This is a genomic window from Peribacillus sp. NPDC006672, from assembly GCF_050274955.1.
Taxonomy (GTDB): Bacteria; Bacillota; Bacilli; order Bacillales; family DSM-1321; genus Peribacillus.
Window position 1 is genome coordinate 115,344 of sequence record NZ_JBNNOR010000009.1, and the last position, 57,671, is coordinate 173,014.

Consider the following 57,671-nt stretch of genomic DNA (forward strand, 5'->3'; position numbering starts at 1 on the left):
TAGCATTGGTCATACTCAACTTCTTGCAGCGTTTGGTGAAAGACTCACTACTTTAGGGATTTCTTTTTCTCTTATATAGGTACTCGTTTTAATAATACAATAAGATTATCAATAAAGTATTGTTAACATTACGTTCGAAAAGGGGAATGCTGACTTTTCATCCGCTTCTCCCCCTGTATATATCTTATATAAGGTTTACACGTTTTTAAAATGCTGTTGGATATAAGCATTCACTTTATCAGGCACTTCGATTTGGATAAAATGCCCGGCATTTTGAATGATGTGAACCTGTGCATGTGGGAAACCTTCTTTCTGGAGCTTGTAGGCAAATTCATATGGGATATAAGGATCCTTCTCTCCCCAAATTATTGTGACAGGTATTTTGATATGATTTAGTTTTTGATCGTACGATTTTACCTTTTCTATATTTCCTGAACGGTATAGATCTAATATGACTTTACTTGATTCGGGTGTTCTAAAGACACGAAAGAAGTCTTCCAGAGTTTCGTCAACTATGTTCGGAATCGTTTTCCTCATTTTAGTTTGAGCTTGGGGATCATCTGACATGACCTTCATTATTTTCTCTCCGGCATTTGGAGTTCTCCAAATCTGAGCAAGTGAGTGCCACTTATAATCTACTGATATGGTTGTATTTGAAACAAAGAGACTTAGTATTCTCTCTGGATGATCACATGCCCATTTCAATCCAATAAGTCCGCCCCAGTCATGTACAATAAGGTGGAATTTATCTAATTTTAGTTCCTTTGTAAAATCCGATACAAACTGTTCATATCTTTCCCATGTTGAGGATTCATCAAACGGTTCACTTTGGCCGAATCCAGGGAGATCCGGTGCAATGGTTCTAAATCCACAAGACACAATGCATGGAATCATTTCCCTCCACAAAAGGCTGGACTCAGGTACCCCGTGCAATAAAAGAACCGGGGGATCATTAACGCTGCCTTTCTCAATATAAGATATCTTCTTTCCATTTATTATCATCTTTTTCTTTTCCACTTTTATCTACCTCCTGAATAAAGTATTTTTGAAACCTTATTCCCATAAAATCGGTCATAGTTCCTGGCTTGAAAGGGGATTTCTTCGGGAATAGACGATTGATAAAATAACTATATAGAATTACTATCATATTCCCACTCTCATTTCTATGTTAGTTTGCTATTTAATGCTTGTGTTTTTAGATTTTTATCCAAGGTTTATTTTAAAGAGGATGTTAGTTCTTATCATAGATGTGGATATTGGCTCCTTCAATTCTTTGTCCAGAATTTTTTCAATGACATTATTTTATAAAACACAACAAAAAAAGGTAAAGCTATAAAAAGGCTTTACCTCTGAAATGATTAAAACCTTTATTACTCTAAAGGTATCAAAGTTTTTAGACATCTGTAGACTTTTGCTGAGTGAAGAAAAATATGAAGATGATAATGGGAAGGGCGATTAGAAAGGCATTGTTTCTCGAACTTTTTATTGTAGGAATATCTGTTAATGACATTTTTTCTCATTCCCTTTTAATGTAGTTAATAATTCTGGTGGAACGTTATAATGCTTCTTTACAATTGTATTAAACAAGTTATAATCTTCAATGGGCAATGCCGGAACAACTTCAGGATAACCAAAAATAGGACCGGAAACATTTATTGTGAAATCACCAGACGCAACAAATGAGCCTGTCACATGTATAACATCATTGATTAATAATATAGCTATAATGATGTCCAATATATCGATAAAAAGATTCCCCGCTTGCGAGTGGTCCTTCCCTTCTAAACGATAACCACCCAAAAGAGGCCCGCCTAATGAGAGACTAAATCTGCCTGACCTTACAAATATGCCAATGATTGTAATTTGTCCAGTTAATAAAAGGATGGCTGTAGTAATTTCGAGACTGCGCTGAAAGGAGTGAATTACATTTTTTTCTGAATTAACTACACAGGTTTCATTCAATATCACCACTCCCCATGTAGGCATTTTATTCATATAAACGGGCAAACGTCACTGATTTGTTTGATTTTTTATATTTAAAAGTTCAGTTCTATTACTGAATATATTGCTTCTTCAATTTCTTTATATCCGGTGCAGCGACAAATATTAGAAGAAAGCCATGTTTCGATTTTTTCAGGACTAGGCTTATTGTCATTAAGGAGCAAAGCCTGACAAATCATTATAAATCCAGATGTACAATACCCACATTGAAAAGCAAAATGCTCCACAAAAGCTCTCTGAATCGGGGTATCCTTGAGGCCTTCTATTGTAAGGATTTCTGAATCAATTGCTTCAATGGCTAACATTAAACAGGATTTCATTGGCTGTTTATTCATTATCACCGTACAAGCTCCGCAATCTCCATTTAAACATCCAGGTTTAGCTCCTGTAAGTCCAATTTTATCTCGGAGAACATCTAGTAATATATCTGATGCCAATATATCCCTCTCATACCGTTCTTTATTTATTTCTAATTGAATGGTAATTTTTCGATCCGCCGAATGGCTATTCATGTTCCTCACCACCTATATATGACAAAATGTATGAAAGGGTATTTTCTAAAACAAATAATCTATATTCATTGGATCCTTCTATATCGTTTAAAACTGGAGTTGGTAAAAACTCAAAAGAGGTTAAAATTCGATCTTTTAAAGATAAACTCTTATCATTCAGTTTGTTTTCCATTTGAATTGACCGAAAAGGATATGGACATACCCCGCTGAATGCAAATCGAATAAATCCTTCTTTTTTTAATGAGGCAACTGTTAAAAGCGGATATCCCGTTTTCCATTGCTGCCGTTTCTTTACACTAATGTGTTTAGCTTTCAGATATTCTTTTTCTGTTATAATTTGTACGAGAAATTCCCCTTCGTCAAGTCGTAGCTCTTTATGGAAAACTTCATTAATAAATTCTTTCCTCGTTCCTTTTGGTCCTGCAATAATGACCATACTATCTGATAATAAAAATGGAAGAACTGACTCTCTATAAAAAATTTGACCACATATGTTTCCACCTATAGTGATTTTATTTCTTGATGTATAATCAGCAACTTCTTTTGAAGTATCCGCTAATAGCGGAAATAGCTTATTCTCTTCGATTGCACGTAAACTCATTGTTGAGCCAATGATCAGTTCTTGGTGTTGAAACCCGAATGCATGGCATTCGGGAATCCCTTTTAAATCAATAATCGCATCGGTGTAAACAAAATTTAAACGTCCTAATGTTAAAATTTCAGTCCCTCCACCATAATACATAGGTTTTTTTTCTTGTAATTTTAATAGTTGATAAAGTTCAATCGCCTCTTTTATCGATTGAGGTTTATAATAATCAAAATTATAAGGTAACATTACGCTCTTCTCCCTCTCTTCCCCCTCCAAATGAGTTCAGGAAGTAATGGCAACTGGTTTAAAGGAATCCCAGCAGCCAAAGATAAACTGTTACCTAAAGAAGCTGGCATACCAAGAAGCCCATGTTCTCCAAGGCCCCTTGCGCCATATGGGGCATCTAATTGTGGTGTTTCTACAAATTCACAGATATATTCAGGGTTTTCCCCATATCTTAACGGTCTATAGGTTCTGAGTTGAGGGTTTAATACTCTGCCGAGGTGATCGAAATAGAATGTTTCACGCCCACCAAATGCTATGCCCATGCTCATTGCACCCATTATTTGTCCTTCTGCTGTTTTTTGATTCAGAACCTTTCCTGCATCAATGACAGATATTGCCCTTACTATCTTGTACGTATATTCATTTATGTCATACTCTACTTCTACCCCTTGTGCGCCAACAGTCCATTCAGGACCTGGTCTGCCTGCACCTGTTTCGGGATCTAAATTAGTTATATGTGGAATGGTATAAGTCCCTCTACCGATGATTTGTCCTCCAATCGTGCTTCCGTCAGGATATGTATACCCATACACTAGCCGTTTGAAAGGAATTTCTATATTCGGTTCCCCTCTTATATAGACCCTTTCCTGGCCAAGGACGATGTCTTCAATTGGAACTCTTAATACACAAGAAGCAAGTTTCTTTATTTGTAAAAGAGCGTCTTCCGCAGCTTGAATCGCAGCCCTTCCTGCCATTAATGTTCCACGGCTTGCTACCGTTTTCCAATGTTCTGGAGTATTTTGTGTATTTACCTTCATCTGAACCTTTACACGATCAATTGAGACCTTTAATTTTTCTGATACAATCTGTGCTAATATCGTTTTCGTTCCTGTACCGATTTCTACTACTCCTGAAATAAGGTTTACACTGCCATCAGGGTTAAAGGTTAAAATGACACCAGATCCAGCGTTGGTATCGATCGTTGAAGTTTTCCATATACAAGCGATCCCTTTTGCCCTTAATATATTGTCGTTTATTTTAACTAACTGGCCCTCTTCCCAATTCATTTTTTTCTTAAGCACCTGTATACATTTTGGAAGATTACCTACCGTGCTCGAATTCAATTTAACTTGTGTTGGGGTGGAGTGCCCTGGGAGTATCGCATTCATTTCCCGAAGTTCAAGTGGATCCATTCCAAGTTTTTTTGCAAGAGAATCCATAGTCCGCTCAAAAGCAAACAGAACTTCTGAATGGGCGAAACCTCGATAAGGCGAGGCATATGGATGATTTGTATACATACAGAGAGAGTCACACCAAATATTTTCTATATTGTAAGGTCCGGTGCAATCTACAGCTCCAGCTCGACTTAGATCTGTAGATTTGTCGGCATATGCTCCCCCGTCCCATAAATACGTCATTTCTGCCATCTTTAGCAAACCAGATTGTGTACAACCTAATTTAATTGTAGCATCTAATCCAATATGACAAGGTGATGTCAAAATATCCTCTTCGCGACTATTTTGAACTTTTACTAGCCTGCCATTAACGGCCTTTGACGCGATATAAGCTAATAGTTCAAGTTGGACCGAGGCTTTACCGCCGAATGCCCCTCCAACAAGTGGAGTGTTTACTATGACGTTTCCAATTTCAACATCAAAGTAATCACTTATCAAACGCTTGATCATGAAGGGAGCTTGAGAAGAAGAAGTGATAATGACCTTATCATCTGATTGAATTTCCGCTAAAGAACATCTTGTTTCCATAGCTGCATGGTCGGAGGGGGAAAAAGAAAACTTTTCCTCAATAATGATTTCGCTCTCTTGCACACCTGTTTTTCTATCACCTTTTCTGATTTTGGTTCGATTTGCTATATTTGTGCCTGGCTCGGGAAATACCGCGGATATTTTTTTATAGGTATCTAAATCTGGGTGTAGTAGAGGGGAATTGGGATTTAAAGCTTCCGTTGGTGAATTGATGACGGCTAAAGGTTCATAGATAACTTGAATATTGTCAGCTGCAATTTTTGCTTGTTTCGATGTATCAGCAACAACAAGTGCTACTACTTCCCCATGATAGCGGACTTTATCTAGAGCTATGGGGTACCGATCCCTGATTTCTTCTCCTGTTAGTGGTAAATTCCCACCTGTTATGATTGCACGAACGCCTGGAACTTTTTCAGCCTTGGTTAGATTAATATTTTTAATAAGGGCATGTGCATAAGGACTAATTACCTTTTTAACATGGAGAATTTTTACTTCTTCGTGGTCCCCTGTGTAAATCGCCTGCCCTGTCACCTTTTCCCATGCATCTTTTCGAGTTACCCCTTTTCCGATAATATCCATATAGTCTCCTCATTTTCATTATTATTCTTATTTAATTGTTATCTATTTTGTTTTTCCAAAAAAGATATTCTTTCATATTATCAATGTCAACAAACCATTTTTCCTGATAAAAAGGAACAAGTATCCCCTGTTCTCTTTTCGCCATTAGAATCTGTCTTGCGCCTCGGTCTCCTCGTAAAAGGTGAATGTCGGAAAAGAGATCTTTGTCAATAAGTATGGGAGGTCGTATACAACCATGAAAACTAGAGGCAACAAAGGAGTAATTAGGGTTTCTTTTGTATATTTCGATGAGTTTATTTATCATTTTTGTTGTTATAAAGGGCTGATCAGCAAGTAAAATTACTACGGCGTCAGAATGTATGATGTTTGCTGATCGTATACCTGTTTGGAGTGAATGGGATTGACCTGCTTCAGGTTCATTAGTTTCGACCGTAATTATTTTTTCAGAACAAAAACCTGATAAATCTAGGTGGTTTAAATGATTTGAAATTATGATAATATCGTTAAGTTCAGATAAAACCGCTTTTTCTAATCCCCATCTTCCCATTTCTTTATTTCCTAATGGCAATGCTAATTTATTCGTACCCATTCGATAACTATTTCCAGCTGCCAAGTATACCCCAGTTATTTTCATTCGGGATATTCCTTCATTCTTTTATGCTGAATTAATTCAGCTATAATGCTAACTGCAATCTCGAATGGGCCCTTAGCTCCAATTGATAAACCGATAGGTGAGTGAATATTATTAGGGATTTTCGTGTCAAATAAATTGGATGTACGTTTTCTGGAACCTAAAATGCCTATATAGGATAATGACTGATTCATCATTAGTGAAAGTATTTCTTTATCTCTCTGAAAGTTATGAGTCATGATGATAACATAATCATCTTCTTTAAAAGATAATTGTTCCATAATTTCAGTCGGGAATCCTATAATATGGCTAACTGCGTCGGGTATATTATTTTCGTTACAAAGCTCGGACCTCCAATCGCAAACAGTAACTAAAAACCCTATTGAGGTAGCCATTGTTACAACTGGATATACATCACATCCAGCTCCAAAAATGATTAAACGAGGTTTTGGTATAATCTTTTGCATATAAATAAAGCTAACATCATTTTCTTTGGGTTCATTGTTATTCTCATCCTCATCCTCTGGTAGGAAAGAATACCCCAATAAGTTCCAATCATCATCTAACCCAATTTGATGAACGATTACCTTAGCTTCTTTAATGGAAGCCAAGACATATGAAAGATTTTCTTTTAATTTATGGTCCACATACTGCAGTAATATATATAGAGTTCCGTTACAACCTGTTCCTATTCCCCATTCTAGATCTTCATCGCTCTCCATGTGATATACAAAGGTCTCTGTATTTTTCCTTTCAAAGACTCTGCAAGAATGAAGAATAAGATCTTCCTCGATACACCCAACACTAATTATGCCTAGAGATGTACCATCTTTTTTTATTAGCATAGAGGTACCTTCACGTAAGTATGCTGAACCTTCCACATGAATGATGGTAGCCAATACACACTCCATGGACGTCGATTGAACCTCTTCAAGGATCGTATACATTTGATTCACTTGTCTTCCCCCTGGTATTCTATGAGTTCATTCATTCTATTAATAACATTATGTTGCTTTATAAAAAAAATGTGTTTATATAGGGAATAAATAGAATTATTCTAGTGTCGGCTGAGCACATGGGAAATGTGGTTTTTCTTGAATTGTGCTTTAAAGACTCACAGTCATTTAATCTTTGTATGTAGAGAGTATCTCATTCGATGTTTAAAATTAAGGAGAGGGATATAAGTGGATTCCTATTTTATTGGTAAACAAAAAGGAGCAAAAATTTTGCTCCTTTTTTTGTTTACCTTTTGAACTAATTTTATCTTTTCGATAAAGCAGACCAAGTATTTTCTAGCCACTTATCGAAATCTGCTCCTTTTTCACCCTCATAGGTATCATATATATCCATTCTCATTTTCTTAAGTTTCTCTTTGAATTCAGTATATGAGTGATTTTCTGGTAAACTCTTCTTAATCCTTACTAAGATTTTGGTTAATCCTTTAACCAATTCGCCTTTTTTCCTTGGTGGCAATTGAACATCTTCGCCTAATCTTTTCAGTTGACGGTATGCGGCCTCTTGAACTTTATATACAGAATCACTATCCATGATATGCGTGAGAATATCGATTACTTGTTTATTTTTTGACTGACCTAACTCATCGATCGCATCTAAACGTTCTCTCCAATTAGATTTGCGATTGGCAGATTTTTTTAATTCCTCATAGTTGGCAGGTAACTCGATACCTTTTATTTCTTTGTTATTCAAATGAATCATTTCTCCTTCTGTCTTTATGTAATATCCGGATGTAAAAAATGTAAATTCGATACTACAATAATCCATTACCAAGAATGGTTTATTACATTACTTATTATACCCTTTTCCATATCTTAATATAGTTAAATTTCTTACCCATCTGCTGTATTTTCAATTTAATGAACATAAATTGCTATTTTCATCTGCAGATTATCCTCCGTATCATTGATCTACAAAGATATTTTCGCCTTCAGCTATAATGGAAAAAAATTAAAACATCAGTAAATCCCAATGAATCAGGAAATACTGACGATTAATATTCTATAAAGTTTCAGGTTTTCTTTGGTCAATCCAAGCCGCAAGCCTTGGCAAGTATTTCAACAAGATGCATACTTTTGATTTGGTTTGCTGCCCCCTCCCTTTGAATGCCAATGCTCATTTGCATTTGGCAGCCGGGGTTAACGGTTACTACTGTAGTAGCTTTTGTATCTTTTAGGTTCTTCATTTTTTCATCAAGTATCTTCATGGATTCATCAAAGTGAAGAAGATTGTAAATGCCTCCAGATGCACAGCAACGGTCAAACCCTTCCATTTCCACATAGGAAACTCCTGGTATGGATTGCAATAATAAACGAGGTTCCTTTTGGACCTTTTGAACATTGCGTAAATGACAGGAATCTTGATAAGAAACGATGCCTTGCCATCTTTCAGTAAAGGGGAGTGGCCCTAATTGATGAAGAATTTGACTGATATCTTTTGATTTTTCCGAGAAAATCCTTGCTGCTCCGGACCATTCATGATCGTCAGCTAATAGGTGTTCATATTCAAGAAGCGAAGCACCGCAGCCTCCTGCGTTATTTACAATGACATCAGCATCTGCCTGCATGAAAGCACGGATATTCCTCTTCGCTAATGCTTTTGCTTGTTTTGTTTCGCCTTGATGGGAATGCAGTGCACCGCAGCAATTCTGATTTTCAGGGAGAATGACTTCACAGCCCACAATGGTGAGCAGTTCGATGGAAAGACGGTTGATTCGTGACATCATGGATTCCATGATGCATCCAGCAAAAAATGCCACTCTTAATTTCGTTTCCCCTTTTGCCGGTATTATCGTTCCCGTCCGGATTCTTTTGGAGGACGACTCGATAGCAGGTAGTGCTTGTTCTAAATGTGCAAGGGCAGGGGAAACTTTTTGTAATACATTGGATGTCCGAATAAGTTTGGATAATCCTGTTTTTTGATAGAGGTGGACTGCACTCCCAATTCTATTCAATCGTTTTGGATATGGAAAAAGATGAACCAATGCCATTTTTTTGATTTTCGTCATTTTATTTTTTGGGTTTGCTGGCGGGGAGGCTTCAATAGCTTCTTTCGCCGCTTCCAGTATATGTCCGTATGGCACACCGACTGGACATGCAGTTTCACAAGCACGACAGCCCAAGCATAGGTCGATGGGTTCAGCTAAATCTTTTTGGAAATCTATTTTTCCTTCGGCTGCCATTTTCACTAGATTGATTCGACCGCGTGGAGAAGCGGACTCTACAGCCATTGATTCATATGTAGGACATGCAGGTAAACAATAACCGCATTTTACGCATTGGTTTGTCCAATCATAGGCATCTGAATATAAATTTTGGACCGCTTCATTTGTCTCGTTGGTTTTAACAGGTAGATTCATGTAACCAACACGACCTTTGTCTGGCCCTTATCAGGAAAAATCTTTCCTGGATTCAAGATATTATTGGGATCCCATGCTTCTTTAATTTTTTTCATCATATTCACCCCTGTTATACCTAATTCCATTTCCATATATGGTGACTTTAATGTACCGATTCCATGTTCTCCGGAAAGAGTTCCGCCTAGTTCTATTGCCGCTTCAAAAATTTCACTGACTGCAAGCTCCACTTTTTTCATTTCCGTAATATTTCGTTTATCAGTAATAATGTTCGGATGCAAATTCCCATCGCCGGCATGACCAAATACAACTAAGTTCAACCCGTATTTTTCCCGGATTTGGTTTAATCTCTCCATCATCGCCGGAATCTGACTGCGTGGAACAGTTGCGTCTTCAGAAATCTTTGTAGGTCCCATTTGTGTAATGGCCGGGGAAACCAATTTACGCGCACTCCAAATCGTTTGGCGTTCTTCCTCTGTTTCCGCTATCTTGACGTAGGAAGCACCCTCAGCTCGGCATAAGTCGGCGCATTTATTGATTTCTTCCTCAATCGCCAAAGGGTGCCCATCTATTTCTATGATCAGAATGGCTTCTGCTTGAAGAGGCAATCCAGAAAGACGATAGCTTTCAACAGCACGGATACACGCATTATCCATTAACTCCATGGCTGATGGTAGGATTCCTGAGGATAAAATGCTGGTAATGGCATGGCCGGAGTCAATCAAATGATTGAAGTGGGCGACAAATGTATGTTTTGATTGCGGTTTTGGAATTAAGCGAATGATTGCCTCTGTAACGATGCCCAAGGTACCTTCCGATCCTACGATCAATCGTGTCAAATCATACCCTGTTACATTCTTTACGGTCTTTCCCCCAGTGCGGATGATTTCTCCCGTAGGTGTGACCACCTCCAGGCCTATCACATATTCTTTTGTCGTTCCATATTTCAATCCCTTTGGCCCGCTGGAGTTTTCCAATAGATTTCCGCCAATTGTGGCAACATTGGAACTGCTTGGATCAGGTGGATAGAATAAGCCGGCTTCTTCAGCCTTTTTATGGATATTTGCCGTAATCACACCTGGAGAAACAATGGCAAGCATATTTTCCCGGTCAATGATCAATTTATCCCGTAAAAGGGTCATATCAAGAACCATCCCCCCTTTAACAGGTAAAGGGCCGCCACTTAGCGAAGTTCCGGATCCTCTAGGGTAAACAGGTATTTTGTGAGTATTAGCCAATTTAACCACCTCACTGATTTCCTCCGCGTTTTTTGGCTGGATAACGATTTCAGGTAAATATTCCCCAAAAGAAGCGTCATAGCTATAACAATACCTTTCTGCCAAATCAAGGAACATTCTATCACTTGGAATTACCTGACTAAGATCGTCCAGGGCTTCTTTCTCCATGCTTCTCACTTCCTTTCTTGATTATATTAAATGGTAAAAGAATCATTTGTATGTAATATATTGGCATTCTATTATCCTGCTAGATATAATGAAATGAAAAAGGAGGGTTTTTATTGAAAATCGCACTGATTCATGCAACCACAACTGCATTAAAACCAATTGAAATGGCCTTTCAGACTGTTGCTCCGAACATTGAACTCCTTCATTTCATGGACACAGGTCTTCTCGCCTTGATGGAAAAGAGCGGCAAGTTAACTCCGGAAATCATTCGCCGCTTTTCTGCATTAGCTAATTTAGCCTACGATTCTGGCGTTTCATGCATCCAGCTTACTTGCTCTGCTTTTAATGAGATTACATCAATTTTACAACCTCTATACCCTGTAAAGTTATTTCGTTCTGATGAGGCCATGCTTGATGAAGCGCTTAGCTATACTAGAATCGGCCTGGTTTCAACCGTAAAAGAAACGCCGATTGCCCTTCAAAATTACTTATTAAATAAGAATCCTGACTGTATGATCGAGTCATTGGTGGATCCCGGAATCATCCATTTATTATCTCAAGGAAAAAGAAGGGAACATGACGATCGGGTTAAAAAGATGGTGGAACAATTGGATGGAAAGACAGAAGTGATTTTGCTTTCACAATATAGTATGGAGCATGTCGCAAAGCAGGTTAACCCTTCTGTCCCTATCCTAACGGGCCCACTTTTGGCTGCTAAAAGGTGCTTGGATCATTTGAATGGAACATTTGGCTGATTTTTTTCTGGACAAAATCCGAACTTGGTCAGCGGGATTGATTGTTACATCACTAAAATCCTTATTAACCGTTTGTATGATGGGAACCACCAAAAACTTTCCCGACACCTTGAATTTTTTCAAGTATGACAATTAAAAGGACTGATATGAAAATAACCACGCTTGACACGGATGCAACGATTGGATTGTAGGCATCCTGCATTTGCGAGAAAATCTCAATCGGCAGGGTTCGCATTTCAGGTGATACCATAAAGAGCGAGACCGTTACATTATCAAATGATGTCAAAAATGCGAATAATCCTCCTGAGATGGCCGCGGATCCAATTAGCGGCAGTGTCACTTTCATGAATACTGTTAGTGGATTGGCTCCAAGTATGGCTGCGGCCCGTTCGAGATTATAATCAAATCCACTTAAACCGGTTAATACGAGCCGCATAACATATGGTATGCAAATGACGATATGGGCAATTAAAAATCCTGTAGACGTACCGGCAAGCATCATTGGTGTAAAGTACATTAAAAGTGCAATCCCTAAGACTAATTGCGGCACACTTAATGGAGAAGTTAAAAGGGCCGTAATAAACGATTTTCCCGGTATATCATACTTTGCGATGCCAAGGGCTCCCAAAGTTCCGAATATGACGGAGAAAAGGGCTGCTAATGCTGCGAACTTCGCACTGTTCAAAAATGCTTCCAAAAATTCAGGTCGCTCCAAGATCTTGGCATACCATTGCAGTGAGAAGCCTTCAGCCGGAAAACTTGGATAATTGGCACTTGTAAAAGAAGCCGGAATAACGACAATGAGCGGTATCAAGATATAGATTATTGCCAACGCGGCTACGGCAATCCGAAGGCCCCCAAACGTTTTCATCATCGGAATACCTCCTTGAATTTCCCTTTTTCAAACATTCTAGTAAAGACGGCTACTGATATGACAGTGGTTGCTAATAGAATATAAGAAAGAGCAGATCCGAATGTCCAATGCAGCAGGTTATTTATTTGATCATATATGACAACAGGCATCACGGGTACATTGGCTCCCCCCATAAGTGCAGGAGTAACATAAGCACTCATTGACAAACTGAATACGAGTATGCAGCCAGATACGATACCAGGGATACTTAACGGCAATGTAATGGAAAAGAACCTTCTGAATGGGCTTGCCCCAAGTATCGCTCCTGCCTTATCCAGAGAAGGATCAATATTATAAAGACTTGCAACGATGGATAAGATCATGAAAGGAAGATATGCATTGGAAAGGCCAATCACAACTCCGATTTCCGAAAACAATAGTTTCAATGGGGCATTTATTATGCCAAGCCCCATCAGGGTTTGATTAATCGTTCCGTTAGGCAATAGCAAGAGGTACCAGCCAAAATTGCGGACAACTATGCTTACCAAGAGCGGTGACACGATCAACAGAGTGATATACCCTCTGATCCTCGCTGAACTTTTGGCCATCGTCAAAGCTACCGGATATCCAAGAAATAAAGCAACCAAGACCGAATATAAACTGATTTTGACAGTCAGCCATAAAGAAGATAAATAGTAGCTATCGGTAAAGATTTGTGTATAGTTTTTTAGGCTATACACTGCATCAGCAGCTCCAAGATTATCAGTTGATATAAAGCTTAAATATAAAATGTATAACATCGGTATGACAAAGAAACCAAATATGAAAAGCAGAATCGGCGTTAAAAGGAGTAATCCAGGCAGCCAGACTTTCCTTTTCTTGATTTTAGGTTCCTTTTGCGGCTCAATCGGATTCGTTTCCTGTTTTATTTCTTGACTAGCATAACTTCTGATGGGCTCCATCCAATCAACACCTCACTTCCATTTTGCCATGATGAATCGAAAGCAGAAGTCAATACTTGAATACTTTTCCCCTGTAATAGAACATTGATTTCCCATGAGGTACCAAGGTAGTTAATTTGGCTAATCCTCGCACGATGGTAATCCAATGGGGATAAGGAAGTGTCATCAATAGAAAGGATGTGCAGTTTTTCTGGTCTAATATAAATCTTCACCTCATCTCCGGTTTTCAAATCAATATCATTTCCCATGATATTATCTGCGTCGACATGAGTGATATCAGAACCGATCTTGACTGAAACTTTCCGCTTGTCCACAGCAGACACTTTCCCTTCAAAACAATTCGATTTACCGATGAATTGAAAGACGAATTCTGTCTTGGGATGATTGTAAATATCAGTTGGAGTACTGATTTGTTCAATTTTCCCTGCATTCATGACCACGACTCGATCTGACATGGAAAGAGCTTCTTCTTGATCATGGGTCACAAAAATGGTCGTTACGCCAATTTCCTTTTGTAAACGCTTTATTTCGGCTCTGAGTTCATGGCGCAACTTTGCATCAAGGTTTGAAAGCGGTTCGTCAAGCAAAAGGAGCTCCGGTTCCACTACAAGTGCCCTGGAAATGGCAACACGCTGACGCTGACCTCCTGATAATTCCCTTGGATAACGATTCTCCAATCCTGACATTTTTACCAATTCAAGCGCTTTAGTTATCTTCTTTTTTTGTTCTGCTTTACCGACCTTGCGCAGCTTCAAACCAAAACTGAGATTTTCATAGACTGTCATATGAGGAAAAAGTGAATAGGTTTGAAAAACCATTCCTAAATCTCTCTTATAAGGCGGAACCTTTGTAACATTATTTCCTTTAATATGGACCTCGCCCCGATCTGCATCGAGGAATCCTGCAATGAGGTTCAAGGTCGTGGATTTTCCGCACCCGGAAGGCCCAAGAAGAGTGAGTAACTCTCCTTGTTTCACCTCCAGGTCGATACCATTCAGGACAACATTCGCTCCAAATTGTTTAAAAGCGCCTTTTATCTCTACATCATTTTTATTTGACCCAACCCCCTGAACTGCATTCAGGTGCTGCCCATTGATTTCCACATCTTTTTTTAATACTTCCATGTAATCAACACGCTCCTTTTTATTTGAGTTTTTTCCCTAATTCAGGAGTAACCTCTTTCGCCCATCTGTCTGACACATCAGCACGGATTTCGGCAAACTTGGCGAAATCTGGTTTGAATGTTTTATCACTTTCTTTAAGTCCGATTGACTCTTCGAACTTCTTTGGAATTTTCAAGCCTTCTACCGTCGGATAAAATCCTTTTTCGGAAATTAATGCTTGTGCTTCTTCACTGACTAAATAGTTGATGAATTCAAGGGCTTCTTTACTATTAGGCGTATTTTTCACTAGACCAGCGCTGAAAGCTTGAAGCGGCACACCCTCTTTAGGAACGGCCATCTTGATGGGAATTCCTGAAACGGCTAGCTCCCCTATCGAATAACTTCCCATAACCGTAACGTCAGCAGCTCCCTGTTGGATGGCTGGCATCATTTGCGTTGAGTTTTTATAAAATGTATTGGAATATGCTGCAAGGTCCTTTGCTTTTTCAAGACCTGGTTCCATGTCTTCCGTGCTGCCGCCGTTTGAAATCGCCAGACCATTAAGGGTATTGAAACCCCAGTCATTCGTAATATCTGAAAATGCCGTTTTACCCTTGTAATCAGGTGAGACAAGATCATTCCATGATTCAATCGATTTTAACCCATTCTTTTTAAAGGTTTCCGTATTATAAGCTGGTGCAATGACTAAGCCGAATGCTGGCGCTGCAGCCTTTTCAACCGGAATGAAACGTGGGTCAACCGATTTCATATTGGGAACATTGGACTCATCAATTGGTACGATCAGTTCCTTCTCCTGAGCGCGAATTACATCAACCGGTACAAAAAGGGCAACATCTATTTGCGGAGCGTTCTTCTGTAATTCCACTTTGGATAGGATTTCACCTGATAAACCGGAAATATAATTAACAGTGATTCCCGTTTCTTCTTTGAACTTTGGTGCAATCACATCTCGGATGGCACTTTCAATGACACCGCCGTTCCCTGCGATCGTTATTTTTTTCTCTCCTTTTTCACCTGTACCCGTTTGTACCGATTCCCCCGGTTTTTGCGGAGTAGGATTACCGCACCCTGCAAGAGCAATCAATGCGATTATCAATAAAAGACTTAATATTTTCTTCATAGTCATTACCTCCAATTTTTCATTGTTTTTCAATAATTCCTTGTTCGCTAAAAAACTTCATGGCTCCTGAATGAAAATCGAGTGGAACTTGTTTGGTTGCTTCCTCTATTGAAATATCAGAAGCGGCCGGATGTGTATGCTGCAGTTCAGGCAGATGTTGATATAGTGTTTTCACCAGATAGTAAGCATGCTGGTCAGACATATCATCATAGGTTACCAAGACATTTTTAATAGAAATCGTAGGGACACTTTTTTTCATTCCCTTATATGTATCAGTAGGAATTTCATTGGAAGTATAAACGCCATATTGTTCCTGAAGGCGTTCAATGATATCTTCCGGGATTGGAATAAAGGAGACTTCCGTTTGTTCGGATATGAAAGCGATTTCATTGTTCGGTATTCCCGAAGAGAAGAAAGCGGCATCAATGGTACCATTTTGCAAGGCTTCTGCAGATTGGGAAAAAGAAAGATAGGATAAATTCAATTGATCAAGCGGTAAATCCGTTTCTAAAAGGATTCGTTCTGCAATAAGCCTTGTACCGCTTCCGGTCGTACCAACACTAATGCGTTTACCAACTAAATCTTCTAAGGAATCAATATCATTTTGTTTCGTTGTAACAATTTGAACATAGTTGGAATAAAGGGCAGTTAGAGCTCTTAACTTGGATTTATCCGTTTCAGGCAAATCAAGTACATCAACTGAGGTAAAACCAATTTCTGCTCGATGGCGGCTAACCAATTCAGTATTTTCGATGGAAGCATGGGTGACCTGGGTTCCTGACACAGCTCCATTATATTTTTCATACATGTTTGACAATTTTTGGCCTAATGAATAATAAACACCTGACATATCTCCAGTTGCAATGATTAGGAGCCTATTTTTTAAATCCTGTCCTTCAGAAATTAATTGCCTCTGAATCAAGGTAGCAGGTTTTGATATTTCCTGCTGCTCATTCATAAAAGAACATCCTGCCATGAAACAAAATAACACAGCGACTTTTATAAAGAGTGCTCCATTATTCATAGTGGCCCTCCTTTCTTAATGAATATAGATGCAAGTACTATGCCAAGTCGATTAATTGCTCTAAAACGCAAAGTTTGCCGATTTATAGCAAGATTCACCATTATATACCGGCATTTTTTGCCGGTTAACCAGAAAAAAATGCCGGTTTAGACTATTATTAACCTTTTATTCTTCTCTTGAAATAAGCTTAATTTTATCGCGAAGGCTTCTTTCTGAAATTTTTAGTAATTGAGCTGTTTTTTGCCGGTGGTTTTTACAGTATTGAAGAGTGGCCGTTATGACTTTTTCCTCTATCTCTTTCATGGATATGCCAATCGGGATCTTGAAACTGTTAAAATCATCGTCAATGTCATCTGGCTGGAGAATCAACTTCTGTTCTTGAACATATTGTGGCAAGTCGGTATCTTCCATTCTTTTCGAGTTTGATAGGGCAACAGCATATTCTATAATGTTACCTAGCTCACGGACATTCCCAGGGTAATGATAATCTAGCAAAATCCGACGTGCGGTTGCCGAGAACGCCTTGTCTTCTCGGTTCATATCCTTAGCGTGCTTTTTAATAAAATAATCCATAAGAATGGGTAAATCTTCTTTTCTATCCCTTAACGGCGGCATCAAAATGGGAATGACATTTAACCTGAAATACAAATCCTCCCTAAATTTCCCTTCCATCACCATTTGTTCCAGGTTTTTATTGGCTGCACTAATAATACGGACATCCAGGGATATTTTTTTATTGGAACCAAGAGGCGTCACCTCCCGTTCCTGTAACACCCGTAATAATTTGGCTTGAAGTGGAAGGGGCATTTCACTAATCTCATCCAGAAAAAGAATGCCTTCATTAGCAACAACGAATTTTCCTTCCTTCCTCTGAGTTGCACCGGAAAAAGCGCCCTTTTCATAACCGAACAATTCAGATTCCAGCAGCATCTCAGGAATTGCAGCACAATTGACAATTTGCATCGGTTTGTTTTTCCTTCTTCCTAGAGTATGGATGTTTCGGGCTACAAGCTCTTTTCCAGTTCCACTTTCACCTGTGATTAGAACACTTGAATCAATATCTTTCACTCTTTCAATCATTGAAAAAATACGCTGCATCGCTTTGCTGTTACCTAGGAAGTTCCCAAATCCCTTTTGCATCTCTAATTCTTCATGTAATGTCTCCAATTGATTGGACATCTGTTTGAATTCGGCTGCCCTCATCAAGAGCAACGAAAGTTCTTCTATATTAATGGGCTTTTCAATATAATAGTAGGCCCCTTTTTTTATGGCATCGATGGAGGTATCAATGGATGAATAGGCAGTCATCATGATGACTGTCACGTTAGGTGCAATTTGTTTGATTTTCTGAAGAACATCAAGTCCACTTTTATTGCCTATTCTCAGATCAAGCAAAACAATATCAAAAGGATGATTGTCGATTTTTCGGAGACCTTCATCTGGGTCCGTTGTTGTCACGACTTGATAAGAATCTTCCAAGGCAAAGCTAAGAGCGGTGCAAATAGCTGGTTCATCATCGATCACTAATACATGTATCTTCATAATTATCATCCTCCTTAAGGGCTTCTATTCGATATAAGGGCAGTAAAATGATGAATTGCGTTCCTGAATTGGGATAACTTTTCACGTGGATATCTCCGTTATTTTCTTTAATTAACCTATACGATAATGTAAGGCCCAAACCGACGCCCTTTTCTTTATTTGTGAAAAAAGGTTCGAAAATATGGTTTTGTTCCTCCTGTTTCATCCCTTTTCCGGTATCGGAAATGGTAATCCGCCCTGTATTTTGGTTCTCTTTATCAATGGTGATGTTAATGGTCTTTTCCTCGGTTTCCTCAACGGCTTGAATCGAATTCAACACCAAGTTTAGAAGAACCTGGTGAATTTGTTGTAAATCTATATAAAATATTAGGTCCTCATCAATCGTCTGCTCGAAGTTTATTTGTTTTTTTTCCATTGTCACCTTGTGAAAAGCAAGTAATGAAATAAGTTCATGAGCGTAGCAATTTGTTATATTCGGCGGTCGCGGACGAGCATATTCAATTAAATCGGTTACTATCGCATTCAGCCGGTTTAGTTCAGTAGGCAAGTGTTCCATTAGAACTTGTCGGAATTGAGGATTATCATATTTACTAGGAAGTAAATCAATGAATGTTTTAATCGATGTTAAAGGATTCCTGATTTCATGTGCGACACCTGCAACTAGTTGGCCAAGAGCATGCAGCTTTTCTTGTGTGACCAATTTTTTCTCTAATGTTTTCTTTTCTGTCTCATCATTCATGGAAAGTAAGTATCCGGTTTGTATTTCTTCAGAATTGAACATCTTATGCATTGAATATGAAATGACCTTCTGTTCATTTTTTTCGTTTATTACCAAGATCCGAAAAGAACCTGTACGATTTTTCTCATTTTGTTCTTGATGGAAAGCTTCGAAACTTTTCATTAATTGCGAATGATTCATAAGATTCTGAATCATTTCCTTGGAAATGTTGAGAATGTCCAATGCCTTTGCATTGCAGCTGGTAATCATGAAATCGAGATCGAATGTTATTATGCCAGTATTGATATTGTTTAAGATTTGATCTTTGAACGCTTTACTATTAGCGATGTTTTGCCGCTGTTTCTCTAAATCCTTATTTAATAAATGTAATTTCAGCGTCTGGTTATGAACGGATTTTTTCAGCTTCTGATTCCATATGTAAATAACTAGAAGGATAAGGGCTACCGCAGTTAAGATTATGATTAGCCATAAGATGAATTGCTCCAACCTGGCAATTTTTTGATTGGACTGTGGCATGACCCATTTATCGATTATCCCGTTGATATTTCGGTTCGCTTTAATTTCTGTGAGTGTATTGTCCATCATGAAAAGAAGCGTTTGATTCCCTTTTTTTACTGCAATCGTATAATCAGCGGGTTCAATGACTTCATCGAGAATGATGTAATTCTTTTCCTGGCGGAACTTTTTCAAATAGAAGTCTGCAGTCCATTTGTTTCCAATGAACACATCTGCACGATTATTAAATAATGTTAAAATGCCCGAGTATTGATTCGAAACAGTCGTTAAGTTTGTATTCCTCATATTAAGAAATGTACTGATTACAGGTGTGTTATAGTCAAGGACAACATGTGAATCACGTAAATCCATTAACGTATGAATATCCTTTTTCCTTTTACTAGGGATGATAATTGATTGGGACATGGTAAAATAAGATTGAGTGAAATCAATTTGATTAGCTTTTTCGGTATTATAGGTACTGCCAACAATTGCATCAATTGTTCCGTTCATTAAGGCTTTTTCCGCTTCTTGCATCCCCATCGGAATATATTCGAATTCAACCCCATTATATATTGCTATTTCCTCCATTAAATCAATATTGATACCTGTCAGGTCACCAGCTTCATTTTCAAATGAAAATGGCGGAAGGGCACTTTCTCCAGCAATTTTAAAAGTTCTTTGTTCAGCAAAAACAGCGGGAGACCATAATGTTTGAACAAAGAATGCAAAACAAAATATACATAGTTTAAACAGCCGCTTTTTAATTAAGAACCCTCCTTTTACGTCGATATTCATGCAGTCAGTAATCCTCGGCTAAAAAAACATCCTGATAATAATACTTCTCCAATTAGGACTTGAACCCTTTAAATTGTAAAAGATTCTTAGTATAATCTGACACAATCCAACAATAACCTACAAAATGGTGTGGGTTTCTTAAATGCAATGTTGAATTAAAATTGAAGTCCAAGGTATTTTAAAAACCCTCACGAAAAACGGTACATTAGATCCTTAACAAAATAAAAATAAACCCAGTATACGCTGGGTTTTAGGTTAGAAATCCTAAGTATGCATTTATATAAATACGTTCTATTATTTTTCCGCTTCAAGGGTTTTTAACATTTGCCGTAAGGCTCCAAGATGATAAGCCGAGTGGGCAATGGTCGCATTTACATTTGTCAGCCATTGCTCTAAATCGATTGTATCGATTTCTGCCAAAAGTGTTACATATTCTTTATGTAATCCCACCTTGATTTCTGCCCATTCCACCTCATCAACATGAGAAATGGTCCAGCTTGCGTTCCAATCTTTTTCAAAGTCAGTGCCATTGATCATGGTTCGGATCACCCATAAATAATATCGTATGTGGTCTGTGTGAGCAGCTATTGTTGAACCATTTATGGAAAGTGAAGCGTCTTCTGCAGTTATACCATCAAGTGTCCCAAAAACCCCTGTATTCGGTCTTGAATCAGTATAATAGCTCCCTTCCTTTCCCGGTCCCTCAAACGTTTCATTCAAAATCATTTTTATTGAACTAGCCACCGTCTCACCCATCCCGATTCCCCCTCAAGTGATTTAATCAACTCCACTACTTTATAATACACTAAGACAAATCAATAATCGTTTATTTTTTGTAAAATAAATCCAAAGACTTCTAAGCATTAAAGAGTTACCCTCCCACCTCAGCAAAAGGTTAGGAATAAAACGAACAAGCGGCATATCTCACCCATGGTTCTAATATTACCGGCCCGGAGTAAGAATAAAATTGGTTAATTACAGACGTTTCCTTTTACTTTGGAATCCCGTTCAAAACCATAAATGGTATGGAAGCATCTATTAATATTATAAAAATACATTAATAAGACCATTCCTTAAATGATAAGGAACGGCCCTATTTTTATCTAAAATATGTTTCAGTCTGGACGGGTATGCAAAGCAAAGCATTTTAAACCTTTTAGTAGCTTTTCAAACGCTCCTCCAGGGACAAAATTCTAAACTTTAATTCTTGATTCGAGTCTAACCCGCCTATTACAATTTGATTATCTTCGGTAATGGTTACATATCTAAAGGTCTCGTCACCGTGGATCTTTATTTTTGTTTCCAATGTCGTTTCCATTTTTGCAAAGACATGATCTGTGTATTTAAGCGGAAGTAAATCATCTAATCCTTCTTCGGGGCTACCTAGCCACTTAAACATGAAATCTTTCAATGAAAATTGTTCAATCATCGATAAATGATCTTTAAATGCTAATTTGTCTATTGTAATCTCTTTCAACTTAACCACTCCTCAATCGTATATAAAGTTTATATCGATAAACACTTAACATCAAGGGCATTCCAATGACAAACGATTACATTTTGATTACTTGCTGTCTAAATAAACCCATCTATACCGATAAATGGTTCAGAACAATGGCAGGTGAGCTTTCCTGAGCTACAAATTAGGGAAGAAATTTTAATTTTTTTGCCCTCTTTACGTAAATCTGGCACCAAAAGATTCATTCTGTTAATCAGGATGTTCATTCCAACCACAAAAACAGCCTCCATTTCTTTAAGGAAATGAAGGCTGTTTTTCTTAATAAATGTAAAAACCAATTTATGGTAAATGATAGCCCTTAAATTAACTTTATATTTCTTGGTTTCCTTTAACGCCATTTATCGAATAGCTCATTTTTATGTTGGCATTTAATGAGTGATATACTGAACAGTACGTATTTTTCGATAGTTGAATCGCACGGACCACTTTATCTTCAGGCAGTTCGCCCTGCAGTAAATAGTGGATATGGAAATCGGTAAACCGTTTTGGGTGATTTTCTGCCCGTGACCCTTCTATTTCTATTTGAAACCCCATTGTTTCAAGTCGCATTTTTTTTAAAATCATTACAATATCAATTCCAGTACACCCGGCAAGAGAATGTAAAAGTAACTCTGTGGGTCTTGCTCCACTATTTTTTCCTCCTGTTTCTTTGGCAGCATCCATCTTTAATTCATGTCCCGACGGGGTTGTGCCAGAGAAGGCCATTTCCCCTGTCCATGTAATCATTGTCTTCATTTATTAAATTCCTCCCTTTCTTGTTTTTCCATCCAAAAAAAGTCCACATGTTTATTTAATGTAATTACAAATCAATTAAATCAATTTCCACTAATATTTATCCAGTTTTTATTCAAAATTGGGATTTCACTGCACAGAACGATTAAAGAGAAATGGGACGGTTAGTACACAAATATCAAGTGAATTAGGTTTTGAAAACTTTCCATATCTTATATACTTCCCACAAGCCCTAATTAGTTAGTCATACTGATTAGGGCTTACAAAATGGAAGTCACCATTTCCTCATGACCCTGTATATATCCATTACCATGAGGTTTTATAGTTTCCTGTTCCATTTAAAGGAGTTTTATAATTATTATTTTCCCCTTTTTGCCAAGTAATATTGCCATTTTCATCTTTCATGACGAACTTGAATTCATAGAGTCGATCTGCGGCTAAACGGAATGTTCCACTCCAGCTGCCTTCTGTGTTTTGCGTGAGTTTATATTCGTAATCTTCAACATTCCATCTGCCGATTTCTCCTCTATCTCCTATTAAGTAAACTCCCTGTGTGACAGGTGTATTTTCAACTGTGAATGTAACTGGAATCGACTTGCCTTCCAATTTATCCGTCATCATCCTGAACTCATTTGTTGGATTTCCTTCATCGTCGAATAAATATGACATCCTCAGCAAGGTAAATCCCTCAAAATCATAGTTAAAAACCATTTCGGCTATATTGTCAAAGCCCCATTCATTATTGATCAAGGGGAGTGCGTTTTCCCCGTTTAAAGAAATTCCTTTTTCATTGGCTAAAGTGGCAATATGGGTCACCAACGTTTTAGGAGCGCTATAGGCTGGTGCATTATGTGCGTCTTGATCTCCCATTTCCAAACAGGTGAACGTGAGGGCCATATTCGATTTCTTAAACTGATTCAGTAGTTTGGAGTAGTTATGGTATCCGGCACTATACTCTGCTGAATGCGGCATGACTGGATCATTCATTTTCCAATGTACACCTGAAATTTTAGCTCCGATTGGTACGGCAAATACTTCATCGAAATGTTCATGGGCAACTTTCGAGATTTTTGAAAGATGCTTTTCAAGTGCTCCTTGATACCACTGCATAAAGTCATTTCCAAATTGTGTGTCGATTGCTCCTCCTTTGGTGAAAAATTCATCCCCGTTTCCTGGCGGCTGAATCTCCTTCCAGTTTTTATACTTTTTCCCCCAAGCAGCATTTAACTTTTTTATGGTTAAATACTTTTCCCTCATGGTAAGCCTGAAATCCCGTTTCGCTCCTTCTGTATAAACTTGAAGCTGTCCCCTTTCAGGATAATCCCAGTCATCTGCATTTTGATAAGAGGGATATCTTAGTTCCCCAGCTGGACCTGCACTTAGATATATTTTAGCTATTAAATCTTTCTTATCAGCAAAGTTCTTTGCAAAGGATTTGTACAATTCGGCGTACTGATCGGCTGTACCTTCCCACCAAGGAGCAAGTACTTCTTTATTCCAGAAACCACTTTCACTTTTGAATGCCATGTTCTCGGGAGAGTCTTTTTTCCAGAGCCAACTCGGGATGGGATAGTTACAATCATCCCCCACATTACCGCCGCATTGATGTGTAGACAAAATGGGCACCCATTTTAAACCGGAAGCTTTCACTACCTCCGCATACTTTTTATAATAGGACCAGTCAAACTGATTATCTTTTTTACTCTCGACTAATCCCCACCAGATATCTGTCGTTATTGCATATACTCCATTCTCCTTCAACTGAATCAACTCAGCTTCAAATGCCTCCCAATCTGTTATTTCACTTAATGGGGCCATCACATAAAGCTTGTAATCGGGTTTTACTTCTGCTAATCCAGGTGAAGTACTTGATAAAGGAACAAAATACATCATAAAGGTAAAAACTCCAATAGATAATTGTTTCATTAAAACACCAACCTTTCACCTATAACTTCTTCATTTTGTGGGAATTTTCAGATATTTTGAAACCACTTACATCCATTGGTCTAATAAAATCATTCCTTTACTTGAAAGTATATTTGTTTTGGGAATATTTATCAATTGCTTTGTCGGGGAATACAGAAATGGGGAGATGAAAATTAAGTTCAATTCCTTAAAAAAGGTAAATGGATAGTCCTATAAGAGACTATCCAGCAGACTGCAGACAAACTCGATAAATAATTGAGTTTATGTCCCAGTTATCTGTTCCGAGTATGTTTGGAACCAAGAATCCGCCAACTCCACAATTCCTGTAATAAAACCAATTTCTTTAGAAAACGAAAATATACCTAATGGATGTTCTATCAAGTTTATTATTTCTTTCATTTTCATAAGCGTTAATAATAGGCGTTCATTCTTGATTTACCTTCAAACGGGGACTATTTTTCATTTGAAGACATGATTTTCCCTCGGCACGAAACAAGGACCTCCTTCATAAGATGAGTTATGAGCGGCATGTAGTGATTTAATAATCAGATTATAGCCGGGGAAAGGTTGGGTGCAATAATATGAGGCAATATCCAATTCATAATAATCCATTTCAAAATCTTCAGGAAAAAGACATGTCCTTTGAAGAGGTATTCGTTCATATTGTAGAGTTCATGAAATTAAATCCTTCCGGTGAATATCGATTAATGGTCGGTACAGATTCGCAAGTACATAAAAAACATACAGTATTCATTACAGGAATCGTGATTCGTCAGGTCGGGAACGGTGTATGGGGTTGTATTAGGAAAGTGATGATTCCTAGAAGGATGATGCAATTACATGAACGTATTTCCCATGAATTGTCGTTAACTGAGGAGATCGTATCCATGTTTACGGAAGAAAGAAAAAATCAGTTAATCGATATTGTCTTGCCTTCTGTATATCAAGGGGCAACGTTCATTATGGAAGGGCATATTGATATCGGGATTGGAAAGCGGAACAAAACCAGTGAGTTTGTTAATGAAATGGTAACCAGGATGGAATCCATGGGAGTCGAACCTAAAATTAAACCCAATGCTTTCGTTGCTTCAAGTTATGCCAACCGGTATACAAAGCAAGAGTAAATGCCTCCAAAACATCAAGAAGCCTGATCTGTGAGTGGGTAAGATGGATGAAAATAAATTATATTAGAACAATATGGGTTGGAAATTTCCTGTTCTTTTTTCAAACTACAAAGTTGTACATATATTCCTCGTACGTTGCTCTGAATAACGCAAAAAACCGGTCTCAGACGAGACCGGTTTCAACATAAGCCGCCATTGCCGTATTCAGTAAGAAAGTTTTAAACCACCACTCCTCAAAGTGGGTGTTTGCAGAAAAAATCCTGTTGTCCAAGTCAGTGACGAGGCATAACATTCCTGTTTCAATATAAAACTCCCTATTACAGCTTAAAGGTTAAAACTTAAATATCATTACGAACAGTACAGCTTGTAATAGTATATTACCTGAATTCCTTATATCTCACAATGGTAATATTCGCCATACCAATGACCTTTCAAATTGGCTTTAGATTGGAAAGGACGCCCTATTATCCCTTTATATCTTAATAAAAACATTCGTTAGGATCAAACTATTGATCAAAATAACTGATAATAACCCCTTGGTCTTTATTTTGCAGATGATTGCTGGGATCTCCATAAAACCTTTTCGCGATTACCCCTAATGCTTTACTGCTGTTCTCCACTCGTAGATAAGGAACATCCAATCCTTTTATATCGCGATCGCCAATCACAACCGAAGCCCCTTTACAAATTGCATCTTTAATGTAATTATGGCCATCCTCTTTATCTCCGTTTACGGCAACAAAAAGGTATCCATTTTTTATTTCTTTTGAGTTATCGGAGACACCTGTAATGGATATATCTTCAACGTCCTTCGGCAAATCCCAGTTTATTGCTTCATATATTACGTCCTTAAGGTACATTAACTTTTCTCCTTTTTCATTTAAGCTATTCACCTGTCTTTTGAAAAACCTTCTTAATTCACATGCCATTATTAGTATTAACAGGTACTCTAAAAATAATTATTAATATAAAATTTGTTTGTTGGTAAAAAATGTTTTCAGGTTGAGTCCGCCAAAGTAGATTGAAGCCATTACTAAAAGCCCGTACATTATGTAATTTTAAAAGGGACAAGGAACGTGATTTTCGATTTTATCTCTCTTCTTAGGAAGCGGAATACGGGTTAATGAGTTATCCAACTTAAGGCTACGGGACTTGGATTTCGAGGAAAAGCAAATACACGTTTTGCGTAAGGGTGGTAAAAAGGATGTAGTGGCAGTCTCTCCTCCGTCCATGCAGGACATAAAAGATTACCTAGCTGTGCGAACGGAACGTTATAGGGGCTCAAACGATGATGCGGCCTATGTATTCTTGACGAGGGTGAATGATGGAGCCACTTCCCTTTCCAACCGCGCCATCGAGGCTTTAGTAAAGAAATACACGAAAGCCTTTAAGTCCAATAAATCCATGTCCCCACACAAACTTAGGCATACATATGGGACGAACTTTATGGAGCAATCAGGAGATATTCATTTACTGATGACTCAACTTGGTCATACTTCAACCACAACGGCTGCCTTATATACAAACCCTGAGCAGGAGAAGGCTAAAAAGGCTGCGGAACTGCTGAGAGAAGAACCAATTATTGTGAAATGGATTAAATAACGGAAAAAGAGAAGATTTTCTCGTCTTCTCTTTTTGTTTGTACATAGAAATGAAAATATTAGATACCATGCTTTTGGACTTGTTAAGGCTAAATAAATGGGAGATAAATACCTGTAATAATTGCTAAGAAAAGCTCTTTACAAAGGGCCTATAATATTATTAGTCAATTCTTAAATTAAAAGCCAATTTTTCGTACCTCGATACTTAGATATTTTAGTTTCCTTACTTGGATGTCTGCCGGCTTTTAATTCTTTCATTGCTACAGAGAAAGCTAAAATTTATTAACTGTTATTCAGGGAATATAAAACAATGGTTTTGTCTCGCACCAAAAGCAAATGTACACTTACATCCATTTTATCAATACATATTTAAAAATTAAATACTATTAAAACCTTTTAACATATAATAATCAGCTTGATCCATTGGCATATCGAAATTTGTAGTGCTATCATAATGATTATACTGTGCAACTTTCTTTTCTGTACGAGCATAGAAGATATGGAACCAATAATAGATAGGATATGGTCTAAGGTGTCCTATTTGACCATTTGGAGCTTTTAAGTTTGTTATTTCAACCCCCTTGATACGTTCATCATCTACAGCTGGGGTTGTAGTTTCTAATTCCTTAGAATTTGGGATGTATTCACAAACTTGATACAATTCATTTGATTGTGCTTTCATATGTGTACTCCCAAATGTTCTACAAATAAGCGGACGCGAATTATATACCATACATGAATTCGTCTCTGGATCTAATAGTGGACAAGGAAAACTATTACGGTATATTCTCCCATGGTTTAGTTGCTGCTTAAGAATAATTCCTGAATTTGCATGAGCGTAACTCTGTAAGTTTTCCCATATATCCGGATGGTCTGTTTCTTGTTGTTTACATTGCTCTAAAGCTCGGTCATATAATTCTTGTACCTTATCATTTTTCCAGTTTTTCATTTCCCTCATGATTAATTCAAATTCAATTTCTGATATAGGAAAACTGTCATAGCAACAATTAGAACAGCCATTATAACAAGATGAGATATTTCCTGTTTCTTCCTGATAAGTTTTAACTTTATCATTAATCTCTTTGTATAAATTAATTACATTTGCAGCTTTAGATTCTAAATGAACATCACTGTGACACTTCTTATACTTTTTTCCACTTCCACAAAAACATGGGTCATTTCTTGAAATTTTGTTATTTGATAATGTAGTCATTAAAATATTTCCTCCTTGAACAGAGTTATCACTACAAAACATTTCTCTAAAAAATTTAAAATTCCTTCTGGCCTTTTTAATATAAACTTCCATACAAACAAATAAAAAGATCCTTCTCTTTTGAGTTGGAGGTCACTTGTAATACAAGTTAACTAATTAATGACACCAACAAGATTCTAAAGAGGATGTTATGCTATCGTGCGAAGTGACTGGTGGGACTGGTTTTGGCTTTTTGAATCATTACATCATGCCGCCCATGTGGTTTCAAAGTGTAATATGTTTAACAACAGTAGAAAGAAACAGCATGAAATCAAAGTTTTGCTCGTGCTAGCTGTAACATCTTTTACTTGGATTTAACATAATTTATTATATTTCGTTAGCAAAATGTTAGCAGTTATTCGATATGGAATTACTCACAAATCAACAAAGCGATGCAAATTCTACATGCATCGCTTTGTTGTAATGATTACACACTCTACATGACTTGTAGAGACCGCAAACAAATTGAATTAGAAGTTGTTTTTACCGCTCAATTTTTGTTTAAACTCTTTGACATAAAAGTACTAGCATATGAACAATCCTTTTTACATTGTGTATCATCGATAATGAAAAAGACAATTGGACGCGAATCACAAGCTTTGGACTGAGATCTTTTAATTTGAATGATCGTTAATCAATTTTCTGCTCTTGCCGCTCGTATTTGGCTACTCTTTGCAATTTATCTAAATCCACCTTACGATCCCATACTTTTTTTGCATTTTCTGTAATATAGGGATAAAGATATTGATCAACGACCACCTGATAATCCAGGTCATCAAGTAAATTATACGTACGAATTTTTATGGTTTTGTTATCAAGGGTGTCAATGACTATATCATTGATTAAATTCAGTGGATTTCTTACTAAATCGATATTCCGGATATTCTTAATATAAACTGTACCTTTCTTCGACTTAATCGTACCATTTTCACCTTGGACAATCGTTAACAGGACCTTTCCTGGAATAAAACCTGGAAGTGACCAAAGCGATAGGTAAAGGTAAAAAGGAGTAAAGATGACACCACCACCAAGGTAAAATAAAGAATACTTGGACTCAAATTTCAAACCGTGTATGATTAAGAAAAAACAAGCAATTAAAAAACCTACAGTCGCAAGAAACATCCACCCGTACATGAACTTTGACCCTTTTATCTGAATGGTGTTATTTTCTTTCTTAACGTTTACCAAATAATGCACCTCCTTAAGCTGGAAGAATCTTGTTGGCTAATAATAGTTGATTAATAGATGCCTCATTTGCTCTCTGAATACTTAGGTCAAGGTTGTTGTCCCTTGTAGCTAGCCAACATTCATTCTTTCCTGGAATCATAAAATAGAGATCTTTTAGGTCAGGGTTATTCTCTGAGTCATACGTTAAGCTTACTAAACTATCCATTTTACCGTTTCTATTCGAAATATCATTTAAAAACTCTAAGATACTAGTAGACTCTCCCTTTTTACTTACCCATTTCTGAACAATTGACTCCGGTAAAGAATGAGATTGACTTACATCTTCTAAAAGTTCTTCAAATTCTTCACTTTTTAACTGAAGAATAACTTCACCTTGCTTTTCTAACGTATGGAAATGGAAAAAACCGCTTATAACTGAAAGGATTTCTTCTTTCGGCAGCTTAGAAATAGAGTGAACTTGATGATCGTACAATACTTTATGTAAATAAACCTCTCCATTTTTAAAATGAAAGGAAATACTATCTTCTCCATTTAAGTCTGGCTGATGTTTAGAAGCGTTTACGGTACTTTCTGCATTATTCAATGTATGAATATAGGCAGCAAATTCATCTTTTAACTTATATTGATTATCTACTTCCTTTAACATATCTTTTGCTAACAAAGAGCGAGAGGCAATTTCTAGCATTAATTTCAACTCGGCATCTTGAAGCGTTAGAAAATAGGCTTCCTTAATCGACATTCCTTGTTCAAATAAACCTTCACTATAAAATGAAAAAAGTAACTCTTCAATACTTAATTGAATGGTATTCATATATCCTCCTTAAAAAAATGAAAATTTATCCTCAAAAAAATCTTTTGCTCCATCGGCAAGGGAACTCGCTGTTTCTTTTGCTTTCGTTAACCCCTTACCAATTTCCCCCACCTTCCTTATTGGGTCAGCAATAGTATCCTTAATTTGATCATTTACGAAATCAGCACCATTATTAACCCCTTCAACAACTTTCCCAGCTTTCTCCAAACCACCTTTAATCAGTTCAAGCCCATCATGTATAGGTTCTTTAATGACAATCGCTGCTTTCTCTGCTATACCTGCCGTAAGTTTAGCCGCTTGCTCTCCAACAAGTCCTCCTACAAATGAACCTGCAGCGGCTCCTATAACCGTACCGACTGGGCCTACTAAAGTTCCTAGAGCACCTCCTACGACTGCTCCCGCAATGGAACCTCCAGAAATCGCTACGGTATTATTCACTGCATTTCCTACCGCTTTTGCATTTTCTCGCTTTAAGACCTCTAGATTATTTCCATATTTCGCATAGTTTTCGGAAATTTTCAGTCCCATTCCGCCTGCTTCCATTACTCCTGTTACTAGTACTGCACTAACAGCGTTGGTTTTGGCAAATTTCGCTCCCGTCTGAAGAAATGATTTAAACGTTGTAGAGTCCAATGCTCGATGCTTAATCCCTTCAAATAATGCCTTTGAACTATCTGTATACTTAACAACATCACCAGGAAGATATTTAGCAACCTTTTTGTGAACTAAATCAGCAAATGGAACATCTCTATATTTTTTCAATAAAAAGGTTGGATTTAAATAGGCTCTTGCTACATTACGAAATTTGGAATTATCGACTACATCTGTTAGTTTATTTAGGGCATTCATATGTTTATACATATAGACATCATCACTATTTTTGATAAATTGCGTAAAACCTAGCCCATAAAATGCCAGCTGCTTTGATACTAAAGCACCCATCGCAGTGAGCGCTCCATATTTCTCATGCAGTTTATAAAGTTGACCAACTAAGTTATCAGCATCGGAAATTTTATTGGCGGTCATTCGAAGGTCGATCTCCATTTCACTCAGAAGGTCAACTAATTGATTTCCTGTTCCCCACGGATCTCCTACTTGATAAAAACAATGACTATACTCTGCTGGAGCACTGCTAATTAGGTTCACTAGTTCCAAATGAAGACTCTTGTATTCTTCTTCAATTTTTGACAAGTGCGAGACAAACTCATTTGCTAAATCTTCTAAACGATCTGGGTCTACTGAAATTTTATTCCCCACTGTATCATCCTCTTTTCTTTTCCTTTATGAACTATTTCATCTATATACTATGAAAAAAGTGATGTCCTAATAGAATAATCTGTAAAGTCAGGATAAATAGGTCGACACAACTCGGTACCCAATTTTCATCCATTCCTTGTTATTACGAGCCATTTTAAACCTCTCAAAACAATTATCATATTGGCAAGTACAGTTGTAAAACTTTAGCGGACATAAGGTATGCTTAAAAAAGAATGATTATTTGATGTGCCAAAACACCAAATTGAATGAACAAAATAAAAAAACCACCGCAGCCGGGGAGTAAACTACCATCTTTATTTTGCTTATTCTTATCCGGGAGGATCCAGCCTTCCTCTTCCAAACTTTTACGATCCCTATTCTTCGGTTTCATATGACACCTCTTTATATCCTTCATTCATTTTGTTCCTACTCATCCTTCAGACAAGCAAGGCGCTCTAATTCTCTTTGTCTTTCAATCTCTTCTCTCACTTTGTCAACATCATTTGCTGCGCTTTCTAATTCTCTACTTATTTGATAAAGATTGTCTGAATGTCTTTGAAATAGGACAGCTGCTTCATCTAGTATTGAATCAAATTTTTTCCGGGCTTCGCCAGCCCATGTCTCCGTATTTGTATGTATACTCTGCATTAATTTTGATTGATCTAATTTTAATTCCTCAGAAGATTCCTGAAACACTTTTGTTAATGCTCTGACTTTATCCGAATTCATCTTTTCACCTCATTATTGAGTCAACGTACTTTTTCTCTATTTATTCTCAAATACCATTTTAATACAACAATTCCCTATTTTAGATAAGTAAATATTACTATAATTACTAAGTCACTTCCATAGGCCCCTAGTATTGAAATAAGAAATAGATATAGGAATAATGTTTTATTTTATTAACATAAAGAGTGTAGTTGGCAAATATGCCATGATATAACGAGGAAAATTGCAATTTTCCTCATGCAGAGGAAGAAGGTTTATCCATTTCTGCCGTTAAAAATGAAGGTGGTTGGAAAGCTATAGAAGTATTCGGTTGAGGAACTTTTGAGTAATAGATGAATTGAGACTTGCAGTTTCATTCAGGAGGGGAACAGTTTGGTTCCTTATTTAGGCAAAACAGCTCTCTTTTTAAAGTAAAACTACACATTTGCTTCATTTCGATTCTTTTTTTGCCTTTCTTCTATCTGTCTTAACACTCTCCAAATCGTGATGAGAGAATAAAACAGCAGCAGCATTAAGAAAAGCCCCCATTTGTTTGTATATTTGTAAATTCAAGTAATTCATTATGAGCCTTGTTCTCTTAGAAATAACACTACCAGTTCGTTTCCATATCGCTCTGCAAATGAGAGAGCAGTATTTCCTTCATCTTCTTTAACATTGATGTCTGCTCCTTTTTCCACTAAATACGATAAACGTATTTGGTTATTTTTAAATAGTGGTAAATCTGTTACCCTATTTAATATTTCTGGATGCTCATTGATGAAAATCGTCCAAGTACTATCCCGCTTAGCTAAAGTCATTTCTATTAAATGATTGTGCAAATAATTGGCATTTAATAAATTATTCTCATTTAAACAAGTTTGAATTAATTGAGCATAGTATAAGTCCCTTATAGTATTTTCTTCTGGAGTTAGTATAGTTTCATGGACACATTTTAGTTAAGTCCTTACAATGATTTTTGAGAGGAAGTGTCCGTCTTGGAACGTAAGAATACAGGTAAAAAATATAATAATGAATTCAATAAGACTATTGTAGATCTTTATCACTCGGGTAATTCGGTCAAAGAATTAAGCGGCGAATATGGCGTAACAGAAGTTACCATTTATAAATGGGTTAAAGAATTTACTCCAATCGGTTTAGGAGAAGAGTCCATGACTCCAAAGAAATTAGCCGCGATACAGAAGGAAAACCTTCGGTTAAAGAAGTTGAAATCTTAAAAAAGACTATGGCCATATTCGCGAAAAAGTAACCGAGACAGATCTTACCGAATTTATTGAGGAACACAAGAAACAATATCCCATACAGAAGATGTGTGAAATACTAGAAATCCCAAGAAGCAGCCATTATCAGTCCCTTCAAATAGTCGTATCCAATCGTGAACAGGAAAACCAAGAACTCACGAAGGAAATTCATCTCATTTACCTGGAAAGTAAGGGAAGGTATGGGGCTCCAAAGATTCATGAAAGCTTATTAACCAAAGGGTTTTCTCTAAGTCTTAAGCGTGTTCAATGTTTAATGAGCAAGGCAAGAAGATGGTTTTGGATATGTTGAGTAAACTGAGCCAAGATCCGTATGAAGAACTAAGCCCTCCGAGGGCTTTTGTGATAAGTGTGCGTTATTAAAAGCTTTTATGACCAGTTCTGTCGTCATTGAACGTGAAAATGAATACCCTACTATTTTCTTAGAATGAAGATCCAATACAGAAGCTAAATAACACCATCCGTCTTTTAACGTGTGGATATACGTGATGTCAGCTACCCATTTCTCATTAATGGTCTGGGTGGTAAAGTCTCGTTTAAGCAAATTTTCTAACTGAATAACCTTTTCTTTAGATGGATAAGGACGGTATTTTTTCTTAGTAATAGAACGAATATATTAAGCAATCCTTTAGCCAGAAAGGTTGCCCGTACGATAACGCCTGTATTGAATCCTTTCATGCGATATTAAAGAAGGAAGAAGTCAACCACGTACAGTATCTAAACTACAAACAGCAAAATTAACAATGTTCCAATTTATTGAAGGTTGGTATAACCGAAAAAGAATTCACAGCAGCTTAGGATATAAAACCCCACAAGGCATTGAAGATCAAATTAGAAATACAGCTTAAGATTTAACTTTTTTGTGTCCAAAATATTGACTCAAATTCATAGGATTTATTTAGGTTTTTCATAATTATTTAATTCTTGTATTTTGTTATAATGTTAAAACCATTGAAAATTATATTTATTTAACTATCAACGTTTCCAAAAATGACTCTGCCACCTCGCACCGATTGAATATCGAAGCCAGATGGCAGCATAGCCTTTTTTTGTTGTCTACTTGAAAGGGGTAAGTCCACTCTTATCCAAAAACAAGGGATTACGCTTTTTTGAATTAAATGGTAGAAAATACCTTAATTTTGTTATAATAAATTAACAAAATTTGTAAGAGTTGAGGAAATGGAAGGAATGATAATGTGCAAAAACGATGGGGTTTTTGGTGGATGGGTAACATATTTTGGATTATCATTTTTGTGATAGGGGCAGCTATTATTTGGCTAAGAAAGGTTGATGGCGCCGGTGTTACTCAAACACCTGAGCTTAAATCAGTGGCATTCATAGTTTTATTGATTGCGTTTATATTTCCATTAATTATTCAAGTTGTATGGCTAATTGTTAATTTGAGAATTGCCAGTAACAAATGATCAACATATCTTAAAGTGAAGACATAGATAAGAGATAGTTGTTTGGGGTATGTCAACGGTACCGGACCGAACCCGAAAGGAAGCGGGAGGATAAGGAGTTGACATACTCACTATGCAACCTTCTTGCAGAACCAAAACGTCCATCGTTTTGGCCTGCCAAACCGCTAATACTACTTGTATATCCTGTTTATCCTCTTCTGCTTCTATTAAAGTTTCGCCTAGTAGATTTACTACAGCTCTGTTCGATTTCAAAGCCACATCCTTAAGTTCCTGTTCCATTTACGGCAAGCCGCCATACCGAGCGAGCCGAAGATCAAAATCAAAAAATCAAAAGACTTACAACCAAAAGAAAAGAGCCCTCAAAAGGCTCTCAGCTTGTAGAGAAAGGGGTAATTTTTAAAAACTATTCATTTATACAGTAAAATCCCCCAGCTTTTCCTCCTTAGGTTCAACTATTTCCTCTATCTTTTTTAAATCTTCTTTATCCGAATCCATGGTCAAAGAGTGTTCTTTAGATATGTAAATATAAACAATCCCAAATAAAACGGCCAGTGACGCTAACCGAATGCCCCAAGTCATCGCTGCCTGTGAGAATAAAGAAATCTCTTCTCCTGCTGATCCTCCAACAATAAAAGCCACAACATATAAAAGACCCACCATAAAACCGAGAGCGATTGTTAAAAATGATGTATACGCATACGCTTTTTGAAGTACTGCCATGTTATTCCCTCCTTTATAATCCGAACACAGGCAGAATGCCCGTTAAAAGTATAATGCTCAAGACAATGTGCGCCACAACCCAAATGATCGTCAATTTCGTTGTTTTATAAAAGTCGGAGTTCGCAATCCCCATAGCGACAAATAAACCAAGAGCCAGTGGGGGTGTCATCCCTTCCAACGCACCTGTCATCGCCGGAAGCATTGCTGCAAACAGAATCGGATCACCGCCGAGTACACTAAACACTGAAATCATGGCACCACCCAAAATCGCCACCTGTGCCGTACCAGGCAAAACCATGCCCAGCACTGCAAAAAGTATCGGCAGGATAATAATGAGAGCGGTTACACTCATGTCCAAAGAAACAAACCATTCTTGGATGGCTTTTTCCGCGCCAATTCCTGCAAATGCCTGTGAAATTGCATAAGCAAAATAAATAGTTACCGCAATCGGCACAACTTTCGGCAAAGATTTACTAAAGATATCAACTAACTTTCCGAGTTTCAGCCTTCCAGAAGAAATCGATTTTCTTCCAATAAAAATGGCATACGCTCCAGCTAATCCAGGCGTAAACATCATAACAGAACTAGAGTAAGCGGCACTTCCTTCTTCTCCTAATCGTCCAATTAACAAATCTTTTGCCTGTGCATCAAGAAATAGCGGCAGGAAAATCAAAGCGGGGATTACAAAAGCGGCCCAGCCTTTTTTGAAACTGCCGGAAACAGATGGAATTTCCGCTGCCGGCATCGGTTGTACTTTATACACACGACACAAAATATAAAGAGTCATCCATCTTTGGATAAAGAACCAAGCACCAATCGAATATGCCGCAATCATCCACGCGCTGAGCGTCACAGCACCTGGAATCGTTTCTTCAATAATGCCATACGTTAAAAGGATAATCCCCGCTGGCGGAATGATATTGCCAAGCATACTGGCTGACATTTCAACGGTTGCCGCCAAATGAGGCGGAAACCCAGAGCGTTTCATCATTGGAATCGTAAAAACACCTGTTGCTGCCACATTCCCTGGTCCCGTGCCTGAAAGCGATGCCATAAATGTACTCGCAAGCAGCGCCACATATCCCGCACCACCTCGAAAACGACCAACAACAGCCAACATCAACTGAACGATGCTGTTCACCACTTTAGTTGCGTCAAAAATAACAGCGATGATCATAAAAGCAAAAATCGTGTAAAATAGACTGCTTGTCGATGGAAAAATCAAATACTCCCACGTTTTTTCCCACTGGCCAGACAAGCTGACAATCAGCAAAAAGGACAGCAGCATAATTTCATACATTGGCCTTTTAAATTTAATAAACATGACTGCCACAAATACGAGCAGTACCAGCAAAAAAACGATTGGCATCGGCACTCCAAACATACTTTTCCTCCTTTATTTAACAAAATTATCAGTTTGATATAACAACCAAATCCAGTGGTTATATCCACTTTTAGATGATTATATCAGATAATTCTGAATTGTAAATGTTTTTCAAGCGAATTCGGTCCTTTTCTCCCACTATCAAGTCTTTTAGGTTCATTATAGGTGAAACAATGGTATAATCTCTTATAATAAGTAAAGGAAGGTGACCATATGCTAACGCGCAACAGCTCGATTCCTTTATACGAACAATTGAGCCTTCTTTTTAAAGAAAAAATAGAATCCGGTGAGTGGGAACCAGGAAAGCAACTCGCTTCTGAAAGAGAATTATGTGAACTGCATGGCGTAAGCCGGATCACAGTCCGCCAGGCGATCGATATTTTGGAAAACAAAGGTCTGCTAAAGCGGACTCACGGAGTCGGCACATTTGTTGCTTCACAAAGCAAACTCGATCAGCCGCTCGGTGAATTAAAAAGCTTCCATAGAACGTTGATTCAAAAAGGCATTGTTGCCTCGACGAAAATCGTTTCTTACGAGCAGGCTATGAGCACGGTGCAAGTCGCTAAAGTGCTGAACATTGATTTAACCGATAAGGTAATAGAACTCCAGCTACTTGGCTATGGAGATGACCATCCGATTGTGTTTTATGACAGCATTTTTCCGGCACGCATCGGCGAAAGAATGCTTGCTGTAGCAAAAGAAGCCGAAGAAAACCAGATTCCCTTTTCTACTCTTGATCTTTATCGCGAAAAGCTTTCGATTAAGCCGACGCACCTAGAGCAAACATTTGAAGCCATTACAGCGGACACCCGCCTTTCTTCTATACTGAATGTGTCAGAAGGCTGGCCGATCTTTCAAGTAACATCTATTATGTACCATGATACAGAGCCTCTGGAATATCGTGAAGCCTTTTATCATGGTGACAAATACAGGTTTTTCATTAATCGCCCATTTCCTGATTCATTGTAAAAGTCCCGATCCACTCTTTCGGGACTTTTTTTAATTTTCAGAATTGACATTCAACTTTTAACGCGATATATTGTAATGAGTGGTTATAACACGTACTAAAACAGGAGGGGTCAAAATGAAAAAAGAGCTTAGAATTGTCAGCCCTAATGGTCACCTTGGTTTTGCACCAACGAAAGAAGAAAGTTTTAAAATTGCAGCAGCGACAAAACCAGATTACTACTGCTGTGATTCAGGAAGCGACGATATTGGTGCAGCCGCTCTCGGAGCCGACCGTTCCGTCAGCATGTATAAATGGCAAAAACACGATTTAGAACTGATGCTTCTTGCGTCTCGCGAACAAAATGTACCGATGCTTGTCGGTTCTGCCGGTGATTGTGGTTCCAACAGCCGTGTCGACTTATATGTACAGATCATTAAAGATCTTGCTAAAGAACACAACCTACCGCCATTTAAAATTGCTTATTTTTATTCAGAAGTAGAAGCATCTTACTTAAAAGATAAATTACAAAACAATATTGTATTAGAAGGTCTTGATGGCCGCAATGAATTAACAGAAGAAGAGATTGACCGCACAACCCGTATCGTTGGTGTAGCCGGAATCCATCCTTACATTAAAGCGCTAGAAATGGGCGCAGATGTTATTATCGGCGGACGTTCAAGCGATTGTGCGATCTTTGCAGCGCCGGCGATTTACGAAGGATTCCCAGAAGAGCATGCATACTATCTTGGGAAAGTTCTTGAATGCGCTTCCTTTTGTGCAGAGCCTTACGGAGCCAAAGAAAGCGTTATAGGCACAATCACACATGAAGATATCAAAGTAACGGCAATGTCCCCTCACCAAAGATGTACTATCGCAAGTGTTGCCGGCCACGCGATGTATGAGCGGGCTAACCCTTACTTCGAATACTTTGTAGGTGGAATGCTTGATATGACCAACTGTAAATACGAGCAGTTCGATGAAAAAACAACACGCATCACTGGCCAAAAATATGTGCCGATCGAAGGCGACATGAAAGTGAAATTAGAAGGCTCAGGAAAAGTCGGGGAAAAATACATCGGCATTGCCGGTGTACGTGATCCATATACAATCCAGAACATCGACAAAGTAATTGAACTTTGCAAAGAGCAAGTCGCTGAAGAGTTCCAAGGAATCGACTACCACTTGAATTTCCGCACGTTCGGTAAAGATGGCGTTATGGGTGACTTGGAGCCGGTAAAAGAAATTAAATCCCATGAACTGTGCATCGTTATCGAAGGGATTGCCGAAACAAAAGAACTGGCAGAAGCCGTCACATTAATGGGCACAAGACAAATTTTCTACGCACGGCTTCCTGAAGTAAAAGGCACAGCCGGAACAGCTTCATTCGTTGTTGATGAAGTGCTGCCGTCTACCGCTTCTTATTCCTGGACAATGAACCATACCGTGCCGGTACAAGACCCAATGGAATTATTTGATCTTCACATCGAAACCATTAATGAAGCCGTAAATGCATAAGGAGGAAAAAACATGGCCAAAAAATTAGAAGAACTCGCAAAAACAATTCGAAGTAAAAACGCGGGCACAGATAGAATTACATTCGATATCATTTTCCGTGAAAAAGAAAACTACGATCTAGTTCGAAACAGCGGTGCTCTCACCCGCACAACAGTTTCTAACCTTTTTAACATTTCAGAAGATAGAATCACCGATTTTGTCGAATTTGATCCGGCAAATGCAATCAAATTCACAATCAAACGCTCGGCACCAAGCGGAAGTCCAGGCGAAGGAGACATCTTCGGCTGCCAGCAGTACCCGCCTCTTCTGGATGTCATGGTCCCAACAGCTTAATTATTATTATCGAGCGAAACTGGACAGAAAGTGTGTCCAGTTTTTTCTGTTGACTGGACGTTCAACCGGTAAAACACCTCATCTGACCGGTAAACAGTAAAAATTGATACTATGCCACCTACCTATAAAGATAAGTTGTATAGAATGAAACTAATCCTTTCATCCCATGTTCTCGATAACTAGTTACCCATCTTTTCGATGACGTTGTGCTCATGTTTCGTTCTTGCGTAATCTATTGATACGATTTTTTTCCACCGTATATTTCGTCATAAAAAACTGCACCTCCAATTGTTATACGGTGTCTAACAATTGGAGGTAGGCTCTTTTTAATTATTAATTGCTTCAGTATGACGACAAAAAGGGTAGTGTGAACAACCAGAAAAACGGTTTCCGATAATAAAGGACTTAATGGACCTCCTCACTTTTATGAAAGTCCGCCTATCATAATGCCTGCTTGAAGGAATTTACGAATCAGTTTGAGAACTCGTTTATCTTCCCATGAGCTTGTCATGATTCACTTTATCGAAGAACTTCTCCAAGTCCATATCCACTACCCATGTATAACCTGTATGGAGCTGTATCCATTACTAACCACTTTTAAGGTGTATCCCATTCTATACCTCTTGTTTTTCACCATTCCCATTTCCTATCTTTTCATTAATGACTTCCATCCCCTCATGTCATCTAATGGCACCATTGAAGATAGTTGATCAGGAGTTGGAAACAAGCGAAGGGTTGCGATAGCTCCTTTGCATGAAACATCTTTAAACACTTGTCGCTACTCTGGAAAGACAACATCTACCCATCAATTTATTTGATTAATAGACATTACGAGACGATTAACAATCACATCACATTAGACATTAGAACTATAAGCTTCTCAAATGATTCTGATGATGGGCCAATAAAGGAATAGTAGCTGTTTTTGACATATCCGCGATAACGAGCGCATCTTTTTATCACTCTTAGATTGGGTATTATCACGATTCTCTTTATTCCTTTTAACTAAGTGGGGATTCACAGTAACTACCCCAATGTTTTGGTTATATAACCATTTTGAAAGGTTAATCCAGTAATGGCCTGTAGCTCCATACCTACTATTTTGCTGCATCTAAGTTTTTTAATCTTTTTAAATCATGAATCCAGTTTAATAGTTAAACGAACCCCTCTTTATTATTTTCAAATGTAATAGGGTCTCCAACTACAATTCCACGGAAGTTAATTGTAATTGTTGAGTGATATCCACACCAATAATAAGATGTATAACAGATATTCTTTCAATTAGTTGATTTTGTTTGTCTTGCATTTTAAAATTCATAATCAGGCCCTCCTTAAGACTCTGAGTTAGATTGGACTCTATACGCTTATCTTAATGAGGAGCTCTATTTTTTTCAAACCTGATATTTAACAATCTACAGGAATGCTATCCTGCACCTATAGTTCTATAAGAAAAAGAGCTGCCGAAGTGAACTCCTTATTGAAGTAAAGCACCTGATAGTTGAATAATAATGATTACATTCATGTTTCTTTATTCTGTAATAATAGTTTTTTAACAAAATTACAAAATTCTTCATTACCATGAACTTTAAAAATTATCTCATTCTCGAACTCAATTGATAACATCCATTCTTTATCCTTGCCTATAAGCCCAGTATAAGAAGTACCGCCTTCATCTGCAGTGTTTTCAGTCAATAGGTAATACAATGGAAATAATACAGATGTTTTATCCTGTCTCTTTAAACTATAAGTTCCAATGCTTTCTATTACCCGTGAAATATTATCGTGAACATTAACATTAAAATAATTACACCCCTCATTTATTCCAAACATTCTACATCCTTCTAATAAAGATTCATTTAAATCTTCTGGAGAAAATTTTGCAGGTTTTAGATTATGAACAACTGAATGGAAAAGAGTAAGGTGATTATTCAAATCAACCGAATATAAAACTGTACTTGTATTAAAAAAGTTATCTTCAAGGAAATCGTTTGGAAATATGTATTGTTCTAACCATTTTCTTATTTCTTTAGATTTCTCATTATCTAATGCAGTAGCTAATCGCACATTTCTTCTCTCCTCATGTTAAAGAAAAATAGTCCTTCTTTTGTAATTCCATTATATAAAATACATTATTACCTATGAAGTTGTTCAACTATCTGCCCCGAAAGTTGCATAAATAAAAAGATGCCTTAAATACAGCTCCGATCTTCAGCTAAAGTACCCGTTAGTTCATTAAGGAATAGCAATTTAATGGTATTGGAACCAAACAACCATCCTTTTTCCTTACTTTACTTTTGGTTTAAATTATTCGACCTTGGACTAAGTTAGCTCCAGGTGCTTTGGGAAAATCTAAACGTACAAGCCATGATTTTTCAGCAACTGTTTTAGGAAAAGGTTGGGCAGTTACTACATCCCACTTAGTATAGTCAAAGTCAAAAATAAATGTCATTACATATGTGTCTTTGTCGATCCCTATCTAATATTCGAAAGGTATAACAGATACATTTCTCCCAAATTCCGAAGATCTCCTTTTCTCTTCTTATTCAAGAATATAAGAACAAAAGAAAAGCAGCATGTCCCATTTCAAACAAGAGCTGGAAAACTATATCGAATACTATAATCACAAACGGATCAAGGCAAAATTAAAAGGATTAAGTCCGGTGCAATACCGAACTCAATCCTTAGAAGCAGCGTAAGTAAATAAAGTGTCTAACTTTTTGGGTTCACTTCAATTGGCTGCTTTGCTTTAAAGTCAATATGGATATAACTGATATCTTCATGTTAAATTGAGATTTCCCTCTCGTTTTCTCCAACCAAGTCAATCACTAACACTTACGATTGAATTTCCAAGGGTTTTGTTTCGGCCTTTTGATTGTACAATGGCAAAATGAAAAACATCCCTAGGATAAAAAAGAAAGCCGCGGTTTCAAATATGGCAACGAGTGAAAATTGCTCTTTCAACACTCCTGCAGCACTCATAGTCAAAACCATGGAGCCAGTAAACAATGGGCTTAAGATTCCATTGACTCTTCCGATGAACTCGCCTTCGGTCCTCTGTAATATCAATGTATTAATCCCAATTTGAATACAAGGCAGCATCAGTCCATTAAAGAACTCGGCAGCAAGTGTAACCCAAAGGTTTGTTGAAAGCCCCATTACCGCTATTCCAATGGCATTCACAAGCATTCCAAATGCTAATAATCTCTGAGGTGCCACCTTTTTGGCAAAAATCATCACTCCTGCTCCGCCTAAAATCATACCAACCCCATTCAACATAAATAACCATTGAAGATTTTCCTTAGGCAGACCCAGTTGTTCGGTAACAAGGAATATCGAGAGCGGCTGAATGAAGCCCAGTCCGAGCCCGGCTGCGAGAAAACATAAACCAAGCAGACTCAGTTCTTTTTTTCGCAACACGTAGCTCACTCCGCTTTTCATTTCCTGCCACAATGTTGTCTTGGCCTTTTGTTCATCAAGTATGCGATCTTTTGGAAGGAAAGCTAGTGCACCAGCTGAAAATAAAAACGCGAGGCCAGTTATAGCAATCGAGATATTGATCCCGAATGATTGGAAGGCAAATGTACCGAGAATCGGACCTAAAACCATAAATACTGCGAAAACGGTCTGATAAACTGACATCCCAGTTTGAATTTGACTTTCTGGCAAATGCATTTTAAATAGCTTCATGCCTGATGGCTGAGAAAATTGAGAAAGTATCGCCGAAATCAAAGTTGCGAAAAACACCATTTTCCAACTTCCGAGGATAAGCGTGGTAAGCACAGCAAATACGGATATTGCACTTAAAATATCACACCAAACCATCGTTTTTTTCGGGCTCCAGCGGTCAGCGAACGTCCCTCCAATAAATGAAAAAATAAAAATGGGTGCGAATTCCGCTACTGAAATCATTGAAATGGCAAAGGCATCTCCATTTGTCTTTTCCATGACGAATAACAAAACTGCAAAATTCCGCACCCATATCCCAATTTGTAAAAACAAGCCTGAAAAGATGATGGCCCGAAATACACGATTTGTAAATAAGTTAGGTTCATTATTACTCAATGTTACAGATGAGTTTTTTTCCAATATAAAAACCTCCTGTGAAATATCTGGACAGGAGGCAGTACAATACAAATTTAAAAAGGTATGATATCCCTAATTGAAGGAACACAATGATCTTTGTTTGTATTTTAATGTACAGACTAATCCTATCCAGAAAAAAAGATCGTATTTAACACGCATTTTTTCTTAAATAATAGGATTAAATGATCATTGTTTAAACGTTCCCCTTCCATTTTATGCTAAATTTATAATAATCCATTTAATCTGAAAAATCAAGATAAAAATTCAATTAAAAGAAAACCCTTTTATATTCTTAAGTTTTCAGGGTTTTTGCTGAGTAATGCTTCTGTACTTTGTACCACTTCGCCACAATTTTTTTCATGATCTTTTCCTGGAAGAGCCCGTGCAAGTGTATGCTTCTTATCAGTTCTCTAGCATACCTTCATAATTCGGATTCGCCTGTACAAGTAAATGAGAAGATGGCATAAGAATTTGATGCTCATGTAAAGCAGCCATCATCTCAAACCTAACACTTCTTGCTGTCTCAAAGTAATGTTCAGGTTTTACAAGCCCCACTATGCATAGTTCATATCCCACATATTTAAGATTCGGATTTAAATCCGTAATGCCAATGTATCTGAAATCCTCTTCAGGTGTACCATCCTCTAGCCTTAGAAGGCTATCGTCATATTTCTCATTGCAGATAAGACATATTTCTTCCAATAGCCGTTTTACCTTATCGGGATTTTCTTGGTAACTTACTGTTATGCGTTCAATGATTCGCATTCTACCTTTATTAAAATTTTGAATCGTCCTGATTTCACTGTGTGGGATGGTCAGCAATTTTCCTGACCATTCTCTGATCTGCATGAACCTGACACCGATTTCCTCTACAGTTCCGGAACTTGTCCCATTGAATGTCACAAAATTCCCTACACGGAATTCATTATCAGACAGCCTTACGAATCCCAATAGAATATCCTTAAGCATTTGCTGAGCGGCAAATCCGATAACGATTCCCACAATCCCCGCTCCTGCCAAAATTCCTTTTATATCTATGAACTGTCCAATCAAATAAATGAGGAAAATCACAGCTATGCCGTACCTGAGACTGGAACGAGTAACCCCCTGTATCGTTTTTTCCACTTCTTCCTCAAAAAAATCAGATCTTTTAAAGAACCATTCGACCATTTTATTTAAAATATAATATACCGCCAATAACAGTAAAGCTAATATAAAAAGCCTCATTAATAAGAATTCCTTCAAATAATCCAAAGCACGCTCCGTTAAATTCAAGATATCCATGTTCACACCTCTATTTCAACTTTATTCAGAATCGATTAAAATCCAATCATCATCCTTTCCTATTATCCCTTTATCCAATATAAGTCTTGTTTTAAGGCGATAGGAAACCCCACGCTTATAAGGCTCCTTTAATATAGGAAGATGAAAGTTAAAAGGAATTTCATTGCTTTCCCCTGACTCAATCTCACTTGAAGATAAAATGGTGCTCGTCTTAAGGGTATTTTCCATTCCCGTAGAATGAGTATCCATAATTAAATCACATTCGATCCTTCTTATTCTTTGCTCCTGGGTACCACCCTTAATCAAAAAATAGCCGTTTATTAATTCACCGGATTTATACGTATTTTTTGGAAGGATTAAATCTATTTGTGCTGAACCTATCCCTAAAAGTAATAAAGATTTTCTAAGTATCAAAGAATACACTCCATTTATATTTATTTTTTTTCTTTATCATCCCACAGATTTATACATTTCCTGAAGGGCTTCATCATCAGGACTACAAAAAAAACCTTTACCCATTTCGGTAAAGGTTTACTAATTGAAAATAGACCTTTACCAATAGGTAAGGTCTGGCTAACAACAATATGCTGCCAACAACACCGAGAGCGTTGAACTCCGTAATGACGACATTGTTGTAAAAGCTACTCCCCTTAGGAGAAAGTATTCAAGTATAATTTTTATCATACGTTAAGATCAGAAAGTTTGTCAAACCTTAATGTTTTATTATTTTCGGGCTCTAACCGGGAAATTCGGGTTCTTTGTACATATCTTAATATTAATGAAAATATAATGAATTAACCTGTCCTGTTATTGAAAAAGTATTATCTGCTGGGTTTTAAATAGGCCAGTTGGTGGAATAAGTATGTAACAGCCAAGTCCTTTCAAAAAGAATAAAGTGAACAAACGATGTATATAAAAAAATTTATTTAAAAATTAACAAGATTTCTCTTTTACTTACGCCAATCATGTTGTAATATAAATGTAACAATTGTAATATTAATTAAGTTTTCGTTACATAAGTATCCTATTAGGGATTGGGGAGATCAAGTATGAAAAAGTTTTTAAGTTTGCTATTATCCATCATCATTATTTCTTTCACATTAAGTGCTCAAGTTACCGCACAAACCACATCACAGAATTTATCTGACGCAAATGCATTAAAGATAGCCGATAATGCCAGCAAACATTTTTGGAATGCATTACATGGATACAAAAACCGTTCATGTTCACAAAAAACATTCACTTATAAAGGGACAGAGTTTTCATACATTTGCCAAGAGTTCAATACAAAAGATAAATTGACTAACTACTTAGAAGAGACATTTACTAATAACGCAATTGATAAAGGACTGACCAAATATAACTACATTACCCATAAAGGGAAATTAGCCCGTCCAATCGGAGACGGCGACAGCATGTTAGAGTGGAGAAAAGCAAAAATTAAATTGGCCTATCAAAAAACTAACGTTAGATCCTATAATTTAACTGTACCTACTGTCGACGGTGACTCGGTAAAAAGAACAGTTACCTTTTATAAGTCCGGATCAACGTGGAAAGTTAATCAATTCGATGCAGTTCAATAAAAAAGTGGGTTGAAATGTAACGCCTCATATGCTGTATAGTTAGTTAAAAACTATACAGCATATGAGGTGTTTTCTGTTTTCCCTTGTATCTTGAGAAATATCCATTCAGACAAGCCCACTTTTCCCTTCACAAAACATTTAAACAAAAAAAACACAGCTAAGATGCTGTGCCTTAACGGATTTTTACCTTTCGGAAGCCTTTATATGAATCGTAGGCGGCAAAAATGATGGTGATGAGTATGAGACCCCAGTAAATCGAGGTTTTCCATTCATCGATTGAGAATAGTGTTCTTTGGTATGCAAGGAATTCCGGGTTCAATAAATCAGGATTACTGATAATGATGATGAAAGTGAGAGTGGATAACAGCTGGTATATGGCATGAAATAAGGCTAGTTTCAGGGTCCATCGCCTTAAAAATAATTTATAAATCGCCAACAGCACCCCAATGATGACGACGCATGATACCAGCAGCCAATAGGAATTCAAGACTTCTTGATTGAAAGAAGGTGTCACGAAAATGAGACTGCCATTTCTTTTTTCATAGACGCCTAAGAGGTTTGCTGCATTGAAATAAATGGCTGCGAATACGGAAAGGCCTAACAAGCTTGCAAAAACCTCGATCATAGGGACCGCTTTTTTCTTTGAAATGTTCGGAATATCTTTTAAGTTTTCCGGTGTCCATGGTTTCAAGTCTTTTGTTAAAGGCGACTGGTCTTTTGAAGTATCCAAGCGTTCTAAAATGGCAAATGAAAGCGTTAACCAGAAAAACACTTGGATACCTGTACTGATGATACCTGATATTCCATTCCCAATTATTTTTAAAATTGCTTCCATAACCGTATTTCCCGTATCCCGAAACGGATTATCCCCTACTAACCCGATCAGTGAAATGACTGCAGCGATTGGTAAAATCATTTTCAACAGACTGATATAAACATCATAATAACGAGGCCCGATCAGATGCATTGGCCGATCACGATAACGACTTGCCAGTGTAACCGGATCTCCTAACTTTAAAAGTACCGCTTTCACGTCTTGCTCCGAATGATCTTCCGGAAGCATATCTTCGATTGTGGATTGAAGCTCAAGCGCAATATCCTCCCGGTTTTTTTCTGGCAGCCTGCGTGTCACTTCCTGAATATAAAGTTCAATCTGCTCCATCTTCTCCCTCTCCTTTTAATAATATATAAAGCTCTTGAGAAGTTTTTTCCCATTCTTCCTTTAACTGCGTGAAGATTTCTCCCCCATAATCACTTAAAGAATAGTACTTGCGCGGTCTACTTTCAGAAGTATCCCAGCTGCTGGTGACCAATTCTTGTTTTTCCAGGCGGCGAAGCAAAGGATATAAAGTACTTTGATCAATGGTAATTCCCGACTTCTCTAAACGCTGGACAAGCGAGTACCCATACTGAGGGGTTTTGAGCTGACTTAAAACAGCTAATGTCAAAGTGCCTCTGCGCAGCTCAGTGGTTAATGAATTCAGTAAAGTGCTCATCCAATCACCTCTTCTCTATACTATGTGACGTACACCATACCTTATACTATGTATCATACACTATTTTAGTTCTTACAACATCATAAAAATGAAAATATATTCTATTTAAGCATAAAAAAGAGAAGCGTTTCACGCCTCTCCGTTTTTCCATTATGTTAATATCACACAAGAATGATCCATAATATCATCGTCGTGATAATCGTGACTACCCCTTGTATTAAGGTTGCCATCGTTTGAGCTTTATAGGCATCCGTCACTTTCATCCCGCTAAATTGGGTGACCACCCAGAAGAAGCTATCATTTACATGGCTTACAGTCATAGCACCTGCACCAACAGCCATGACTACCAGTGCAAGTGGAACAGCTCCTTCAATACCCAAGGTTGGAAGCATGGGGGCAATCAAAGATGAAGTGATGACCAGGGATGCTGTGGAAGAACCCTGAGCTGTTTTCAACCCAGCAGCAATTAGGAACGGGACCAACAGGAACAAGGAGCCGCTAAAGATGCTGCCCATATCCCAACTTTGGATGATATCTGCAATCCCCGTATTTTTAATGACTGTACCAAATGCTCCGCCCGCCCCGGTGATCAATAAAATTGGCGCGGCATCCAATAAGGCTGCTCCTATCCAGTTTGTCAACGTTTCTTCATCGTATTTAGGCAGCAATGTCAGAGCTGCAATTACTCCAACGAGCAATGCGATGACCGGCTGGCCAAGGAATACGAAAAATTCGGCGATACCCCCCTTTGTACCAAAGAGCGTTAATACAGAACTGGCTCCAATCAGGACAATCGGTAAAACGATCGGTAAAAATGATTGAAATGCAGAAGGCATCTTGCCGAATGAACGGACAATTTCATCATAATCATAATCCAGGTGGCTTCTGTCATCTTCAACCTCTATCTTGGTCGCTACTTTCATTGACCATATATAACCAGCAAGTGCAGCTGGAATGGCCGTAATAAGACCAATCAAAATGACCGTCCCTAAGTATCCATCCGCTCCGATATTCCCGGCTGCTGCTATTGGCCCTGGAGTTGGAGGCACGAGTGTATGTGTCGCATACAAACCAGTTGCAAGCGCAACTGACATGGAAGCAACCGCTACTTTTGCGCGTCTCGCCAATGCTTTTCTTAAGCTCGATAAAATAACGAAACCTGAATCGCAAAAAACGGGTATGGATACGATAAAACCAATCATACTCATGGCAAGCTGCGGTTTTTTAGGACCGACAATCCTCAATACGACTTCAGCCATTCGTAATGCAGCCCCTGCCTTTTCCAAAATGGTCCCGATTATTGTCCCGAAAACGATTACAAGTCCAATGCTCGTCATCAGTCCGCCAAAACCGCCGTTAATATTCTCAACGATCTGATTCAGCGGCATTCCAGAAGCAAAACCCACAAATAAAGTGCCTAATAGAAGCGATAAGAACGGATGCAGCTTGAATTTAGTTGTCGAAAAAACAATTAAGAACACTCCAACTGCCAAAACAATAAATAACATACGATTACCCCCTATTTTTAATCGCTGCCAAAAAAGTCCGCATTACTTGTTCTGCTGAAGCTTCCAACAATTCAGCTCCTCTTTCCATTGCTTCCTTTAAAGGCATAGGAGCGTTCATCAAACTATGAACACTAGTTATTCCATGGTCATATAAAGCCTCAATACCAGTTCCGATTGATCCAGCCAAAACAAATACGGGAATATCATGCTTCTTCGCTTCTTGTGCAACTCCCATTGGTGTTTTACCTGAAGCAGTTTGGTAATCGATTTGGCCCTCGCCGGTAAAGACACAATCAGCATCGTACAGTTTTTCACCAAGTTTCGTATATTCCATAACAATATCGACACCCCTTTTTGTTTCCGCATGGAAAAAGGCTTGAAATGCACTTCCAATTCCACCAGCAGCACCAGCACCAGCTTTATCATGCAAGTGAATGCCTGTCTTGACTTCGACTAAATCAGCCCATGATGATAAAGCTTTATCAAGCATTTCAATCATGGCAGGGGTGGCCCCTTTTTGGGGTCCGAATACATTTGATGCCCCGTCCGGTCCGACTAACGGATTTTGAACATCCGAGGCAATCAAAAACTCGGAATCTGCAATTCTTGGATCAAAAGCCTCTGTATTTATTTCAGATACACGCGATAGTTCAGCACCCCCTAATCCCAACGAATTCCCTTCATCATCAAACACCTTCATTCCCAAAGCCTGAAGCATTCCAACTCCGGCATCATTGGTAGCGCTTCCACCGATCGCTAAAATGAACTTTCGACAGCCATCATTCAATGCTTTTTGAATGAGCTCCCCTGTCCCGTATGTAGTTGTTATCAATGGGTTCAACTCATCTGGATCGATTAGACATATACCGGATGCACTGGCCATTTCAATCACACATGTTTCCTGATCCCCCAAGATTCCATATGCTGCCTGAACGTCTTGGAGTAAAGGCCCTTTAACGGTCACTTCAACTTTTCGCCCATTTGTAGCTGCCACAAGGCTATCCATCGTACCTTCACCGCCATCCGCTGCAGGAACCAATTCAGTCTCGGCATCAGGCAGCGCCTTCCTGACCCCTCGCTCGATTGCTTTCGAAGCTTCTAATGCTGACAAACTTCCTTTATAGGAATCTGGTGCAATAACAATTTTCATGCTAAGGTCCCCTTTGAATTATTTTTATATTAGGTTAATTATAATCTTCGAAAATATTTTAATCATCGTTGAGTCTATACGAAAATTAGTATGACATATTAATGTTTTTTAGCTATTTTGTATAGAAAAAATTATCTTATAGAAGGTTTTCCGTTATTTTCCTGATTTCCTAAATTATAAGTGATACATTCTTTTAAAAGATCCGCTTTTCTCTTAGCGTTAAGCAGCCTATGATAAACTCGGATTACTATAACCTTTCAAATGGTTGGTGTTTGTTTAATTCAGTATATAGGCAGGATTGTTGATGCAACATTAATATTAGGGAGTTCAATATGAAAAAGATTATTTTTGGAAGTTTAATATTTCGGGTCTTCGGAATATATAGTGGAATTACTATTTAAATTACTTGATAAAAATTACATCATAAATCGGATTATGTAGTGGATTAATAGATTAATTAAACCATAGTATAATCAAATTCTTTAAAAAAAGAACTTGAAAAACATTTTAAATCGCATTACCTTATCTAAGAAAGGAGGACTAAATTATGAAAATAACTATTGAAGAATTATCTGAATCAAGGATTGCTTATTTCCGAAACGTTGGAGAGTATGGTGAGAAGCAAAACAAAGAGCTAATGGAATCTTTTAAAAAGTGGGCACAGTTGAATGGTGTTTTTGATAATTATACAATTTTAGGGATACCACAAGATAACCCAGAGGTTACTCCTAAAGAGGAATGTCGTTATGATGTTTGCGTTGTTATAAATAAAGATTTTAATGTGGCAAAACCAGCTCAAGTTGGTAAATTTTCTGGTGGGAAATACGCTGTTTTCTTGCTTGACCATACAAAAGATGCAGTCAGAGAATTTTGGTGCAATATTTTTTCTGAGATAGAAAAAAATAATCTATCAATAAGAGAACAACCAATTATAGAAAGATATACTTCACAAATGATTGATAATCATTTGTGTGAAATATTAGTTCCAATACAGTAATGAATGTGGGAAATATCCTACATTCTTTTTAAAGGATGAACAACATGACAGACCTGCTATGTCTTCCAGATCTAACAGCAATTGGACCAACACAAGAAAATGAAACCAATAAGATGTAAAGTTGAAGCGGTCTAACCACCTGAACGTTGTCCTGAATTCGGTTTTAACAAGCTGTACAACCACAGTTCAAGAAAGCAACTAATCATGGATTTGCGCATTCGTTTAAAGCGAGTGGGCTTACAACTGAACCGTAGAAGATATAAATGTAGTGAATGTAACTCAACCTTTTGGGAACGCCTTATATCCGTTGATGAAAAGCGTAGTATGACCAAAAAGCTGTTAGAATCCATCGAAGAGCAATCAATGTCTAAGACTTTTATAGAAGTTGCAAAAAGCGTTGGTGTTGACGAGAAGACCGTTAGGAACGTTTTTATGGACTATGTGGCATTCAGAGAACGTGAATACCCGTAAAACACGTCTTGTATTGACCAACGTAAAGGTAGAACCATCTTTGATATTAAGCCTAATCGAACAAAGTTATACAACGTCTTACAGAGATTGGTGATAGGCATTACATTGAATACGTCACAAGGGATATGTGGAAGCCCTACAAAGACGCAGTGGCTATTAATTTTTGCACAATCAAGTGTAACAGCACAAATAAAAGCTCTTGAATTGGCAAATCTCAAATTCATAATAAGTTGAAATTCTAACCGAAGCAAATGAACTCAAAACATAAATGGGATAATTCCACATGGAGTGCATACCCTTTTCTTTCCTCTGTAAAATAAAGTGTTAAGTATATCATTAAAATTAATTTGATGAATTCTTTCACGTTCATCTAATCTAAAGGGCATTAACCGATGTCTAGAAGTATGGATAAAGCTCTAAACTTAAAAAACCGCCATCAATTTGATGGCGGTACCTCGTTTTTTTACATATCTTCCTCGATCGTTTCAACAAGGATAAAAAGGAAATGAAAGATTAAATTAAAAGTTTCTTCTAATGATAGGTCTTCTCGAAATCCATTTACATTATCCAAGGCAAAATTCACATCCCATAGGCCATCGCCCTGGTTAAACATCAAGCTGAATGATCCAATGTCTTCTTGAAGTTCCTTTGTTAAATACGTTTTTAAAGCCTCTCCCATTTTTTTCTGGAATTTCAATCCGAACATCGCGTTATAAGTACCGAAAACATCATCCATTTCCAATGAAAGTGCCTCAACACCGATTAATTCGAACCATTTGGATTCAAAGTAAAGGAATTCTTCTTTATTATTTTTCAAATACTCGATCGATTGTGATAAAAATGCAGAGTTTTCTTCAGAAATCAATTCTTCACTCTCTTTATTACTACGCTCAATATATGCATCTGTAAATCGGGATGTATTTTCTTTTTCCACTATAGTGATATCTTCAGCGATTAATTTATGCTTTTCAACATAATCCCTTTCTTCTTTAAACAACTCAACCTTGTTTTCGATTATGGATTTTGATATGTATGATTCCATTTGTTTTTTTAACATGTTATGTCCTCCTAGTATCTTTTCAAGCTTTCGCAATATCAATCATAGCATATTCACTGCAGATAAAATAACTTTGTGAAAGAAATTACAATATCGGTTGTGGCAATCGTTTCGTGTCTTCGATATAGTAATGGTAGGTGTCATACATATGAGAGAAATGGGATGTTAAATATGCAAAAAATCATTGTAGTTGGAGCGGGGATTTTGGGAGCTTCCACTGCCTATCAGCTGGCTAAAAATGGGGCTGAAGTGACCATTATAGACCGCCAAGATGAAGGACAGGCAACATCTGCAGCTGCAGGAATCGTATGCCCATGGATATCCCAAAGGCGCAACCAAGCTTGGTATCTCCTTGCTAAAAATGGAGCGGCTTTTTATCCCGGCTTAATTGAAGAACTTGAACGGGATGGGGAAACCGAGACTGGTTATGCCCAAGTTGGGGCCATAAGTTTACATACAGATGAAGAAAAACTGAGTGCCATGAAGAACCGAGCGGCAAAACGGAAAGAAGATGCACCGGAAATCGGGACGATCACATTCCTTTCTCCAGAGGAAACAAGTGCCTTATTCCCGCCACTTTCCAGTGAATATGCAGCAGTTCACGTGAGTGGTGCCGCTCGGATCGATGGTCGCGCGCTACGTGATTCCTTATTACGGGCATCACAAAAAAACGGTACGAAACTTATTTACGGTGAGGCTATACTTAAATATAATGGTGCACAAGTGACAGGTGTAACGGTTGAAGAGGAATTCATACCTGCAGATAAAACGATTGTTTGTGCTGGAGCATGGGCACCAGAACTACTGAAACCTTTGGGTGTGAATTTTCAAGTCAGCTTCCAAAAGGCCCAAATCATTCATCTGGAAATACCAAATGCAAATACGAATAACTGGCCTGTAGTCATGCCTCCAAGTGATCAATATCTTTTAGCTTTCGATAATAATAAAATCGTTGCTGGGGCGACTCATGAAAATACGGAAGTTTTCGATAACCGAATGACCGCAGGGGGACTGCAGGAGGTTTTCAATAAAGCATTAAATACCGCTCCTGGATTGACAGACAGTACTTTTGTTGAAGCGAGGGTGGGCTTTCGTCCATTCACACCTGGATTCCTTCCGGTTATTGGTCCTTTGCCAGATTGGGAAGGAATAATCGTTGCCAATGGTCTTGGAGCATCCGGTTTAACAATGGGCCCCTATATTGGCTCCCAATTAGCAAACCTCGCACTTGACAGAAAAATGGATATCGATTTAGAAAAGTATGATGTAAGAGGTGCAATATTAATATAAATACGATGTATACACTCAACTGACCCTGGAACTTTCCTAGGTCAGTTTTTTTTCAAATGGCCCCTCCCACTCGTATTAAACATCGTTGTTAACGTATGTTCTTTCTCTAAAGGAAATTGTTTAAGCCACAAATAACCAACAACAATAAATAATTTTTTGTCTCATATCGAGAACGTTTCCTTTTTATGTGATTTGTTTCGAAAAATAACGCTGTAACATCATTCGCATTTGCTCTTTATTTTCTGCAAATTGCTTATGTCGATGACCATTTCCTCCAGATGGATGAGGAAACCCTAGAAGTATGTTGTTTGAATCCAAATAATCTTGGCCCGCTAAATAGTTTAATACCTTGGAGACATTAACGCCTAAAGGAATAATTAGCGGGCGATCGATGGCACCTATTTCGGTAGCAAAGCCTTCCATTATATTTTTCTTAAGAAACTCGGTCTTTAATATGTTCGGAGTTGTTCCGTTGTAATTTTTCCCGTTATAAAAGACAGGATAGGTTAAAACAGAGGTAGTATGAACGATGTGACTAGCTTCGTTAAATAGATCCAGAGTGGAGGATATGCCTAAGTATATATGTAACTCAAGCTCATCTAGCATTTGAATCAAATTTTTTCTCATCGATCCTTCAAAGCTGGAATTCTTTTTTACTTCGTGTAGGATCTCTTCATCGCTATGTATGTACTCTAAGTTAATTACGGTTGAATACGATTTTTTCATTTGATGTAAACCAGGAGTGATTCCGACAATTACCACTTTGGCCCGTTCATTTACATATTCGAAAGGTGCATAATAAATTTCGAGTTTTTTCTTTTCATCTCTTTCAAGCAAAAATTGCTCGCTCTGTATCATTTCATCTGTAAAGGCAGCAGGTAAAGCGTTAATTAAGTTCTTAAAATGCGTAAAATTTGAAAATTTAGCGATCCCCATAAAACACTATCCCCTTTTTTATAAATTAATAATTCAAATTATCTCTTTCTTTGTTTAACTACCTTACCGATTATTAACATAAAAAAAATCAACAACACCCTTTAGCACAGTATTTTTATTATTGTTGTTATGTCCTTTACGGATGATTTTTCTTTGATCTATTCATTTATAGAAAATCTTTGGAACTTACAAATGTTTCCTCTTCCCTTCCGCTACAACCTTAATAGTCGTTATGGACCCTGTTAAATGGGATAGATATATATAATAAAAGAAATAATTATAAATAGAGCAATAGAGATGCCCGCTTTAAGCCAAATTATTTTATTGCTTATTCCAGCTTTTTTTTCTAAGTAATTTATGTAACCGGCAGTAAGTATAAAACCAGCATAGGCAATGATGTATCCTTCCAAATCATGCATTACAACTTGATACTTCAAAGCACCTACCCCGACTAGAACGATACCAATAGTTCCAAAAAACATATTAAAATACAAATGATTTTTTTCCATTTTTTCTCTTCTTAAAAATAGTTTAAAAGTTCATTAATTTAACCACCTTCCAATCTTGAACTATCTTTCCTAAAAATTCAAGCGAATCCATTGTAAGTTTAATACTGTTAATAACAGCCACCGTAAAAGACTTAACGATAAAAGAGCAACGTGCTAAGAATCAAATGGGGGAAGACGTTTTTTATTAAATCATTAATCTTCAACAAAACCTTGCAAAAAAAAAAAGATAAATTGCTTTCCAACCTAAGAGTGGAAAAGAATTTATCTTTAAATGGTATTTAGGGATGGAGAAAAACATTTGGGTTTACAAAATGAAACTATTGATTGAATCTTCCGCGCTGGCGCAGTAATTCACGGTTCAGGTTCGGATCTTTTTCAAATGCAGCGCGGCCGTGTAGCCAAAAAATATTGTTGACGACAACTAAATCTCCAACAGGCAGTTCCAGTTCAACTACACTTTCATCGTTTTCTAATGAATTTGAAAAATCCCGTAAGTATTTTGCTTGTTCAATGGATTCAGGATATACAAATTGATCGATGAAGCATACACCAGGTTTGTTATTATGATTGAAGAAAGTCAATCTTTCAATCTCCTGATCAATGTTCTTGCTTTTTGGAGCCTTATACGTGAATTTTTGACTTGATAATGGATGATTAACGTACATATCAAGCTCTTTCCAATCGTCTAGGTGCAATAATCGTGATTCGCCACCGCGTGCATTTTGTTCGATCATCTTCATCATTAGTAACCAGTCCGTTGGTTCATCTACAAAAGTTCCGTCCGTATGAAGTGTAAATAAACGATAGGCTTGACGCAAATATGAATCGCTGCTATCCGTGTCTTGAACACTAAAACGTGCATAATATTTTCCTGACATTGCATCATGGTTAGGAGTTCCTAGCAAGTATGAAATGGCCGTTGCAAAAATGACATATTCATCTGTATTTTCAGTGACACCTTCCAAACCTAGTGTGAACCCGCCGGAATCCCGATCATGTACGATGTTCCTAAGCACTTCACCAAAGTCTTCCCCTACTTGGTCCAATAGATATGATGCAACGATGAGTCTTGAGTATGGTGTATATTCCAGATGTTGAA

General features: G+C 37.6%; 58 protein-coding genes, 1 other RNA gene and 5 pseudogenes (1 of these 64 only partly in view). 15 read left to right on the top strand and 49 right to left on the bottom strand.

The genetic code is table 11. The annotated features are described in order from the left end of the window. Window positions 1–195 precede the first annotated feature (195 nt). The 10 genes from ACQKKK_RS16065 to ACQKKK_RS16110 form a co-directional block, all read right to left on the bottom strand. The gene (locus tag ACQKKK_RS16065) at window positions 196–1,017 is read right to left on the bottom strand and encodes an alpha/beta fold hydrolase (protein ID WP_427617233.1); all 822 of its coding nucleotides are present in this window, start codon (window positions 1,015–1,017) and stop codon (window positions 196–198) included. Between the two features lie 483 nt (window positions 1,018–1,500). Beyond that, a complete protein-coding gene (locus tag ACQKKK_RS16070) occupies window positions 1,501–1,968 on the bottom strand; it encodes a hypothetical protein (protein ID WP_427617235.1) in 468 nt (155 codons plus the stop codon). 68 nt (window positions 1,969–2,036) lie between these two features. Further along, window positions 2,037–2,513: a (2Fe-2S)-binding protein gene (locus ACQKKK_RS16075; RefSeq protein ID WP_427617236.1), complete on the bottom strand. Its 477-nt coding sequence runs from the start codon at window positions 2,511–2,513 to the stop codon at window positions 2,037–2,039. Then, a complete protein-coding gene (locus ACQKKK_RS16080) occupies window positions 2,506–3,348 on the bottom strand; it encodes an FAD binding domain-containing protein (protein WP_427617238.1) in 843 nt (280 codons plus the stop codon). Before ACQKKK_RS16080 ends, ACQKKK_RS16075 begins: the two co-directional genes overlap by 8 nt. Continuing rightward, window positions 3,348–5,669 carry a xanthine dehydrogenase family protein molybdopterin-binding subunit gene (locus tag ACQKKK_RS16085; protein ID WP_427617240.1) on the bottom strand — a complete coding sequence of 774 codons (2,322 nt, stop codon included), beginning with the start codon at window positions 5,667–5,669 and terminating at the stop codon, window positions 3,348–3,350. Before ACQKKK_RS16085 ends, ACQKKK_RS16080 begins: the two co-directional genes overlap by 1 nt. 31 nt (window positions 5,670–5,700) lie before the next feature. Continuing rightward, entirely contained in the window at window positions 5,701–6,303 is a 603-nt protein-coding gene (locus ACQKKK_RS16090; protein WP_427617242.1) for a nucleotidyltransferase family protein, read from the bottom strand. Next, a complete protein-coding gene (locus tag ACQKKK_RS16095) occupies window positions 6,300–7,247 on the bottom strand; it encodes an XdhC family protein (RefSeq protein WP_427617456.1) in 948 nt (315 codons plus the stop codon). Before ACQKKK_RS16095 ends, ACQKKK_RS16090 begins: the two co-directional genes overlap by 4 nt. A 313-nt stretch (window positions 7,248–7,560) precedes the next feature. Continuing rightward, window positions 7,561–8,016: a HEAT repeat domain-containing protein gene (locus ACQKKK_RS16100; protein WP_427617243.1), complete on the bottom strand. Its 456-nt coding sequence runs from the start codon at window positions 8,014–8,016 to the stop codon at window positions 7,561–7,563. A 325-nt stretch (window positions 8,017–8,341) separates the two neighbouring features. Then, window positions 8,342–9,673 carry a (Fe-S)-binding protein gene (locus ACQKKK_RS16105; protein WP_427617244.1) on the bottom strand — a complete coding sequence of 444 codons (1,332 nt, stop codon included), beginning with the start codon at window positions 9,671–9,673 and terminating at the stop codon, window positions 8,342–8,344. Next, on the bottom strand, window positions 9,670–11,076 hold the full coding sequence (locus tag ACQKKK_RS16110; protein WP_427617246.1) for an FAD-binding oxidoreductase: 1,407 nt from the start codon (window positions 11,074–11,076) through the stop codon (window positions 9,670–9,672). Before ACQKKK_RS16110 ends, ACQKKK_RS16105 begins: the two co-directional genes overlap by 4 nt. Window positions 11,077–11,189: 113 nt before the next feature. Here ACQKKK_RS16110 and ACQKKK_RS16115 point away from each other — a divergent pair, with 113 nt between their 5' ends. Beyond that, window positions 11,190–11,831, top strand: a complete 642-nt coding sequence (locus ACQKKK_RS16115) for a hypothetical protein (RefSeq protein WP_427617247.1) — start codon at window positions 11,190–11,192, stop codon at window positions 11,829–11,831. 64 nt (window positions 11,832–11,895) lie between these two features. Here ACQKKK_RS16115 and ACQKKK_RS16120 read toward each other — a convergent pair whose 3' ends face one another. The 12 genes from ACQKKK_RS16120 to ACQKKK_RS16175 form a co-directional block, all read right to left on the bottom strand. Continuing rightward, on the bottom strand, window positions 11,896–12,702 hold the full coding sequence (locus ACQKKK_RS16120) for an ABC transporter permease (RefSeq protein WP_427617458.1): 807 nt from the start codon (window positions 12,700–12,702) through the stop codon (window positions 11,896–11,898). Continuing rightward, complete coding sequence (locus ACQKKK_RS16125) at window positions 12,702–13,646, bottom strand: ABC transporter permease (RefSeq protein WP_427617249.1); 945 nt, start codon at window positions 13,644–13,646, stop codon at window positions 12,702–12,704. Before ACQKKK_RS16125 ends, ACQKKK_RS16120 begins: the two co-directional genes overlap by 1 nt. Beyond that, window positions 13,610–14,770 carry an ABC transporter ATP-binding protein gene (locus ACQKKK_RS16130; RefSeq protein WP_427617251.1) on the bottom strand — a complete coding sequence of 387 codons (1,161 nt, stop codon included), beginning with the start codon at window positions 14,768–14,770 and terminating at the stop codon, window positions 13,610–13,612. The genes ACQKKK_RS16125 and ACQKKK_RS16130 overlap by 37 nt, the downstream gene beginning before the upstream one ends. Window positions 14,771–14,789: 19 nt before the next feature. Next, entirely contained in the window at window positions 14,790–15,890 is a 1,101-nt protein-coding gene (locus tag ACQKKK_RS16135; protein WP_427617253.1) for an ABC transporter substrate-binding protein, read from the bottom strand. Between the two features lie 19 nt (window positions 15,891–15,909). Then, window positions 15,910–16,914, bottom strand: coding sequence for a TAXI family TRAP transporter solute-binding subunit (locus ACQKKK_RS16140; protein ID WP_427617255.1), 1,005 nt, complete (start codon window positions 16,912–16,914; stop codon window positions 15,910–15,912). Window positions 16,915–17,079: 165 nt separating this feature from the next. After that, a complete protein-coding gene (locus ACQKKK_RS16145; RefSeq protein WP_427617257.1) occupies window positions 17,080–18,456 on the bottom strand; it encodes a sigma-54-dependent transcriptional regulator in 1,377 nt (458 codons plus the stop codon). Then, entirely contained in the window at window positions 18,428–20,488 is a 2,061-nt protein-coding gene (locus tag ACQKKK_RS16150) for a transporter substrate-binding domain-containing protein (protein WP_427617259.1), read from the bottom strand. Before ACQKKK_RS16150 ends, ACQKKK_RS16145 begins: the two co-directional genes overlap by 29 nt. Before the next feature lie 294 nt (window positions 20,489–20,782). Further along, window positions 20,783–21,244 (bottom strand): hypothetical protein, encoded by a 462-nt coding sequence (locus ACQKKK_RS16155; protein WP_427617261.1) that lies wholly within the window; start codon window positions 21,242–21,244, stop codon window positions 20,783–20,785. A 400-nt stretch (window positions 21,245–21,644) separates the two neighbouring features. Continuing rightward, window positions 21,645–21,965 carry a hypothetical protein gene (locus tag ACQKKK_RS16160; protein WP_427617263.1) on the bottom strand — a complete coding sequence of 107 codons (321 nt, stop codon included), beginning with the start codon at window positions 21,963–21,965 and terminating at the stop codon, window positions 21,645–21,647. Window positions 21,966–22,063: 98 nt separating this feature from the next. Next, window positions 22,064–22,345, bottom strand: coding sequence for a hypothetical protein (locus ACQKKK_RS16165; RefSeq protein WP_427617265.1), 282 nt, complete (start codon window positions 22,343–22,345; stop codon window positions 22,064–22,066). After that, window positions 22,317–22,742: an OsmC family protein gene (locus ACQKKK_RS16170; protein WP_427617266.1), complete on the bottom strand. Its 426-nt coding sequence runs from the start codon at window positions 22,740–22,742 to the stop codon at window positions 22,317–22,319. Before ACQKKK_RS16170 ends, ACQKKK_RS16165 begins: the two co-directional genes overlap by 29 nt. A 303-nt stretch (window positions 22,743–23,045) precedes the next feature. After that, window positions 23,046–24,665 carry a family 14 glycosylhydrolase gene (locus ACQKKK_RS16175; protein ID WP_427617268.1) on the bottom strand — a complete coding sequence of 540 codons (1,620 nt, stop codon included), beginning with the start codon at window positions 24,663–24,665 and terminating at the stop codon, window positions 23,046–23,048. A gap of 581 nt (window positions 24,666–25,246) precedes the next feature. Between ACQKKK_RS16175 and ACQKKK_RS16180 the strand changes: the two genes are divergently transcribed. Continuing rightward, a complete protein-coding gene (locus ACQKKK_RS16180) occupies window positions 25,247–25,789 on the top strand; it encodes a ribonuclease H-like YkuK family protein (RefSeq protein ID WP_427617269.1) in 543 nt (180 codons plus the stop codon). Window positions 25,790–25,971: 182 nt separating this feature from the next. On the opposite strand, the gene ssrS is transcribed toward ACQKKK_RS16180, so the two are convergent. Next, a non-coding RNA gene (gene ssrS / locus ACQKKK_RS16185) (6S RNA) lies at window positions 25,972–26,158 on the bottom strand. A 137-nt stretch (window positions 26,159–26,295) separates the two neighbouring features. Continuing rightward, window positions 26,296–26,649, bottom strand: a complete 354-nt coding sequence (locus ACQKKK_RS16190) for a Mur ligase domain-containing protein (protein WP_427617271.1) — start codon at window positions 26,647–26,649, stop codon at window positions 26,296–26,298. 253 nt (window positions 26,650–26,902) lie between these two features. On the opposite strand from ACQKKK_RS16190, the gene ACQKKK_RS16195 reads away from it, so the two are divergent. Beyond that, the gene (locus ACQKKK_RS16195; RefSeq protein WP_427617460.1) at window positions 26,903–27,391 is read left to right on the top strand and encodes a tyrosine-type recombinase/integrase; all 489 of its coding nucleotides are present in this window, start codon (window positions 26,903–26,905) and stop codon (window positions 27,389–27,391) included. A 375-nt stretch (window positions 27,392–27,766) separates the two neighbouring features. On the opposite strand, the gene ACQKKK_RS16200 is transcribed toward ACQKKK_RS16195, so the two are convergent. The 7 genes from ACQKKK_RS16200 to ACQKKK_RS16230 form a co-directional block, all read right to left on the bottom strand. Beyond that, on the bottom strand, window positions 27,767–28,603 hold the full coding sequence (locus tag ACQKKK_RS16200) for an SEC-C metal-binding domain-containing protein (protein ID WP_427617273.1): 837 nt from the start codon (window positions 28,601–28,603) through the stop codon (window positions 27,767–27,769). Between the two features lie 669 nt (window positions 28,604–29,272). Then, window positions 29,273–29,830 carry a DUF5381 family protein gene (locus ACQKKK_RS16205; protein WP_427617275.1) on the bottom strand — a complete coding sequence of 186 codons (558 nt, stop codon included), beginning with the start codon at window positions 29,828–29,830 and terminating at the stop codon, window positions 29,273–29,275. 13 nt (window positions 29,831–29,843) lie between these two features. Next, window positions 29,844–30,641 carry a hypothetical protein gene (locus tag ACQKKK_RS16210; RefSeq protein WP_427617277.1) on the bottom strand — a complete coding sequence of 266 codons (798 nt, stop codon included), beginning with the start codon at window positions 30,639–30,641 and terminating at the stop codon, window positions 29,844–29,846. A 9-nt stretch (window positions 30,642–30,650) separates the two neighbouring features. After that, window positions 30,651–31,898, bottom strand: a complete 1,248-nt coding sequence (locus tag ACQKKK_RS16215; RefSeq protein WP_427617278.1) for a glycine zipper domain-containing protein — start codon at window positions 31,896–31,898, stop codon at window positions 30,651–30,653. Between the two features lie 223 nt (window positions 31,899–32,121). Next, a complete protein-coding gene (locus tag ACQKKK_RS16220) occupies window positions 32,122–32,289 on the bottom strand; it encodes a hypothetical protein (RefSeq protein ID WP_427617280.1) in 168 nt (55 codons plus the stop codon). 35 nt (window positions 32,290–32,324) lie between these two features. Next, complete coding sequence (locus tag ACQKKK_RS16225) at window positions 32,325–32,627, bottom strand: WXG100 family type VII secretion target (protein ID WP_427617282.1); 303 nt, start codon at window positions 32,625–32,627, stop codon at window positions 32,325–32,327. A gap of 560 nt (window positions 32,628–33,187) precedes the next feature. Next, complete coding sequence (locus ACQKKK_RS16230; protein WP_427617284.1) at window positions 33,188–33,445, bottom strand: hypothetical protein; 258 nt, start codon at window positions 33,443–33,445, stop codon at window positions 33,188–33,190. 156 nt (window positions 33,446–33,601) lie between these two features. On the opposite strand from ACQKKK_RS16230, the gene ACQKKK_RS16235 reads away from it, so the two are divergent. Next, window positions 33,602–33,841, top strand: a complete 240-nt coding sequence (locus tag ACQKKK_RS16235) for a transposase (protein WP_427617286.1) — start codon at window positions 33,602–33,604, stop codon at window positions 33,839–33,841. 91 nt (window positions 33,842–33,932) lie between these two features. Continuing rightward, a complete protein-coding gene (locus tag ACQKKK_RS16240) occupies window positions 33,933–34,175 on the top strand; it encodes an IS3 family transposase (RefSeq protein ID WP_427617288.1) in 243 nt (80 codons plus the stop codon). On the opposite strand, the gene ACQKKK_RS16245 is transcribed toward ACQKKK_RS16240, so the two are convergent. Then, window positions 34,137–34,427 carry a transposase gene (locus ACQKKK_RS16245; RefSeq protein ID WP_427617290.1) on the bottom strand — a complete coding sequence of 97 codons (291 nt, stop codon included), beginning with the start codon at window positions 34,425–34,427 and terminating at the stop codon, window positions 34,137–34,139. The genes ACQKKK_RS16240 and ACQKKK_RS16245 overlap by 39 nt on opposite strands. A gap of 71 nt (window positions 34,428–34,498) precedes the next feature. Here ACQKKK_RS16245 and ACQKKK_RS16250 point away from each other — a divergent pair. Together ACQKKK_RS16250 and ACQKKK_RS16255 are read left to right on the top strand one after the other, a co-directional pair. Further along, window positions 34,499–34,731, top strand: a pseudogene (locus tag ACQKKK_RS16250) (integrase core domain-containing protein); the annotation flags it as partial. 348 nt (window positions 34,732–35,079) lie between these two features. Further along, on the top strand, window positions 35,080–35,307 hold the full coding sequence (locus ACQKKK_RS16255) for a DUF3923 family protein (protein ID WP_427617292.1): 228 nt from the start codon (window positions 35,080–35,082) through the stop codon (window positions 35,305–35,307). On the opposite strand, the gene ACQKKK_RS16260 is transcribed toward ACQKKK_RS16255, so the two are convergent. The 3 genes from ACQKKK_RS16260 to ACQKKK_RS16270 all read right to left on the bottom strand — a co-directional run bounded on the left by ACQKKK_RS16260 (window position 35,308) and on the right by ACQKKK_RS16270 (window position 37,411). After that, window positions 35,308–35,586, bottom strand: a complete 279-nt coding sequence (locus tag ACQKKK_RS16260) for a hypothetical protein (RefSeq protein WP_427617294.1) — start codon at window positions 35,584–35,586, stop codon at window positions 35,308–35,310. Window positions 35,587–35,718: 132 nt separating this feature from the next. Continuing rightward, entirely contained in the window at window positions 35,719–36,027 is a 309-nt protein-coding gene (locus ACQKKK_RS16265; protein ID WP_427617296.1) for a hypothetical protein, read from the bottom strand. Window positions 36,028–36,040: 13 nt separating this feature from the next. After that, window positions 36,041–37,411 carry a TRAP transporter large permease subunit gene (locus ACQKKK_RS16270; protein ID WP_427617298.1) on the bottom strand — a complete coding sequence of 457 codons (1,371 nt, stop codon included), beginning with the start codon at window positions 37,409–37,411 and terminating at the stop codon, window positions 36,041–36,043. Between the two features lie 213 nt (window positions 37,412–37,624). On the opposite strand from ACQKKK_RS16270, the gene ACQKKK_RS16275 reads away from it, so the two are divergent. The 3 genes from ACQKKK_RS16275 (at window position 37,625) to ACQKKK_RS16285 (ending at window position 40,208) form a co-directional block, all read left to right on the top strand. Next, on the top strand, window positions 37,625–38,380 hold the full coding sequence (locus ACQKKK_RS16275; RefSeq protein WP_427617300.1) for a GntR family transcriptional regulator: 756 nt from the start codon (window positions 37,625–37,627) through the stop codon (window positions 38,378–38,380). 115 nt (window positions 38,381–38,495) lie between these two features. Beyond that, window positions 38,496–39,875 carry an acyclic terpene utilization AtuA family protein gene (locus ACQKKK_RS16280; RefSeq protein ID WP_427617302.1) on the top strand — a complete coding sequence of 460 codons (1,380 nt, stop codon included), beginning with the start codon at window positions 38,496–38,498 and terminating at the stop codon, window positions 39,873–39,875. Between the two features lie 12 nt (window positions 39,876–39,887). Beyond that, window positions 39,888–40,208, top strand: a complete 321-nt coding sequence (locus tag ACQKKK_RS16285) for a DUF4387 domain-containing protein (protein ID WP_427617304.1) — start codon at window positions 39,888–39,890, stop codon at window positions 40,206–40,208. Window positions 40,209–40,638: 430 nt separating this feature from the next. On the opposite strand, the pseudogene ACQKKK_RS16290 reads toward ACQKKK_RS16285, so the two are convergent. The 3 genes and pseudogenes from ACQKKK_RS16290 to ACQKKK_RS16300 all read right to left on the bottom strand — a co-directional run. Then, window positions 40,639–40,783, bottom strand: a pseudogene (locus ACQKKK_RS16290) (group II intron reverse transcriptase/maturase); the annotation flags it as partial. Window positions 40,784–40,857: 74 nt separating this feature from the next. Beyond that, window positions 40,858–41,526, bottom strand: a pseudogene (locus ACQKKK_RS16295) (IS110 family transposase); the annotation flags it as partial. Window positions 41,527–41,726: 200 nt separating this feature from the next. Next, window positions 41,727–42,272 carry a hypothetical protein gene (locus tag ACQKKK_RS16300; protein WP_427617306.1) on the bottom strand — a complete coding sequence of 182 codons (546 nt, stop codon included), beginning with the start codon at window positions 42,270–42,272 and terminating at the stop codon, window positions 41,727–41,729. A gap of 506 nt (window positions 42,273–42,778) precedes the next feature. Between ACQKKK_RS16300 and ACQKKK_RS16305 the strand changes: the two are divergent. Then, window positions 42,779–42,904 (top strand): annotated as a pseudogene (locus tag ACQKKK_RS16305) (IS3 family transposase); the annotation flags it as partial. A 136-nt stretch (window positions 42,905–43,040) separates the two neighbouring features. Here ACQKKK_RS16305 and ACQKKK_RS16310 read toward each other — a convergent pair. The 3 genes from ACQKKK_RS16310 to ACQKKK_RS16320 all read right to left on the bottom strand — a co-directional run bounded on the left by ACQKKK_RS16310 (window position 43,041) and on the right by ACQKKK_RS16320 (window position 45,989). After that, a complete protein-coding gene (locus tag ACQKKK_RS16310) occupies window positions 43,041–44,294 on the bottom strand; it encodes an MFS transporter (RefSeq protein ID WP_427617308.1) in 1,254 nt (417 codons plus the stop codon). 399 nt (window positions 44,295–44,693) lie between these two features. Next, entirely contained in the window at window positions 44,694–45,575 is an 882-nt protein-coding gene (locus tag ACQKKK_RS16315; RefSeq protein ID WP_427617310.1) for a mechanosensitive ion channel family protein, read from the bottom strand. A gap of 21 nt (window positions 45,576–45,596) precedes the next feature. Continuing rightward, complete coding sequence (locus ACQKKK_RS16320; protein WP_427617312.1) at window positions 45,597–45,989, bottom strand: sporulation protein; 393 nt, start codon at window positions 45,987–45,989, stop codon at window positions 45,597–45,599. Window positions 45,990–46,624: 635 nt separating this feature from the next. Here ACQKKK_RS16320 and ACQKKK_RS16325 point away from each other — a divergent pair. Then, a complete protein-coding gene (locus ACQKKK_RS16325; RefSeq protein ID WP_427617314.1) occupies window positions 46,625–47,158 on the top strand; it encodes an IseA DL-endopeptidase inhibitor family protein in 534 nt (177 codons plus the stop codon). A 172-nt stretch (window positions 47,159–47,330) separates the two neighbouring features. On the opposite strand, the gene ACQKKK_RS16330 is transcribed toward ACQKKK_RS16325, so the two are convergent. The 4 genes from ACQKKK_RS16330 to ACQKKK_RS16345 all read right to left on the bottom strand — a co-directional run bounded on the left by ACQKKK_RS16330 (window position 47,331) and on the right by ACQKKK_RS16345 (window position 51,312). Further along, window positions 47,331–48,320: an HAAS signaling domain-containing protein gene (locus ACQKKK_RS16330; protein WP_427617315.1), complete on the bottom strand. Its 990-nt coding sequence runs from the start codon at window positions 48,318–48,320 to the stop codon at window positions 47,331–47,333. Continuing rightward, window positions 48,307–48,654, bottom strand: coding sequence for a PadR family transcriptional regulator (locus ACQKKK_RS16335; protein ID WP_034306796.1), 348 nt, complete (start codon window positions 48,652–48,654; stop codon window positions 48,307–48,309). The genes ACQKKK_RS16330 and ACQKKK_RS16335 overlap by 14 nt, the downstream gene beginning before the upstream one ends. Before the next feature lie 161 nt (window positions 48,655–48,815). Then, window positions 48,816–50,162 (bottom strand): GntP family permease, encoded by a 1,347-nt coding sequence (locus tag ACQKKK_RS16340; protein WP_427617317.1) that lies wholly within the window; start codon window positions 50,160–50,162, stop codon window positions 48,816–48,818. A 4-nt stretch (window positions 50,163–50,166) separates the two neighbouring features. Continuing rightward, complete coding sequence (locus tag ACQKKK_RS16345) at window positions 50,167–51,312, bottom strand: glycerate kinase (protein WP_427617319.1); 1,146 nt, start codon at window positions 51,310–51,312, stop codon at window positions 50,167–50,169. 547 nt (window positions 51,313–51,859) lie between these two features. Between ACQKKK_RS16345 and ACQKKK_RS16350 the strand changes: the two genes are divergently transcribed. Beyond that, entirely contained in the window at window positions 51,860–52,309 is a 450-nt protein-coding gene (locus ACQKKK_RS16350) for an AraC family transcriptional regulator (protein WP_427617321.1), read from the top strand. Window positions 52,310–52,353: 44 nt separating this feature from the next. Continuing rightward, window positions 52,354–52,932, top strand: a pseudogene (locus ACQKKK_RS16355) (transposase family protein); the annotation flags it as partial. Between the two features lie 311 nt (window positions 52,933–53,243). On the opposite strand, the gene ACQKKK_RS16360 reads toward ACQKKK_RS16355, so the two are convergent. Beyond that, complete coding sequence (locus ACQKKK_RS16360) at window positions 53,244–53,837, bottom strand: branched-chain amino acid aminotransferase (RefSeq protein ID WP_427617323.1); 594 nt, start codon at window positions 53,835–53,837, stop codon at window positions 53,244–53,246. Window positions 53,838–54,008: 171 nt separating this feature from the next. On the opposite strand from ACQKKK_RS16360, the gene ACQKKK_RS16365 reads away from it, so the two are divergent. Next, window positions 54,009–55,127 (top strand): NAD(P)/FAD-dependent oxidoreductase, encoded by a 1,119-nt coding sequence (locus tag ACQKKK_RS16365; protein WP_427617324.1) that lies wholly within the window; start codon window positions 54,009–54,011, stop codon window positions 55,125–55,127. A 183-nt stretch (window positions 55,128–55,310) separates the two neighbouring features. Here the strand turns inward: ACQKKK_RS16365 and ACQKKK_RS16370 are convergent, their stop codons facing one another. The 3 genes from ACQKKK_RS16370 to glaH form a co-directional block, all read right to left on the bottom strand. Continuing rightward, entirely contained in the window at window positions 55,311–56,063 is a 753-nt protein-coding gene (locus ACQKKK_RS16370) for a uracil-DNA glycosylase family protein (RefSeq protein ID WP_427617326.1), read from the bottom strand. Between the two features lie 242 nt (window positions 56,064–56,305). Then, window positions 56,306–56,572: a hypothetical protein gene (locus ACQKKK_RS16375; protein WP_427617328.1), complete on the bottom strand. Its 267-nt coding sequence runs from the start codon at window positions 56,570–56,572 to the stop codon at window positions 56,306–56,308. Window positions 56,573–56,889: 317 nt separating this feature from the next. Further along, window positions 56,890–57,671, bottom strand: the 3' portion of a protein-coding gene (gene glaH, locus ACQKKK_RS16380) for a glutarate dioxygenase GlaH (RefSeq protein ID WP_427617330.1). Its footprint extends 157 nt past the window's final position; only the last 782 of its 939 coding nucleotides appear in the window; its start codon lies off the right edge, out of view — the gene reads right to left on this strand; it ends in the stop codon at window positions 56,890–56,892.

Excerpts from the sequence above, each read along its gene's own strand:
- ACQKKK_RS16200 (WP_427617273.1), bottom strand. The coding sequence starts at position 28,603 with ATGACTACATTATCAAATAACAAAATTTCAAGAAATGACCCATGTTTT.
- ACQKKK_RS16270 (WP_427617298.1), bottom strand. The coding sequence starts at position 37,411 with ATGTTTGGAGTGCCGATGCCAATCGTTTTTTTGCTGGTACTGCTCGTA.
- ACQKKK_RS16100 (WP_427617243.1), bottom strand. The coding sequence starts at position 8,016 with ATGATTCATTTGAATAACAAAGAAATAAAAGGTATCGAGTTACCTGCC.
- ACQKKK_RS16350 (WP_427617321.1), top strand. The coding sequence starts at position 51,860 with ATGAAAATAACTATTGAAGAATTATCTGAATCAAGGATTGCTTATTTC.
- ACQKKK_RS16240 (WP_427617288.1), top strand. The coding sequence starts at position 33,933 with ATGTGTGAAATACTAGAAATCCCAAGAAGCAGCCATTATCAGTCCCTT.
- ACQKKK_RS16360 (WP_427617323.1), bottom strand. The coding sequence starts at position 53,837 with ATGTTAAAAAAACAAATGGAATCATACATATCAAAATCCATAATCGAA.
- ACQKKK_RS16170 (WP_427617266.1), bottom strand. The coding sequence starts at position 22,742 with ATGAAGACAATGATTACATGGACAGGGGAAATGGCCTTCTCTGGCACA.
- ACQKKK_RS16260 (WP_427617294.1), bottom strand. The coding sequence starts at position 35,586 with ATGGAACAGGAACTTAAGGATGTGGCTTTGAAATCGAACAGAGCTGTA.
- ACQKKK_RS16190 (WP_427617271.1), bottom strand. The coding sequence starts at position 26,649 with ATGTACCTTAAGGACGTAATATATGAAGCAATAAACTGGGATTTGCCG.
- ACQKKK_RS16150 (WP_427617259.1), bottom strand. The coding sequence starts at position 20,488 with ATGAATATCGACGTAAAAGGAGGGTTCTTAATTAAAAAGCGGCTGTTT.
- ACQKKK_RS16265 (WP_427617296.1), bottom strand. The coding sequence starts at position 36,027 with ATGGCAGTACTTCAAAAAGCGTATGCGTATACATCATTTTTAACAATC.
- ACQKKK_RS16135 (WP_427617253.1), bottom strand. The coding sequence starts at position 15,890 with ATGAAGAAAATATTAAGTCTTTTATTGATAATCGCATTGATTGCTCTT.
- ACQKKK_RS16105 (WP_427617244.1), bottom strand. The coding sequence starts at position 9,673 with ATGAATCTACCTGTTAAAACCAACGAGACAAATGAAGCGGTCCAAAAT.
- ACQKKK_RS16330 (WP_427617315.1), bottom strand. The coding sequence starts at position 48,320 with ATGGAGCAGATTGAACTTTATATTCAGGAAGTGACACGCAGGCTGCCA.
- ACQKKK_RS16145 (WP_427617257.1), bottom strand. The coding sequence starts at position 18,456 with ATGAAGATACATGTATTAGTGATCGATGATGAACCAGCTATTTGCACC.
- ACQKKK_RS16325 (WP_427617314.1), top strand. The coding sequence starts at position 46,625 with ATGAAAAAGTTTTTAAGTTTGCTATTATCCATCATCATTATTTCTTTC.
- ACQKKK_RS16225 (WP_427617282.1), bottom strand. The coding sequence starts at position 32,627 with ATGAATTCGGATAAAGTCAGAGCATTAACAAAAGTGTTTCAGGAATCT.
- ACQKKK_RS16120 (WP_427617458.1), bottom strand. The coding sequence starts at position 12,702 with ATGAAAACGTTTGGGGGCCTTCGGATTGCCGTAGCCGCGTTGGCAATA.
- ACQKKK_RS16125 (WP_427617249.1), bottom strand. The coding sequence starts at position 13,646 with ATGGAGCCCATCAGAAGTTATGCTAGTCAAGAAATAAAACAGGAAACG.
- ACQKKK_RS16275 (WP_427617300.1), top strand. The coding sequence starts at position 37,625 with ATGCTAACGCGCAACAGCTCGATTCCTTTATACGAACAATTGAGCCTT.
- ACQKKK_RS16110 (WP_427617246.1), bottom strand. The coding sequence starts at position 11,076 with ATGGAGAAAGAAGCCCTGGACGATCTTAGTCAGGTAATTCCAAGTGAT.
- ACQKKK_RS16335 (WP_034306796.1), bottom strand. The coding sequence starts at position 48,654 with ATGAGCACTTTACTGAATTCATTAACCACTGAGCTGCGCAGAGGCACT.
- ACQKKK_RS16165 (WP_427617265.1), bottom strand. The coding sequence starts at position 22,345 with ATGGCGTTAAAGGAAACCAAGAAATATAAAGTTAATTTAAGGGCTATC.
- ACQKKK_RS16220 (WP_427617280.1), bottom strand. The coding sequence starts at position 32,289 with ATGAAACCGAAGAATAGGGATCGTAAAAGTTTGGAAGAGGAAGGCTGG.
- ACQKKK_RS16315 (WP_427617310.1), bottom strand. The coding sequence starts at position 45,575 with ATGGATATCTTGAATTTAACGGAGCGTGCTTTGGATTATTTGAAGGAA.
- ACQKKK_RS16140 (WP_427617255.1), bottom strand. The coding sequence starts at position 16,914 with ATGAATAATGGAGCACTCTTTATAAAAGTCGCTGTGTTATTTTGTTTC.
- ACQKKK_RS16155 (WP_427617261.1), bottom strand. The coding sequence starts at position 21,244 with ATGGGTGAGACGGTGGCTAGTTCAATAAAAATGATTTTGAATGAAACG.
- ACQKKK_RS16340 (WP_427617317.1), bottom strand. The coding sequence starts at position 50,162 with ATGTTATTTATTGTTTTGGCAGTTGGAGTGTTCTTAATTGTTTTTTCG.
- ACQKKK_RS16370 (WP_427617326.1), bottom strand. The coding sequence starts at position 56,063 with ATGGGGATCGCTAAATTTTCAAATTTTACGCATTTTAAGAACTTAATT.
- ACQKKK_RS16210 (WP_427617277.1), bottom strand. The coding sequence starts at position 30,641 with ATGAATACCATTCAATTAAGTATTGAAGAGTTACTTTTTTCATTTTAT.
- ACQKKK_RS16095 (WP_427617456.1), bottom strand. The coding sequence starts at position 7,247 with ATGTATACGATCCTTGAAGAGGTTCAATCGACGTCCATGGAGTGTGTA.
- ACQKKK_RS16345 (WP_427617319.1), bottom strand. The coding sequence starts at position 51,312 with ATGAAAATTGTTATTGCACCAGATTCCTATAAAGGAAGTTTGTCAGCA.
- ACQKKK_RS16365 (WP_427617324.1), top strand. The coding sequence starts at position 54,009 with ATGCAAAAAATCATTGTAGTTGGAGCGGGGATTTTGGGAGCTTCCACT.
- ACQKKK_RS16180 (WP_427617269.1), top strand. The coding sequence starts at position 25,247 with ATGAGGCAATATCCAATTCATAATAATCCATTTCAAAATCTTCAGGAA.
- ACQKKK_RS16080 (WP_427617238.1), bottom strand. The coding sequence starts at position 3,348 with ATGTTACCTTATAATTTTGATTATTATAAACCTCAATCGATAAAAGAG.
- ACQKKK_RS16175 (WP_427617268.1), bottom strand. The coding sequence starts at position 24,665 with ATGAAACAATTATCTATTGGAGTTTTTACCTTTATGATGTATTTTGTT.
- ACQKKK_RS16130 (WP_427617251.1), bottom strand. The coding sequence starts at position 14,770 with ATGGAAGTATTAAAAAAAGATGTGGAAATCAATGGGCAGCACCTGAAT.
- ACQKKK_RS16285 (WP_427617304.1), top strand. The coding sequence starts at position 39,888 with ATGGCCAAAAAATTAGAAGAACTCGCAAAAACAATTCGAAGTAAAAAC.
- ACQKKK_RS16090 (WP_427617242.1), bottom strand. The coding sequence starts at position 6,303 with ATGAAAATAACTGGGGTATACTTGGCAGCTGGAAATAGTTATCGAATG.
- ACQKKK_RS16085 (WP_427617240.1), bottom strand. The coding sequence starts at position 5,669 with ATGGATATTATCGGAAAAGGGGTAACTCGAAAAGATGCATGGGAAAAG.
- ACQKKK_RS16375 (WP_427617328.1), bottom strand. The coding sequence starts at position 56,572 with ATGGAAAAAAATCATTTGTATTTTAATATGTTTTTTGGAACTATTGGT.
- ACQKKK_RS16280 (WP_427617302.1), top strand. The coding sequence starts at position 38,496 with ATGAAAAAAGAGCTTAGAATTGTCAGCCCTAATGGTCACCTTGGTTTT.
- ACQKKK_RS16075 (WP_427617236.1), bottom strand. The coding sequence starts at position 2,513 with ATGAATAGCCATTCGGCGGATCGAAAAATTACCATTCAATTAGAAATA.